Consider the following 57,671-nt stretch of genomic DNA (forward strand, 5'->3'; position numbering starts at 1 on the left):
TGATGGCAACTAACAATAAGGGTTGCGCTCGTTGCGGGACTTAACCCAACATCTCACGACACGAGCTGACGACAACCATGCACCACCTGTCACTTTGCCCCCGAAGGGGAAGCTCTATCTCTAGAGTGGTCAAAGGATGTCAAGACCTGGTAAGGTTCTTCGCGTTGCTTCGAATTAAACCACATGCTCCACCGCTTGTGCGGGCCCCCGTCAATTCCTTTGAGTTTCAACCTTGCGGTCGTACTCCCCAGGCGGAGTGCTTAATGCGTTAGCTGCAGCACTGAAGGGCGGAAACCCTCCAACACTTAGCACTCATCGTTTACGGCGTGGACTACCAGGGTATCTAATCCTGTTTGCTCCCCACGCTTTCGAGCCTCAGCGTCAGTTACAGACCAGAGAGCCGCCTTCGCCACTGGTGTTCCTCCATATATCTACGCATTTCACCGCTACACATGGAATTCCACTCTCCTCTTCTGCACTCAAGTCTCCCAGTTTCCAATGACCCTCCCCGGTTGAGCCGGGGGCTTTCACATCAGACTTAAGAAACCGCCTGCGCTCGCTTTACGCCCAATAAATCCGGACAACGCTTGCCACCTACGTATTACCGCGGCTGCTGGCACGTAGTTAGCCGTGGCTTTCTGGTTAGATACCGTCAAGGGATGAACAGTTACTCTCATCCTTGTTCTTCTCTAACAACAGAGTTTTACGATCCGAAAACCTTCTTCACTCACGCGGCGTTGCTCGGTCAGACTTTCGTCCATTGCCGAAGATTCCCTACTGCTGCCTCCCGTAGGAGTTTGGGCCGTGTCTCAGTCCCAATGTGGCCGATCACCCTCTCAGGTCGGCTATGCATCGTCGCCTTGGTGAGCCGTTACCTCACCAACTAGCTAATGCACCGCGGGTCCATCCATCAGCGACACCCGAAAGCGCCTTTCAAATCAAAACCATGCGGTTTCGATTGTTATACGGTATTAGCACCTGTTTCCAAGTGTTATCCCCTTCTGATGGGCAGGTTACCCACGTGTTACTCACCCGTTCGCCACTCCTCTTTTTCCGGTGGAGCAAGCTCCGGTGGAAAAAGAAGCGTTCGACTTGCATGTATTAGGCACGCCGCCAGCGTTCGTCCTGAGCCAGGATCAAACTCTCATAAAAAGTTCGAACAATCTTGCGATTGTTAAGCTCAATTGTTTGCTAGCATATTGCTTGCTTGTTAAAAATGTTTGTTGTCTTGAATCAATCAAGACGCCCTACACATTTGGTTTGTCTTTACTTTGTTCAGTTTTCAAAGGTCTACTTGATTAAAAGCTAATCAGTTGAGATTGCCGTAGCAACTTTTATATCATATCAGAGCGACGTTTGTTTGTCAACTCTTTTTTAAAAGTTTTTTTCGACTTCGTTTTTCAGAAGTGTTTCAGCAACTCGTTTATCATAACTCATCGCTTGTTATTTGTCAATAACTTTTTTGAAGTTTTTTTTGATAGAATCAAGCTTCGTAAGCTGTCGTTTTTTAACGACTTAGTTATCTTATCATGTGTTTTTAGAAACGTCAAGAACTTTTCTGCTATTTTTTTAGAAAGTTTCATTACGCTGTTTCTTAAATCAACGTTAATAAATTTATCACGTAAACCAAGGTACGTCAACAAGCATTTTCACTTAATTTTTCAAAAAAATATTCAAGCAAAAGATCATCATTCGCTTTTACTTCAAAAGAAGCATAAAAAAGTTTGCATTATCGAATATAATCCATAATAAACTGAACGTTTCATCCTTTAAGGAGGGCCGGTTACCATAAAAAAAGAAACTTGAATTTTTTTTCAAGTTTCTTTTGGTGTCTAATTCTACATTAAAAGAAAGGAACTCCTTCCACTTCGTAAGTGCCAAGGACAGAGCGCATTTGATCTGGGTCTTCCCAAAGATAGCCTTTACCTAAGTCTTCACTTTGACTTTTTTGCTCAGTTTCAAAAACAAACAATGGAACATTTTCGTGATTAATATGTGTATTGGTCAACTCCATCAAATTAATTTTGCTAACATCAATATGAACGATTTCTTTTAAAAAGCTAAGTATGTTTGCTAACCCCGTCTTTTCTTCTGAAAGCTCTGCTAATGCAAACTCCAGCTTGTCATCAATTGAATGGACTAAAAATTTTTTTGATCCATCCTCCAAATGCAACATGATTGTACCAGCTACTTTTTTGCTTGCCAAAATTTCCACCTCGATCAACTTGTTCTGTGGTTTACATAAAAATTCTAGCACATTTTCAGAAAAAATACACTTTTTATTTCTTATTTTCTTTCTGTTCTAGTTCTTTTAGTGCTTCGTCCACCCATTTTGGTAGTTGTTCCGCAATCGTGGCAAACCCGATCTTTTTATTTTTATTCGTAAAGTATCTTTTCCTTCGATAAGGAATAACAGGGCTCTTCTTCTCCAACGTACGTAACGACAAACTAATTTTTTTTGAATATTCATCAATATCAATGATTTGAACAGTTACTGGTTGACCAACTTTTAACAATGTGTGAATACTTTTCGTGTAACCTGATTGTACTTCTGATACGTGAATCAAGCCTTGTGTTTCCTCGTCTAAAGACACAAATGCACCATAAGGCTGTATTCCAGTTATTTTTCCTTTAATTATTTGTCCAATTTTATATGTCATGTACTTCCCTCTCTTTGCATTTATCATTATACTGTAAATGATTTAAAAAAAGAAGTTTTGAAAATACTCAATAGAAAAAGAGGTCCTTTAGATGAGTGAATTTGACAAGAAAGTTTCAAGAAGACATACCGATAGCGTAAAATGGGATTCAATTAAAGAAACCTATCAAAGAGACGACTTATTGCCTTTATGGGTTGCAGACATGGATTTTTTATCACCTGCTGGAGTAAAAAAAGCTTTTGAAAATTATGTTTCTCAAGGTCTTTTTGGTTACTCTACCGTTTCAGAAAAATTATATCACGCAGTCATCAATTGGGAAAAACAACAGCATCAGGTATCTTTAACAAAAGAACACATTGTCTTTACTAGCGGTGTTTTATCTAGTTTAGCTGTTGCAATTCAAACTTTTACTGAACCAGGTGACAGTGTGCTGATCCATGACCCCGTTTACCCACCTTTTTCTGCAATCGTCGAGAGTAATCACCGTCAGCTTATACGGAGTCAATTAATTGAACAAAACAATAAATTCATGATGGACTTTCAAGATATGGAAAAAAAGATCGTTGAACAACAAGTAAAAGTGGTAATCCTTTGTAATCCCCACAATCCAGGGGGGCGTGTTTGGACTAAAGAAGAATTATCACAACTAAGCGAACTATGTTTGAAACACAAAGTGCTGCTTTTTAGTGATGAAATTCATCAAGACTTAGTTTTTTCAACGAACCATTTTAACTCGATGTTAACGATTGATGAAACACTAAGTCAGTCTTTAATCACGTTTACTTCGGCAACCAAGACCTTTAATTTAGCAGCGATTAAAAACTCAATGGTGTTTATAAAAAATCCTAAATTAAAAGAACAATTTGAACAGCGGTTACTAATGAATCAGCAACAAGATATAAATACTTTTGGTCTAATCGGTACACAAGCTGCTTACGAAACGGGTAGAGAATGGCTTAGTCAACTGCTTCCTTATATAGAAAAAAACGCGGCCACTGCCACTTCTTTTTTTGAAAAACATTTACCTCAACTAGGTGTGATGACGATTGAAGGAACGTATTTGATGTGGTTAGATTTTTCTGCTTATGAAGCGAATGACGAGTTGCTAGAACAAACATTGATTACCAAAGGAAAAGTTGTTTTAAATCCTGGCATCTCATTTGGTCCTGCCGGTCATGCTCATATGCGATTGAATTTAGCTTGTCCGGAAGAAACACTACTAGATGGATTGATGCGGATAAAAAAAGCCTTCACATAAAAAACAAAAGCATTTTTGACGTCTTTTAAACGAGGTTCTATTCTAATTAGAAATAAAATAAACCAACTGGGTCAATGATTGAAACCAGTTGGTTTATTTTGTGATTAGTTAATAATTAAAATGTCTTACTATTGCGAGTGATTATTCTGATACTTCAACTTTCTCGATCACTACATCATGTACTGGACGATCTTGTGGACCACGTTGTACGTTAGCAATTTCATCTACGGTAGTCATGCCATCAATCACATGACCAAATACAGTATGACGGAAATCTAGCCAAGGTGTCCCACCACCTTTGTATGCTTCGATGATTTCAGCCGGGAAGCCTGCACCTTCTAATTGATCTAGCATATTCGCTGGTACATTTTCATTATTCACGATAAAGAACTGGCTACCGTTTGTATTTGGTCCAGAGTTAGCCATCGATAACGCCCCACGTAAGTTGAACAACTCACGACTAAATTCATCTTCAAAACTTTCACCATAGATGCTTTCGCCACCCATACCTGTACCAGTTGGATCGCCACCTTGAATCATAAAATCAGGGATGACACGGTGGAAAATTACTCCGTCGTAATATCCTTTTTTAGCAAGTTCAATAAAATTTTTAACTGTTTTAGGCGCTAATTCTGGGAATAATTGGACCGTAATGTCACCACGGTTTGTTTTTATTACTGCCTTTGGTCCTTTTTCATTTTCTAAGCTTAATTGTGGGAATACCATATCTTTTTCCTCCTAAAAATTATTCCTTCATTGGTAATAATAACATATTCTCTCTATTCGCTGTTACATGAAACTTAAGAAAACAAAAAGACTCATCCTTATGTAAAAATGATTATATACTTTTTATCAAATGATAGATACTTTTCTGCGTTTCTCTGACTTAAAAAATAATCCACGAGTATTTTTAAATATGTGAACCAGTAGATTTCACGAGAGATCGTTTTCGCTTCTGCCCCAACCTCCTTAAGAATTAGAAATAAATCATTTGTTTGAGAAGTATTCTCAATTAAATTCTGCTATAGTGTGGGTATGAGGAGGAAGTTTTCTATGGAAATCTATGATATTACAATTATCGGTGCAGGACCAGTAGGGATGTTTGCAGCGTTTTACGCAGGTATGCGTCAAGCAAAAACTAAGATCATTGACAGTTTACCTCAACTAGGTGGGCAATTAGCAACGCTTTACCCAGAAAAATATATTTATGATATTCCCGGCTATCCCGCCGTGAAAGCCAGTGACTTAGTAGCAAATCTGGAAAAACAGTTAACCACATTCAATCACTCTTTTCATTTGAATGAGGAAGTTCTTTCTATTACTAAAGAAGATGAAATAATTGAGATCACAACTACTAAAGGAATCCACTATTCAAAAGCAGTCATTTTGACTTTAGGAAGCGGTTCTTTTCAACCTAGAAAATTAAATGTACCAGAAGCAACAACTTATGAGCATCACGGTCTCGATTATTTTGTGAACGATTTAATGAAATATGCTGGTAAAAAAGTAGCAATTGCAGGTGGTGGTGATTCAGCAATTGATTGGGCGTTGATGCTAGAACCGATTGCGAGTGAAGTTTATCTTATCCATCGCCGGCCAGAATTTAGAGCTCATGAGCATAGTGTAAACTTATTGAAAGCTTCATCAGTCAATCTTTTAACTCCCTATCTCATTGATGAATTATCTGGAGAAAATGGGGAATTGACTGCTGTTCGCTTAAAACGGGTAAAAAGCGAGGAAACAATTGAGTTACTGATTGATTCATTGATTGTTAATTATGGATTCACCTCAAATCTAGAACATCTTTCAACATGGGGACTTGAAAGTACCAGAAATGCAATTTCAGTAAACTCAGATATGTCAACCTCGATACCAGGCGTTTATGCTGCTGGCGATATCTGTTCTTACAAAGGAAAAGTAAAATTGATCGCTACTGGATTTGGCGAAGCACCTACAGCTGTCAATAATGCGTTACACTTTATTAACCCTAAAGAACGCACACAACCTGGACATAGTACCAGTTTATACGATAAAAAAGTTCCTCCGAAATAGGATAGCTTGTATGATTTTTGACCATTTTGTCCAAAGCAGAGGAGACAACATTTGTTTCTTGCTTTTTTATTTGGTAGGCTAACAATATAGTTGATTCACAGAAGCAAAAGGAGGAAGAAAATGGTTATCAAAACTGAAACGCTAGAAGAAAAAGCACGTGAATTGCTCAATGAGCGTGGAGTAACCCTTGAAGACATTGCTGAGCTAGTGATGTTTTTACAAAAAGATTACATTACTGATCTTACTTTAGCAGATTGTATCCAAAGTGTTCACGCTGTCTTAACCAAACGTGAAGTCCATAACGCGATCATAACTGGGGTTCAATTAGATATTTTAGCAGAAGAAAATAAATTGATGTCACCGCTCCAACATATCATTGAAGATGATGAAGGACTGTATGGGATCGATGAAATACTAGCCTTATCAATTGTAAATGTTTATGGGACAATCGGTTTCACTAATTATGGCTATATCGATAAAGTAAAGCCTGGTATTTTACAAAAATTAAATAGCCATGACGGAAAAAATGTGCATACTTTCTTGGATGACATCGTGGGTGCAATCGCTGCCTCTGCTGCCAGTCGTCTTGCTCACCAAGAGCCAGAAAAACGTAGTCGTTTGACTCAATAAGAGGTTGTGAAAGAAGCGATCAGCTCCGAGCGAATAAGAGAGGATTTTTTAAAATAGCTTCTCATATTTTAGAAAATCATCGCTTATTGCTGAGGAGTTGCTTCTTGAACACCGTTTAAAGCAAAAACCCGAGACAATCTCCTTGTCTCGGGCTTTTTTTATTCTGTTGAAACAAAATAGGCATTATGATTTGTTCTATTCTATGTTTGATTTTAACTTCTTTTTAGCTCTCTTTTTCCAATGATCACAAAAAAAGCAAAAAAGAGTTCAATTAAAATAAAAAATAAAATAAAACTATGCATAAAAAATTGTTCTGGTAAGACGTTAATGATTGGATCGGTTGTCGGATCAAACAGCCAATCGTCGTTGTTAAAAAATGTTTCATGGAACAAGATAAAAAAGCGATCAAATCCTACCAACATAAAAAAGCCAAAAACAATGGGTACGAGCATTCCAATCTTAAACGGTTGAACTAAACGCCAAAAACGCTTATGACGTTTCAGATAAAAAAGATAGTAGATACTAGGTATCAACGTCAGCAGCAGCACAAAATAGTTAAGTAAAAAAAGTTTTTTGACTTCATAAAAATGATGTGCCCCACTTGCAGAAATAGGAAAATTTTGCAGGCTTAATTCCTTCTGAAAAGGATTATTTAAATAAGCCATTAATTGATCAAAATTTTTCAATAAAGTTTCCTGATCAAGCGTAGTATGATCCAATATATTCAGATATTTGATGTCTAGTTCATAGAGAAAGCGAAAATTGATTGTTATCGCGATCGCCAGACTGATCAGCATGAAGAATAGACAAACCAAACCCGCATATTCTCCCCACACCCATTTTGTTTTTCTCATTCTAGAAACTCCACTCATCTAACGAACGGAGAACGTGTGTAGCAGGTACCGGTAATAAAGGTACATCCTCAGCTTTCGTAAATCCTGAGAGCACCAACAACGTATCAATCCCATTTCGAATCCCTGCTTGGATGTCTGTTTCATAGTTGTCTCCAACCATGATGACATCTGCTTTCGTTAAACCTAATTTTTCTACCGCCTTATCCATAATGATCGCTTCTGGTTTGCCAATATAAATCGGTGGCGTCTGTGTAGCTGTCTCCACAAACGAAATAACCGATCCTGCACCTGGCAGCAACCCACGCTCAGTTGGAATATTTTTATCTGGATTTGTTCCAATAAATGTTGCCCCTTTTTGGATCGCAAGAGTCGCTTTGACTACTTTTTCATACGTCAGATAATTATCTAGACCGACCACTACATAATCGGGATTTTCTTCATCCCAGACAAATCCTGCTTCTAAAATCAAATCGATCAAACCAGCTTCACCTATGGCATAAAACGTGTTTCCTTTCCCGGCAGCGTGCATAAAATCGATCGTTGCTAAAGAAGCTGTATAAACAGTTTCTGGGCTAACGTGTATATCAAATTCATCTGCCAAGCGATTGGCTACTGCCTGCGGACTTTTTGTGGTGTTATTCGTAACAAACAGAAAAGGCTGTTTTTTTGCCTGAAGAGCCTCCACAAAACGTTTCCCAGCAGGTATAGGTTCAGTCCCCCGATAAATCGTTCCATCTAAATCAATCAAATATCCTTTATAATCCATCTTTACTCTTCCCTTTGTCTTATCGTAAAATTAGTGTTGGCTTTTGGTTTAGTTGATGTTTTTTCAGTCTTTTTTTGTTCTGTTTTTCTTTTTTTGATGACCGGTTTTTTGTGATTTGAAGAAACGGGTCCTTTTTTCTCATCAATGTACGCACGATGTTGGTTTTGATTTTTCTTTTTTCTTCGGCGAGGAGTATTTTTTTCCTTCTTACCTCCGATTTGTTCAATCACAAAATAAGCGCAACCAAAATTACAATACTCATACAAATAATCTTCCAAAGCATCAATTCGTTGGTCGGGATGAGCACGTCTGTTATCTACACGGAAAAATCCTTTTAATCTTAATTGTTCATAGCCCCAATCACCAACGATATAGTCATAACGAGACAAGACTTCACTATATCTTTCGCCAAGTTTTTCTGGATTGAACCCCTCTCGATGATCCTTTACTAGGCGATAGTGCTGTTCGCCAATCAAAAAATTCTTCTCATCGATGAAAGTAATGATTTCTCCTTTTACTTTCTCCGGTTTGGGTTCTTCGATAATTTCTTCTAACACGGCGGTGATTTCTTCTGTCACCGTATGATCCTCGACATTTTTCGCTGTCTGTTTTTCTTTTGTTTTAGCTTCAACGGCGTGTTGCTCTTTTTGTTTTGCCGACATGCTTTCACCACCTATCATTCCTATTATACCTTGTTTTTATTTTATTGGATAGTGAGCATTTAAGTATTCCCCTACTACGCTACGAATAAATTCCGGAAATAAAAATTCATTTTCACCAGCAATCTCAATCGTTGGAAAGAAAGGTACAAACATAAAATGATCCACTGTTGTAAATGTATATCGACGCTCGTTATCTATCGGCTGATTCAGCCAGTGAACTTGATGATTCACTGCATCATAAGAGATTCCACTATAAACCACTTGTCCAAAAATTTTCCCCCGAAATCCCATACCTCTGATTGGATAATTGCGTAAAAAGGCACGATTTTTTTCGATTTCTAATACCAATCGAATCAAATCCCTTCCTTTAAGTGTGACATTCAGTAAATGCATTGGATGAGGTAATGCCGTATGCAGTTGATCCTGATTGATCAGCCCTGCTGGTAATCCAGTTAAAAACAACCCACTATTTAGCATTGCGCCTTGTGTTTGCCCACGATACTTGACTGCTTCTAACGCCTCATAGATAAAAGAATGTTCCGCAAAAATATCTACTGATAAATCATAAGGTAACTTGGCTACTTTTTTTGCCGCTAATAGTTCGTGCCCTTTAGTTAAATAATCTTGGCTTTCCTGCTCATCTTCAATAAACGTCGTCATCGTTTCTGTTGGGATAGCCCGAGCTGATTTTTGGATGATGTTTTTATGCTCATCAACGGTGAGGTGAACCTCTCCAACGTATTGTCCATATTTTCCCGCTGCTGCAAGCTGAACACCATTAACGATTTGACCATCAATCAGCAAATGATGCGTATGTGAGCCTAAAATTACATCGATTGACGGAAGTTCTTGGGCAATCTGACGATCGTCTTGGATACCTAGATGGCTCATCAATACCAAGATGTCTACTTTTGGTCTTAGTTCTTCCACCAATTCAGGTAAAATATCATAAGGGTTTCTGATATCCCAACCATTTGGACTATATGTTAAGGGAAAAGGAGCCGTCAAAGCCAGTAAGCCGATTTTAGTCTGTTGAGGAGTTTCAATGATCTTGTACTTTTTTGCCCATTTCGGCGGTTGCAACAGATGTTTATCAAACAAATTATCCAATAAAATATCAAAGTTTGCCTGATCATAAAGATGATTCAATTGATCCTTGGCATTTCCCACGCCTTCATTATTACCTATCGTCACAGCATCATAGCCTACGTTATTCATTAGTTCAACATTGGCTTGTCCATCGGTTGCTTCTGATAGCGGGTGCCAGCGATCAACAAAGTCACCTAAATCAACAGTGATGGTCGTGGTATTTTCTTTTTTTTCGTTTTCACGCTTTTTTTGCTCAATAAACCTTCTGATTTTAGGCCAGTTTTCTAGATGCGAGTGTAAATCATTCGTATGTAATAGAACTATTTTTTCCATCTTATTCTTTCGCCTCACTTTTCTTTATCATACCATAGGCTTTTTCTTTGTTCACTTTGAAAGATTTTAAAGAAAATCAAATTCCACCGCTGTGAATAGACTCCATTCTAAACGTTAGCCTTGTGGATAATATCGGATCAAAGTAATAATCAGTCTATCTCTAGCTAGCGATTCGGGGTAGAAAAGTGATGAAAAAATACGTTACAGCTAAACATGATCAATAGATATAATTCTATCGGCATTGCCCATTTATTCGTCAACCAACGTTCAATCAAATCACAGAAATAAGCCGTAGAATTTCCAGTATACGCAGGACGAATGTCGGAATTCTTCGGCTTATTTCTTAAAACTAACTCTTCTATCACTACTTCTTCAGTAATAATCAAGTAGCAATCAGTTTCTCATTTTTCACTTCTCAGACAACTAATTAAAGTTTTTTTAATCAAAAAATTGATTAGATGCAGCTATCCCGATTTGTAGACGATCCAATGGTTCGCCAAACATCCCTGCCCAGCCATCATAGCCAGCAATAGAGGTGCCATCATCACAACATACTCCTAGCCAACCAGCTCGGGCGGTCGTTTGGGAACGGTAGTAGGCTTGCGATAATGCCTTACCTGTAGGTGTCGTATAGTAAAGTTGCACACCATCGATGGCTTCACCAGGATTCCCTGCACATCCATTGACCATATCATTTGGATCACCTTTGCTGACCCAATCTAACCAACCACTTTTTACTGTATGGACTCGATAACGAATCGTTCCTGCATCTACTTTGATATAAAGCATGTCATGTTGATTATTTGGCAATCCTGAAAAACCATTGGAATCGACATCATTGAAATTGGTAATTTCTCCTAACCAACTTCCGCCCAACACACGTAACCCATAGTGAACATTGGTAGAAAAACTTCCCCCATTATTTACCCCTGGTGAATAAGTAAATAAAGGATTGGATTTCGCAATCCCGATTTGCAGACGGTCTAGCGGTTCGCCAAACATCCCTGCCCAACCATCGTAACCGACGATCGATGTTCCATCATCGCAACAAGTTTGTAACCAGTCAGCACGAGCGGTCGTTTGTGAACGGTAATATGCTTGTGAATAAGTTTCTCCAGCAGGTGTTGTGTAATAGATTTGTACACCATCAATCGCTTCACCAGGATTCCCTGCACATCCATTGACCATATCATTTGGATCACCTTTACTAACCCAATCTAACCAACCGCTTGTCATCGTGTGTACTCGATAACGTAATGTTCCTTTATCAACCTTGATATATAGCATATCGTGTTGATGATTCGGTAATCCTGAAAAACCATTAGAATCTGAATTGTTAAAGTTAGTGATTTCTCCTAACCAAGCTCCGCCCAACACTCGTAAACTATAATGAACATTTGTCGAAAATGAAGGTGGCGTTGGGTCATTAGTTATTCCTGTTGAACTTGATTGATTAAAACCGCCAGAAAAACGCCAAACTTCATAATAATGAAACCCATTTGCAACGATATAATTTTTATCAAAACGTAATTCTTGAATCGCAGTATTTTTTTCTCCTTGCGTATAGTAACAAGTTGAAGTGATGTTTTTACCACCACCAGTAATCACACCTGTATGTCCAATCGCACCACCTGAATCAGCCATCGAGGACCCACCAGAAAGTAAAACAATATCCTCATCTTTCAGCTGAGAGAGATTGGAAGCGTTTGAATTTCCGACTAAAACTAATACATAACCACATCTTTGGAGATAACCACCAAGGGTAACCGTATTATATAAATAGCTATAAGGAATTCCAGAGCTGTCTTTGACTGCTTGAGTAATACTTCCAGAACAATCTGCCGTTCCATCTGTACCGTTTCTTGAGCCAGTCATGGAATAGGTTATCTGTCCACGATGTTTATTGAACCAATCCACGACTTTTGTTCGGTTTAATTGTTGGTACCAGTATCTAGCTTGTTGCGCTCTTGCTGGTTGGTTTGCATTTGCCGGTCTTTCATAATATTGAATGAAAATATTCGCCAGTTCTTCTGGAGATTTGTTACTTGTCTTAAATTGTTGAAACGTCATAGATATATTATAAAATTGTTGATTGTTTGCTACCTCCCACTCAATACGTTTGCATTGAGAAATGACGTCTTTGTAATTTAATCCATTCGCATTTGCCCAATTGATATATTTAGATGCTGGTGTCCATTGCACTAGTCCGTATCCACCAGACATATTTCCGACAATGTCGCTCTCCCATCGGTCGGCAATAATGCCACTTTCTGATTGCATGTTCCCTAATAATCCAGCAACTGCGGTTTTTGACCAACCTTGACTGACCAAGTAATCCCAAATTGTTTTTGCTGTTTCAAATTGTCCCATAATAGTTGTTCGCTCCTTACTTTCAATCATTTTTTCATATTAGTTGCGCCTTTAAATGTACACAGCTTATTACTTACTGTTATCTTTCATCCTCCTAAAAAATTATTTTGATCATTTGATTCGAATCACATAGATATGTGAGCTATTTTAGTGATTTGTGACAGAAAAAATAAAATCTTTCACTTTTTTCTAAAAAGCTGTGCCTAGGTTGCTTTGTTAGTAAATAAAAAAGTCATTATCACGTAGTATCTCGGTAAATTCACTTTGATCCTTCCTAATCGTTCTCTATTTCGTTATTGTTTTGGTTTCATTTTGTCTTGAATTGATTTTAAAATCCCCTCAAAATAAGTCGTTACTTCTGACTCAGCAATATTGGTCAAAATGCTCCCAATCTCAGTGAAAATCAGGCAAGTCGTAAAAACCTTTACTAACGTAAATTCAAAATGAACGCCGTTTTGGATCAACACAAAATCAACGACTCCCGTCAGGATCAATAACACAAAATGACTGAGTTTTTTCCAAAGTCCTCGCCAACTTAGCGTTGAATACCAAACATGATTGACTTTTGCTTTAAGCCAACCTGTTATGAGATCTAATAGAACCACTAGAAAAAAACTGTGAATTAATGCTTGATCACTAGCAAAGACTTTCGTTAATGCCGTCATACTAACACCTCCTTTTAAACGTAATGACTGCGAAAGAAATGCCCTCCATAACAGACATTAGTTTGCAGTTTTGAGTCCCTTGCTTTTAGCTTTCATCATTTGTTTGATACACTATTCTTCTTTTTACATTGTCAGACCTTCCTTTCACTACTTTGCTAAAGATTTTTGTTTCCATTTAGATATGTTGGAAAATAATAAAATTTGTGACAAAAAAAAGGGACTGGGACAAAAGTTGTCTCAGTCTCTTCTAGTATCTCTAAAAACGAATAAACGGCGTTCAAGAAGCAACTCCTCAACAATAAGCCTGAATTTTTCAAAACATGAGAAGCTGTTTCAAAAAATTCTTTCTTATTGTCATCAGAGCTACCCGATGTTTTCACGACCTCTGATTCACGGTGTTCAAAGAGCTGACCTTCGGCGATAAGTCAAAAAATCTCAAAACATGGGAAGCTGTTTCGAGATTTCCATCCTTAATGCTCCTGCGATTACTCGTCGCAGTTTTTACTTGGTGAGCGCTCAGGTCAAAACACTCTTTTCACGACCTCTTGTTCACGGTGAGACAAAAGTAGCATCTTCGGAAAATTTGCCGAAATTTACCAAGAATTTGAGAATCACCAAGTAGGTAACAATCAACATCAAAAACTAGTTTTTGTGTTTCTTGTCAATTTTCGGAAATTCCTTCTTATTTCTTGATGCTGAACACTTTTGTCTCAACCTCTTTCAACTTTTCACTGTTCTTAAGCCAACTTATTCGTTCACTATTAAATTTAGAGCTGTCATTTTATCAAGTTCTCTGCTTATTCAAAAAAAGAATTTTACAAAATATTCGTTGTGAATATTTGTAAAATCCATATTTTGGACTAAAGTTAAATTTTATTCCAGGCTTTTTTCTTGTCATTTATTTTAATTATTTTTTACTTCTTCTGCTTTCTTTAAAATCGCATGTGTCAATGTTTCAGAAAAATTGATCTTCAATTCTTTGCCTAATTTATCTGCCCACTTAGGAATAGACACATTTTTACGTTCTCTCTTTTCCATGTCCAGATACTCTTTTATATTAACTGAAACAAGCGTGACAAATGAATCCTCTTTATTGTATGTATTCGTCTGCTCAAAAGGGAAATAGTTTTCTACATTAATATTGTTTACACTTGAGCTAGACGGCAATTTATTTTCTTCCTCAATATAATAAGACAATTGTAGCCCAAGATAGTCACTAGCCATCTGCATACCGTCGTTTATATCATTTGCTTGTGTTCCGTTTCCATCAATATCAGGAAAATGTATAAAATAGTATGGTTCTTTATCATCGGTCATTAAATAAAAAACAGCTGGATACGTTAATACCATCAATATGTACCTCTTTCGATTATTTATTTTTAGGTCATTGGTATGAAACTGTATCTTTCTACCAATAACAATTATACTCTCTATAGCTATTTACTTCTCTATAAAATACAAATAAAGTACCTAAAAAACTAAAGAGGCTCTGGTTCATTAGACAAAAAAAACGTAACAAGTAGTAAAGTACTACCTATCACGCTTTTAAGATTCGTTTTAATCAGACACATGGCGGATCCTGCTTAGTGCTGCTTCCTTCCAGATCTGACACGCTTCACAAGCCCGCCATTGTCCTAGCCTTTCGGCAAATAATAGTATACCTGATTTTTTTTTATTTGGCTAGCCTTTTTTTAATTTCTTTTTTCTTAAGCGCAACTCTCTAAAAAAATCCGTTAAAAGTTGGCCACATTCCGTTTCCAAAACGCCTCCTACTACATGGGCTTGGTGGTTAAAGCGTTCATCTGTCAACAAATTCATTAATGTTCCCGCTGTTCCGCCCTTTGGATCATACGCACCGAAGTATACTTCTTTGACTCGAGATAAAATCATCGCACCGCTACACATAGGACAAGGCTCGAGCGTCACATATAATTGGGCTTCTTCTAAACGCCAACTTCCAACATTTTGACAAGCTTCACGGATCGCAATCATTTCCGCATGCGTGGTTGCGTCTTGCGTGGTTTCTCTTAAATTGTAGCCTCTTCCAATGATTTCATCATTTAAAACAACAATAGCCCCAATTGGTACTTCCGCTAATTGTTGGGCTTTCTGAGCTTCTTCAATGGCTAAACGCATCCATTTTTCATGTTTTTCATTATCGATTTCCTTCATTTCCAATCGATCCCCTACTTTTCGTTTTCTTGCTTAACTTTAGCATAAGTCAAAAAGGTTGTAACTAGCTTTTTGTCTTATGGTAAAATAAAACATGAGGTGACTTTGATGGACTTGACAAAACTGATAACACTTTATCCTAATGCACAGAAAAAAAATTCCCCTGCTTCCGATAAAGGAATTCTCTCTTTAGCAATTGATGATTATTTTTTATGGATCGATCAATCGACGATTTCGACACAAGAAACAAATATTTTGAAAGCGTTATTCCCTGTAGCTACTGTCGAAGATAATCATCCATGGTATCATTATCTATTTGAAAATAAACCGCTAGTAGCAGAAGAAAGCTTTCGCATGATTCAATTTCACATTGATCCAAGAGGAGAATTTCTTAAGCGCCAATGGCAAGAAACAATCGGTGAAATGTTTTTCCACTTAGAAGATTTTTTCTTTTATACAGAAACCGATGCTGTACTGATTGAAAAAAAATGTCCTAGTTATTTAGAAATTTCTGAGCTAAGAGGTATTTTTCTTTCATTAGATGCAGACTTTGAAATCACTACCCAAGTATTTATTGGCTCATTTCATTTGCCTTCTCCCAATTTTTCAGAACTGTTTTTTGAGGAGCGGAAAATATTTTTTGAAGAAAAAAAGCACTTTGCTTTACATGGTGGCGCAATCTCATTATCGGAGGTGGCTTTACATCATTATACAAAAGGAACAATGAACAACAATCAGTTAATTGCAAGTTATCAGGAGATGGTCAAACGGACAGAAATGGAAGAGATCATTTCTGTGTTATGGAAAAATTTAGGTAATATTAGTTCGACAGCTAAATCACTCTTTCTTCATCGAAATACATTGAAATACAAAATCGAAAAATTCCAAGAACAAACTGGGTTCAACTTAAAAGAAGCAAATGATTTACTGTTTTGTCATTTGCTCTTACTGCAAGAACAAACACATTGAACACAAAAAGCGAAAGTATTCGTTCATGAGACAAACCAATAATGTTTGTTCCATTTTCTAATACTTTCGCTCTTTTTGTACTTTTAACTTTACTTTTTTTGTTGCATCACATGATTTTATCAACGTAATGGAGTAAACGGTCTTTCACATCTTCCGTTGATCCTTTTAGAGAATCCCCATAGACAGAAATTTTCTTTTTGCCTGACTTGATCTTCGCCAGGATTCCCATCAAAGAATCTAAATCACTATCCGATAAATGTTCAACGATATCTAGTAGTTTTTCGTTTCCATCAAATGTCTCATTAACGAACTTTTTTACTTTTGCCCGGTTCGTCAAATGATGGATTTTTTCAATGACTTTTCCCGAAACAACTACTGCTGTCGCTACGCTTGCTGCTGCTGCGACACCTAATCCAATTGTTACTTTTGTTGATGTTTTCATCATTATCAGCTCCTTTTATCTATATTAATCATAGCATAGATAAAAAGATAAACGAACTATTTACCCTTTTTCACTTTCAAAATCGCCGAAAGATAAAACGCTGCCACCAATTTTTCTGATCATCTATATGAAAGGACACTTCAGCATCGTTTCATCCGTTTACTTAGGGGAATATTCAATATTTGTTAATACTTCAGGCAAGTTCTCTTCCAACTCAGCCAATTTATTCCAAATCAATGTCATTGTTTCAAAAAATTCATGAGAAGAACGATCTGAGTTCAAACTGCCTAATGCATTGAGCCAAAGTAATTCTAATAAGTAAGGCTCTTTGATTCCAGTATGTTCTTTGACATATTCTGAAAACGCACGTTTAAACAAGGAAGCCATATCTAACTCAGACTTAATCACTACTCCACGAATGCTTTCATGGATTGAAAAGAACTCTTTTAGTAGATGGACGATACTGAAGAAATCATCAATGACATATTCTGATAAATAGCGATCAAAACAGATCGTTATTTCTTCAAGTATTTTTTCTTTTAATATACGTATTGATTTAAAGTGGGCATAAATCGGATAAGTGGAACAGCCACAAAAAGAAGCTAAACTCCTAGCTGTTATCTTTGATAAGCCATTTTCTTCAGCATATACCATACTTTTAAAGAGTAAATACTCTTTGCTAAAATTTGTTACTCTACTCATACAATTCTTCCTTTCTCACTTTTGATCATTTTCTTTTAAAAAGACATTATTTTTAGTCATCTCTAAATTAAAGGCATTATTATTTAGAGGACAGTACTAATCCCCTATTAAAAATAACAACATAACATCAAAAAAATATATTTAGGTACAATTTCAACAAGAAGCTTATTTTATTAATAACTTTCTTCAATACTCAAAACCCAACATAACAAAATCAGCTAAATAACAATGTTTTTGTTATATAAATTGATTATTTAATCTGTTATAACTTGACAAAATGAGCGAAAAAACAACAATAGAATAAACGATTGTTATATACCATTTAAATAACAACATGCACATACAACAACTACTACTATGTGAGAATAACATACATTAAAAACTCTTTCCACTCACAGTTTATGTCCTCCCATGGACAAAAAATAAAAGGAAAAGGAGCAACTTATGTTAACGGACGCAAAAAAGAAGGAATTGTTAGTATTCTATACCATTGTTCAAACCAATAAATGTTCCTTACGTGAATTATCTCAGGTTCTATCAATCCCTAAGAGAACGATCAAAGAAATCATCCGCAAATTAAACGGGACTATTTTTCAACAACTAAGTATTCCTAGATTCATTTACTCAACTGCCAAAGGCGAATTGAAATTAGATTCACAACATAAAGATGAAAAGATGGCGATCTTTCATTATATAAAATTGTTTTTCCTACGCGAATCAAATCGTTTTAATTTTTTATTGTTACTTTTTGATTCGCCACACAGTCGTGTTTCAAAAAAAATATTACTGGAAAAGTTGTACATATCTCCTTCTTATTTAGAAAAACTAACTAATCAATTAAACAAATCACTTAAAAAGTTCCATCTGCAAATCATCTCTCGCCAAAATTGTTACATTTTGAAAGGCGATGAATTATCGATTAGAATTTATATGTATTTCTTTTTTTCTGATGCTTTTCAGGGGATTGATTGGCCTTTGACAAATATGAAACTTTCCCAAGTAAAGCATACTCATTTATCCAATGAGCTTTTGATGACCAAGAAAACATCAAAGATACAAGAAAAAGTTTACTTATTAGTGGCAATCTTTTTAATGCGATCTGCTCATCATCAATTACCAGATGCTAGCCTCTTAGAAAGCTATGAAACAATGAAAATTTTAACTTCTACAAAAGATTTTAGCGGCGAATTGAAAAAACAATTGTCCCAATCCTTGCCTGAAAGTCTTGTCCAAAATGAAGTACTATACTTTAATTTTTTACTTTGCTATTTTTTTCCTAACCTCATTCCCGAACAACAAAAAACACTCTTTGGCTATGAGTTTTCTAAAAGTAATCATTCGCTTTGTCGACAAGTTTCTTTTCTGATCAAAAAAATAGCTGAGTCATTCCCTTCGATATCTGCTGGTGAAAAGAAGTATTATTACCATTATTTGATTATGATGCTGACGACGTTTATTTTTTTATTCCAAGAAAAAATCGATTACTTCCATGCACTTTATTATCCTTCTGAAAATATGAAAATCGATGCCTCGGATCAACGATTAAAAAAAATACAAATGATCATCGCTGACACGTTTACTTCTCAACCAAGCCAAAATTTACTGCACGAACATCTTAGTCGCCTGATCTATACACTTTTAAAATCGGAAGAAAATAAAAAATTAGCGATACATCTACAAATAAGCAAGGTCTTTTCGGGAAACTACCACATCGAAAAATTATTAAAAAATATTTTTAATCATCAGTTTTTACAAATCACCGAAAACCCTGAAGAAGCTGATTTAATCGTCACTGATTGGTTCGATACCCAACAACAAACGGCAGATATCTTTTATCTTGACCCTGAACGTGAAGATGAACTTTGGCTCCATTTATTCCATCTGATACAAAGACTCCACCAAAAATAATCCTTTTGTTTCCTTAAGCTGGAAAATAGCTGAAACAAGCCAAAAAAGTATAGGACAACCTGTTGTCCTATACTTAACTATTATCTTGATAGATAAACCTATCTTATTCAACTCATCACGTTTGAACCAGGTCAAAGCGGTTTAACGATAATTACTTACGATTTTTCATTGCTAGTAAGGACCTTAATAATGTCCCATGTACTAGTCTCTACGATTACCACCGAATAATAAGATCAAACGAAGCAATTGTAAGAAAGTGGCAAGTGCTGCAGCTACGTATGTCAATGCTGCGGCAAAGAGTACGTGTCTAGCCATTGGTACTTCTTCTGCTGTCAGAAGACCACCTTCGCTTAGAATTTGAATGGCTCGTCTGGATGCATTAAATTCGACTGGTAATGTAACTAGCTGAAACAAAAGCGCAAGTGAAAAAGCAAAAATACCGATGTTGATCAATGTATCATTCCAGCTCAGTAAAACACCAATCAAAATCAATGGAAATGAAATCATCGAACCAAAATTAGCCACTGGAACCAGTGCGGCACGAATCTTTAGTGGCGCATAACCAACAGCATCTTGTACCGCATGCCCACATTCATGGGCAGCAACACCAATTGCAGCTACCGAAGTAGACTGTGCCGTTGCTTGTGATAAGCTCAACATTTTATTTCCTGAATTATAATTATCGGTCAAATCTCCTGCAATTTGTTGGACACCGACATCATTAATTTGTTGACTTTGTAAAATGTATTGCGCTGCTTGAGTACCCGTCACGTTATTCTTACTTCTGATTTTGTCATATTTACGAAAAGTACTGTTCACATAAGCTGAGGCAATACCGGAAATAACTAATCCGATGATCACTAACAAAAATGTAGGATCAAAAAAGCCATACATGCCATATCCATACATGATAAATCCACTCCTTTTTATTTTAACTTATTTTACCATGAGTGATCTAAAAAGAAGGTGAAAATACCTTGAGTGTATTAGAGTTTTTTAACAAATTCTGATTTTAATTTCATCGGTCCAAATCCATCGACTTTACAATCAATGTTATGGTCGCCTTCCACTAGACGAATATTTTTCACTTTTGTTCCTTGTTTGATGGCACCAGATGCACCTTTCACTTTTAAATCTTTGATCACTGTCACACTATCGCCTTCTGCCAAAGGATTACCATTAGCATCAAGAACGATCAAGCCATCTACTTGGTCCTGTTCTTCATTTGTCCATTCATTTGCACATTCAGGACAAATAAATAATCCTCGATCTTCGTAAGTGTATTCAGAGCCGCATTGTGGGCAGTTTGGTAATGTCATCTTCTTTCTCCTTTAAAAATAGCGTTGAGCATTATTGTAACGGATAACGTGTCTTTTGAAAAGAGAGACTTGTGATTTTTAAAACAAAGTTTAGTAAAAATCATTTTTACAACGAACAACTCTCTCTTCTAAAATAGTTACTATCTTTGATACGCATGACAAATCTCTTTGATTTCGTCATAAATTTCTGCCACTTCCGCTAAATCTTTCGCACTTGCGCCACTTGCGAGCGGGTGGCCACCACCATGATGCTTTTTCGCTAATTCATTAATGATCGGGCCTTTCGAACGTAACCGTACACGGTAATATCCTTCAGGTTGTTGCACAAAGATTCCCCAAGCTAATACCTCATCAATGACACCAGGCAAGGAAACAACAGCTGCTGTTTCAGAATCATCAATTCCGTATTGCGAAAGGAGTTCTTGTGATAAAATCACTTTTCCTGCGCCATTTTCATCAACCTGGATATTTTGGTATAAATAACCTGAAAGTTTAGCAACTTTCATCGGCATTTGTTCAATTTCACGATTCAATGCACTGGCATCAAAAGGATAACGTCTTAAATCTGCTGCAATTTCCAACGTCCTGGCGGTTGTAGCTGGATATAGGAAGCGTCCTGTATCTCCTACAATCCCAGCATAAAGCAAACGCGCTGCACTGGTATTCAACGTTAACTCATTTGGAAACATGAGGGCAAACTCCGTAATCATCTCACTACAACTGCTGGCTTTCGTATCGACCCAGACCAGATCACCATACGGTTCATCATTTGGATGATGATCAATTTTTATTAATTTCTCACCTAACTTAAAACGATCATCACTGATTCTAGGTGCATTTGCTGTATCAGTGACGATGACCAAAGCTCCTTCATACACTTGATCATCAACTATTTGCATTTCTGCTAAAAAGCGCAAGCCCTCCACAGTTTCCCCGACTTGGTAAATTTCTTTTTGAGAAAACGTTGCTCTTAAAATCTCTGCTAAACCTACTTGAGAACCTAAAGCATCTGGGTCAGGACGTTGATGTCGATGGATGATGATTCGATCATATGTTTTTATTTCTGCTAAAATTTCAGATTGGACAGTCATTATTTCCCTGCTTTCTATGAACGTTCCATTACTTGGCAAACAACGATTGCCTTGGAAACGATCGTATTTTCGATATATACTTCAATGTCTAGTTTGGCTGATCTCCGACCAATTTCAAGCACTCTCGGACGAATATCCAATTCGCTTTCAAGTTGGATTAAACGTAGATAATGGAGACTCATCTGTTCGATCATGATATTTCTGCGTTGATTTAATACCATGGTTTTTTGTGCAACATCAGAAAGGATCTCACTTAATACACCAAATGAAATCGTACCGACCCCATTGACCATTTGAGGGGTAACCACAAATTTAAACTTTGGATTTGCCAAAAGATTCCCGTCTCGGTCTCGATCGATCGTTTGGATTCCTCCTGAGATTTGGTCAGAGATCGTATCTGCAATTTGCGGTTGTCGCTGAACTAACTGCATGGCTTTCATCACATCTTGCCGAGTAATCAGCCCTTCAAGTGTCAAATCATCCGAAACGACTGGCATGACTTCTAAACCATCCCAAATCATTTGATGGCTGACAGAAGCAACACTCATGGTTTTTTTCACACTGAGCGGGTCTTTTGTCATGACCCGCTCAATTACTTGTGTATCTGCTTTACCAAGTACATCTTTAGCAGTAATAATTCCCATCAAGCGCATGTGACGGTTCACTACTGGAAATCGTGAATGGTGCGTTTCCTCTGATAGTTTTTGATAATCGGCGATCGTATCTGTTTGTAGCAGGTAGTGTGTCTTTTCTGCTGACATATAGATATCACTGACAAGCATAATGTCTTTTTTAATCAATTGATCACTTAAAGCACGGTTGATCATCGTTGCTACGGTAAAGGTATCATAAGTCGTACGAAGAATCGGCATCGCTAATTCGTCTGCTAAGCGAGCAATCTCGGGGGTAGTGTCAAATCCACCAGTAATCAGCACGGCGGCTCCATCTTCTAAAGCTAATTTTTGAACTTCCGAGCGGTTACCGACGATCATCAGTGATCCTGGTGTGATATAGCGTTCCATCGCATGTTTCGTCATCGCACCGATCACAAATTTATTCAATACTTTGTCTAATCCTGTTGCGCCTCCCAATACATCTCCTTCAATGATCCTGACGACTTCCCCAAACGTCAGTCGTTCAATATGTTTTTTCAATTTCCGCTCAATCCGGATTGTTCCGACACGTTGGATCGTTGAAACTAATCCGATATTTTCAGCATCCTTGATGGCACGATAGGCCGTTCCTTCACTTACGTTTAATTCTTTTGCTATACTTCTGACTGAAATACGATTTCCAACCGGTAAGCTTTCGATATATTCTAAAATCAAGTCATGTTTCGTCGCCATATCTTTAACCTACACTTCCAGCGTTTCAGAAACGCTCATTATTTTTCCTTCGTTCCCTGCCAACTTCTCAATAAATAGTTGAGGATCTTGTTGGATAACAGGAAATGTATTGTAATGGATAGGAACGACTAGCTTAGCGCCAATCCGTTTTGCTGCTCTCGCTGCATCTTCTGGTCCCATTGTAAAATTATCACCAATTGGTAAAAAGGCAACGTCAATGGTAAATTGTTCGGCAAGTAAAGCCAAATCACTAAAATCAGCGGTATCTCCTGCGTGATAGATCGTTTTTCCTTCTGCTTGGATCACAATCCCACTAGGTTCGCCCATATAAAGCGGTGTGCCAGCTACCTCATAACTTGAGCTGTGCTGGGCAGGAACAAATTTTACGATACCGAATGGAAATTCATATTTTCCACCAATATTCATCCCATGTCCTTTGGCACCTAACTGTTCCGCATAATTTGTAATCTCAACAATGCTGATAATCGTTGCATCATTTTGTTTAGCAATCGGCACCATGTCTCCTACATGATCGTTGTGCCCATGAGTAACTAAAACCCAGTCTACTTCTACCTTATCCACTGTTAAATCTGTTAACGGATTGCCTGTAATAAACGGGTCGATAATCAAGCGTTCACCATTTTTCATTTCGATCGACACACATGAATGTCCGTGATAAGTAATTTTCACTTTTCTCACTCCTTTTACTTTCTTTCATACATTAAATAAACCGATTTCATTTAGAGAATAATCCTAAATAATAGTACAGTACATACGTAATCATTGTAACAGATAATACAGTTTGTACCAAGTGGCAAATCAGCTCAAACCACTCTAAGTACGCTACTCCACTAACTCTGCATACGTAAAAGGAACTATTTTTTCGAAGTCTGTTCTAGCGATCTTAATGCTTCTGCCAATTTCGCCACTTGACATGACCAACATTTGCTTTTCTTTGAAAGATGCATCAACTAAAAAAAGATAATCTGGGTGTTTACGATAAATGCCGATCGGTGTATTTGCACCATGTGGATAACCAGTAGATGCCATCACAAAATCCATTCCGGGAAAACCGACTTTGTGATCACCAGAAATTTTCCTGGTTTTTTTGTAATCTAAATGTTCCGACAATGGAACAACGGCAATGATTACACCTGTTTTATCCCCTTTCAAAACTAATGTTTTACAAACACTGTTTTGATCAATCTGTTTTTGCTTGAGTATTTTTTGAAAATCATTCAATTCTGTCTGATTAAATGTCAGAGCTTCGTAAGAAATTCTTTCTTTTTCTAAATATTCTTCTACTTTTGTTTTCATCTACTATCTTCCTTCCATTTCCTTCTCTTTTATTTTACAAAAAAATAGAAAAAAAAGAACGAGCAAGAACTTTGGTTCAACTGATACAAAAAATGGTATGGAAAAGTCACCTCTTTAAAAGATTACGACCTTTTCCACACCATTATTGTTTCAATTATTTTTTGCCTCTACGTTGTGTTGCTTCCATGATCACTGGTAAAATCACTGGACGACGTTTTGTTTGTTCAAATAGGTAGCGTCCTAATTGATCTCGAATGTCTTGTTTTAATTTACTCCACTCAAAGTCGTTACTTTCCAAGTGTTTTTCCACGATTTCTTCGATCATCGTCCCACTTTCTTTCATCAAATCACGACTAGCTTTGACATAAACGAAACCGCGAGATGTGATTTGTGGTTTTGAGACGATTTTCTTTTCACGGCGACTAATAGTAACTACAGCTACAAAGATACCATCTTCTGACAAGATTTTACGGTCACGTAACACAATATTACCAATATCACCAATTCCTAAACCATCGATCATCACATTTTCAGCACTGATCGTTCCAGCGACACTCATTCGTTTATTTTTATATTCCAACACATCACCACGTCCTGTGATGTAAATGTTTTTGTAAGGGATCCCGACGGCATGAGCTAAATCAGCATGAGCAGCTAATTCACGATATTCACCTTGAACAGGAATAAAATAAGTTGGTCTCATCAAATTAAGCATCAACTGAAGATCGTTAGGGTTCGCATGTCCAGACACTCGCATGTTCTCAGAGATCAATTTGACCGTACCACCTGCACGATAAATGATATCTTCTGTTTTAGCTACCATCGTTTCCATCGCAATACTTGGAGTAGTTGTGATATAGACTAAGTCGCCTTCTTCGATTTTGATATTACGGTGGGTTTTATTGGCCATTTTTTGCAATGACTTAATTGGTTCACCCATCCGTCCAGTTTCTAAAATGATGATTTCTTCTGGTTTGTATTTCTTCATGTCCTTCAAGGTCACAAGTAAATCTTCACTCGGAAGTTGTAGTTTTTCCAGACGCATTGCTGTTCGGATGATCCGTTCAAAATCTTGCCCTGTCAATACTACTTTTCTTTGTGCCTTTTCGGCTGCATCCAAGACTTGTTGGACCCGTTGCAGATTACTTGCCACACAAGCAACGATGATTCTACCTTCCCAATACTTGATCGTATCGAAGACTTCATCCGCAATCTGCAGCTCTGATGCTACAGGAACTGAGTTTTCAGCGTTCGCTGATTCACTAAGTAATGCCAATACGCCTTCTTTACCGATTTCTGCCAAACGAGCATAATCAGTTTGATACATTGGAATAGCTGTCTGATCGAATTTAAAATCGCCTGTGTAGACGATACTGCCCTCTTTGGTTTTCAAGTTGATCCCGACTGAGTCTGGAATCGTGTGGGTGGTTCGGAAAAAGCTGACGATCGTCTCGCCAAAATCAATCTCCGTGTGTTCATCGACTACATGGAAATCTTTGAAACCTTTTGCTGCATCATTTCGTCCCACACTCAATTTAGCAAGCTCGATCGTTAACTCGGTTCCAAATACTGGTACAGAGAGCTTAGAAAGTAAATAAGGTAACGCTCCGATCGCATCTGCATGTCCATGTGTCAAAAAGACTCCCGCTACCCGATCAATGTTTTCTTCCAGATACGTAAAGTCAGGAATGACTACATCAATACCTAACAATTCGTTTTCAGGATATTTTAAACCACAGTCTAAAACAAAAATATCTTCTCCCACTTCAGCGATGTACATATTTTTTCCATTTTCACGTACGCCGCCTAAAGGGATAATTTTAATGGTACTCACAAATTTCACCTCTTCTTATGATGCCCAAGTTTAAAGACATCGATTCTCTTCTTTAACTAAATAGATGATTCATCTCAATGAGCAACTCACAAAATTTTAGCTGACTTCTTCTATTGCTTAGCAAGAAAAAGCAGCTGATTGACAGTCCTCTTGTTTATCTTCTGCCATTTTTGAATAAGTTTCATTAAAGCGATGAATCGATTATTTTTAACACAAAAGTCGAAAGCAATGGATTCGACTACTCCCCATCATTATACAACAAATTAGATAAATCGCTAGCATCTGCTATTTTCAAGAAAAAAAGCCTGGTTTTATAAAGCACAACCAATCTTGCCTCAAGTCGTTGATTAAAACAGTCTCAATTTAACAAACTGTCTACTTTTATCCGTTCTTCTGTTACAAACATACTCCATCTATTTTACCATATTTTTAGGAATAACTATAGTAGGATTTTCGATCTCAATAAAAGCTTTCTTACTACAAATCACTTCAAAGCTCTATTAAGTTCATTGACTTATAATTATACTTATCATAATTCGAGAGAGTACATCGATAGATTTGCTGGAACGCATACTAAAAAAAGACGGTAGAATTGGTATCGTGGCGCACCTCAAAAGTTCGTTTACTAACTATAAGAGGTGCAAAACACAATAAACCAAATCTATCGTCTTTTACAATCAATCTTCCTTAAGAACTCGCTTTGGACAAAACCAGAGGATTATTCTCAAAGTTTTAACCAAACTTCTCTTTTGGAGAAACTATTTTTTATCATCTTTTTTGGAGAATTTTTCTTTGACATCTTCAAAGCCTTCTTTGATATCATCACCTAAATTACGAGCTTTTTCTTTGATATCAGCACCAAGTGATTGTGCTTTTCCTTCAGCTTCTTTGCTTTTATCATCTGTTGCTTTACCGTAAGCTTCTTTTCCTTTACCAACTACTTTGTCTTTTGCATCTTCAGAACGTCCTTTTAAATCTGCCATCTTAATTCCTCCCTTAAATTTCTCATTTCTAACTATCTAACTATTATCAGGGTATCATCAACTTGAAAAACAGACAAACAGTATGCTCTTAGATCGTTTTTTCAAAGGTTCCCCACACTTTAACTTCTTTGTTTTCAACCATTACTTGTCCTTTGGCGATCACTGTTTCGATGGCTAAGGTTTCTTTGTCAAGTATACATAGATCAGCATCGTTCCCTACTTTGATTGTCCCTTTTCGCTCCAGCTTTAACACACGAGCGGGATTGACTGTGATTGCTCGCAAGGCTACTTCAAGTGGAATCTCTTCTTTTTCTACCGCTTCTTTGATACCTACCAGTAGTGATTTTGCGCTTCCGACACCCATACCAAGAAAGTGATTTTTTTCATCAAAGTAAGGTAAACTTCCTTGTCCATCAGATGACATTGTAAAATGATCAAGGGAAACGCCAGCTTCGATCAACTGTTTTAAAGCTTTACTAAAGCGGACTTCCCCATCTGTTCGTTCCCAAAAATCAGGATCTTCGCTCGCTGTGAAGTCAATTGTCCCACCTTTTTTCGCAAACTCGATACAAGCTGTTAAAAGTTCTGGCGTGCGGTTGGCATGGGTAGGTAAAAATTGCGTAATCGGAATCTCGGTTTCCTCAACTACCCTTGTTAATAACTCTAGTTTACGTTTTCCTCCACCTAAATGGACATTGACGATACCAGCTTTACCAGACAACATACCTCCTACTCGGGCATCAGCAGTTGCTCGAGAAAATTCTTCAAATGTAGGCTGAGATGATCGATGGTCAGAAACAGCAATTTCGCCAATTCCGATGATTTTATCAATTGTCAAAAAATCTTTGATGATTGAATCCGTAACCGTTTTGAGTGGTAACCGATAAGAACCTTCATAGACGTAAGTTGAGATTCCTTCTGCTTCTAAGCCTTTTGCCTTACTAATAAGCGCAGTCATGTCACGACCTTCACCATCTGTTCCCAAACACCCAACAACTGTTGTTACACCCGCTGTCGTCAATTGACTTAAAGTTACTTCTGGCGTACGATTTTGAAAACCGCCCTCTCCACCTCCACCTAAAAGGTGAAAATGGCAATCAATAAAACCCGGTGTCAACACTTTCCCACTACCGGAAATTTCTTCCACTTCTAACTCAGCATAGCCACCGGTCAACGCTTCTTCAAGCGCAATAATTTTATCCCCGGCAATCAATACATCCATGACCCCTAAATAATCTGGTGCATAGACCTCAATTTGACGAATGATTTTCATTTGACTTCATCCTTTCTGATACCGATATTTTGGTTTTCTTTGTTTCAAAAGTAACTATTTTTATTATAAAAAAGCCGAAGAATAATGAAAATAAGATAAACTATTTTCAGTCTCTTCGGCTTGCTTTCTATAAGTCAACTTTTTGGCTAGTAAGTTTGAAAAAGCATCGAGTTCCTCTGTCATCAGAAAAAACACGATTCGTGGATTCTTCACTAGCCTTAACTTTATTGCTTCGCTATTGTAAGCCGATTGCTATCGCAATCATGATAAAGATAGTACCTAGGACAAAAAAGAATCCTTGCATTTTGATTTGGAATCTTGCCCATTTTGCCCACTCGATACGTGCAACACCTAAGACACCAATCAAACTAGCTGATACAGGGGTAAAGGCATCCATAAATCCAGCGCCTAATTGATAAGCTAATACAGCTACTTGACGAGAGACCCCTACTAAGTCAGCAAGTGGTGCCATGATTGGCATCGTTAACGCCGCTTGACCAGAATTGGATGTCACGACTAAATTAAACAGGCTTTGGAAAATATACATTGCCCACGCTCCGATAGCCGCTGGTACTCCTGCTAAAGCTGTACCGATACCATGTAGAATGGTGTTTAAAGCAGAAGGAACAGAAGCATCTGAGCCACCTAATACTAATAAGATCCCTTTTGCCATCCCTACAACGATTGCTGTTCCAGCTAGATCAGCAGCACCCGATTGGAAAGAAGAGGCAATATCATTGATCCGCATGCCATCCAATTTGAAGATTACTGCAATGATCCCTGCGACTAATCCCATAACAAAAAATTGTGAAGCAATTTCTGGGATATAATACCCTTCTTGCGTAACACCCCAAACGATCCAAACCAATACGATGAGCATTTCAAGTAAAATCAATTTGTGTCCCAACATAAACGCTTTTTTCTCGTCGGTTGTTTTTTTCAAATGACTTCTGAAATAATCATCTGATTTATACGTCAATGAGCTTTCAGGGTTTTTACGGATTTTCTCCCCATAAATCATCAAATAGCCAGCAGATAACGCTGTGATAACGACCCACATGATCAATCGGAACGTCGCACCCGATAACACTGGAATGCCAGCGATCCCTTGAGCAACTGCTACACTAAACGGACTCATCCAGGAAGTCGCATTTCCGACTTGAGAGGCGACATACGTGACTGTTACTGCAACGATCGAGTCATAACCAAGAGCTATCACAAATGGGACCATCACCATAGAAAAAGGAATGACTTCCTCTGCCATGCCGAATGTCGCGCCACCGAATGAAAAAGCAAAAAATAATAGCGGTAAGGCTAAACGCTCCAGTCCCCTTGTCTTACTGATGAAAGCATAGATCCCTGCATCAATTGCCCCGGTGCGCATGATAATTCCAAAAGCACCACCAACAACTAAAATAAGTGCAGCGATTCCGACAGCCGATCCATACTTGTCTCCTGAAACTAACCCTTCAAAGACAAAATTCAAAAATCCGAAACCACCAAAATCATCGGTCCCCCATACTCGAGCCGTTTTATGGAGTTTTTTTGAAGTATCATAAATGCGTTCGCCAAATTGGTCATAAAGTACATCATCTGTTAAAGAGATTTCATCTAACTTTTCTTGCGTTAATTTCTTTTCACCTTCAGAAATCACTTCTTCTAACCCTTTTTCAGGGACTTTTAATTTCTCTCTTTCCGTCGGATCATTTTGTAACTTCTCTAATTGATCAAATACATAGGAGCGATCCAAGGCATAAGCATAACGAAATGAATCTTGGCGTAATACAGTTCGCGTACTTGTTTCTCCATTTGCATCTTGGTATTCGATATCTTGTGTACTAAATTTTCCTGCTGGTACAATAAATGTCAGCAACCAAGCAAGGATGACCACTCCAAAAATGATGACATAAGTATGGGGTGTCGTCATTTTTGTGAGATCCCGTTTGGATTTCCCCGAAGACACTTGCTTCTTCACTATGAAGTCTTCCTTTCTATCTTTAAATTTTTATGAATAAAACAATCAATATCAGATTAGATTATACAGCAAAAAAACACTAAACACATTAATTATCTATTAAAGCAATCTTTTTTATTTTTGTTAAAAGCAACCAAAAAAAGTTAAATAATTCTCTTGTATTTTGTGATGCAAGGATATAATCAATTAGTTTCATATGATATCTTTACTTGTTTTATTATTTATGAAGAAAAACCAATTATATTTTATCATTTTTAAAATATGTATATTTTTTCAACATTCGATATAAATAGAATTTTTTATTCATTATTTATCCGAAAAAAAACGAATAAAAAAACAGATAGTGTATTAGAAAAAATAGCTGCTTCAGACTTTTTTTAATCTATAAACAATCTTCATTGCAATAATCATAACTAATGTACTATAATTGCAATGTAAAGAGTTTTGGGGAAGACTCTTTCATCAACGTGTATTAAGAGACAAAAAAGAATTCAAGTGAATTCTTTTTTGTCTCTTCTTTGTGATATTTTGCTTGTTTTAACTATTGAAAAAAGAGGTTACCTTGCTCTACTTTTTACACTAACACTTAGAAATCGCCGAATGTTCCTAGTTTTATTCAAAAGTGTCCCTTTTTCATCTACTTCAAGGCAATGTTTCCATTCATTCTATTTTTAAGTTCCCTAACGAATCAGCTGGCAGACTGTAAAATATAGGGTTTGCTGCAATAGTAATATGGTAGCGATAGAGGAACTATCACAAAGAGCAAGCTCAACTTCTGACAATGATAAAGCGGTATCATTCATTTGTGCATGGTTATCCAATACTAGGTCAGCAAATTCAAACAGTCGCAACCCATTGCTGTGTTGTGATTTGATACTTCGCGAGAGATCAAATCCAGTAACAATAATCAGTAAATGACCATTTGACTTGATCCATTGAGCTAACTCCACAATACTTGGATCCCTGCCTTCATTGGAAAGAAGTAGAAAAATATCTGCTTGTTTGACAGAGAGCTGATCAATGATCGCTTTTCCTGTTCCTTCCAAAGTTTCATATATCCCATTTGCCGGATTTTCAATTAACTTGCCCGGTATCATTTCAGGTAAATGCTCCCAAAACTCAAATGCTATCCCGCTTAGTGTACGACTAGCAAAGATTTGTAAACGTCCACCTAATGAAACTTGACGAGCAATTAAAGAAGCAGCTTGAACCATCAAGGGTTCTTCGATTCTTAATTTCTTTTCTAGTTGCTGATAATAATCAAAATAGCGTAAACTCATTTATTTCTCCACCTTTAATTTCACAACAAAAACAGCAAGTGCGCTAAAACATAAAAAAAGAAATCAGTTAAGACGTATCAACCTTTTGCTTGAAAATGAAAGATAAAAAAAGGCATTGAGCATACTGCCCAATACCTTGACATAGTAAATAAACGAGCTACCGACCATCGAAAAACCGACACAAGGGTAGAAATCTCCCCAGAAATTAGGTACAATAAATACGGTCGATGCCTTGCATTGACTATGGCAAATGATCGGTCAGGGTGTATACGTGTGACTGGTCATTCCCTGATAGTTAGTTGCCGCTAACTATTAGGGAGCCTTTTTTTATTCTGCTGTTTCTATCTTCAATCATTTTAAGTAATCTATCAGACAAGTGCAAGTCCGAAAAAATAAAAAAACCATGGTCTGTTTTCTTGACATATAAATCAACTTTTTTAACTGAACAAGAATCCTATCACGATAGGATTCTTGTTTTTAGATTTATTTTTTAACAATGATAACAGCCAATATCTACTTAAATAAATAAATTTGCCGTCCACAATTAAACATGTCATGATCATTTTTTTGTTTAGCCTACCAAGATGACTCTCCCCTACTGCTTTTTACTAGCTCTCATTCCTTAAACGGCATACTCAGACCCTAAAGCCAGACAAAAAAGCAACCGCTCATCCAAATAAAATGGATTTAACCAGCGATTGCTTTGTTCTAACGAAAAACTCAAGCGAGCAATTACCGTAGTTGCAAGCTACATGGATCAACTTTCTTAACTCACTGCTTTTAGCGTTTATCTGATCGTTTTGTTCTGCGATGAGAAGCCGTGTGTCTGCCTTTTTTGCCGATATGAACGCCTCTAAAGAAATAAGGGATAAAGATGATGAAATAACCTATGATAAATATCAAAGCAAAAATCATAGCTTCCCACGCACCTAAAGCAAGTTCAAGCATAACACTTAAAATAGAAATTGTTGCTAAATACCAGATAAAAATCAATAATTTCTCTTTTTTTCTAGCCATTTGAATGAAAACATATCCACAAATTAGCACCAATGGAGTCAAAAACAACCAGTTATTTCCTTCCATCAGCCATTTCAATCCATCAAGAAGTGTTTGACCGATTGTAATCAATTTTCCCATACAAAGCTACACACCTTTTCTGTATTTAAAAGTCAATTTTGCCATAACTCTTTTATATTACTACATAATAAGAAAAATGACGTTTATTTTAATAGCTAACAAAAAGTATTTTACTAAAATTTAAGCAACGAACTAGATAAGACCAAGTAAAAGTACCTTAGTTTAGAAATTATAACTCTTTACTAAGTTGTATCAGATACTCTTTAAGGGCAGCGCCGATTTCTGGATGTTGTAACCCATAATCAATATTGGTTCGCATGTAACCATATTTATCACCAACATCATATCGACGCCCTTTAAAATTTCTTGCATAGACTTTTTGATGGCGGTTTAATGTATCAATCGCATCCGTTAATTGGATCTCATTGCCCGCACCTGGTGTTTGCGTTTCGAGTATTGGAAAAATGTCTGGTGTTAATAAATAGCGTCCAATAATGGCAAGGTTACTAGGCGCCTCTTGAGGAGTAGGTTTTTCTACCATTTTTCTTACTCGATATAACCCAGTTTTTTCTTCCTCTCCAGGATCAATGATTCCATATTTCCCTGTATCTTCTGGCAAAACTTCCATCACTGCAATCGTTGATGAATGAGTTTCCTCGAAGTCCATCATTAGCTGTTTTGTCAAAGGGACTTGATCCACCATCAAGTCGTCCCCTAACATGACAACAAATGGTTCATCTCCTACAAATGCTTTGGCCTGAAGAACTGCATGCCCTAATCCTTTAGGGTAAGATTGTCGGATAAAATGAAGATTAACAGCTTCCGTTTCCTTGATGGTACTTAATAAATCGAGTTTTCCCTTCTCACGCAGATTTAATTCCAATTCAAGGTTAGCATCAAAATGATCTTCGATCGGACGTTTTTCTTTCCCAGTAACAATTAAAATATCTTCAATCCCAGATTTTAACGCTTCTTCAACAATGAATTGGATCGTTGGTTTGTCAACAATAGGAAGCATTTCTTTAGCCATTGCTTTTGTCGCAGGTAAAAAACGCGTGCCTAAACCACCTGCAGGTATGATTGCTTTCTTAACTTTCATACACCCCGTCCTTTCATTTCAATATAAGCCCTTAGCTTAATGAAAATTCATTCTCTATTTTACCATCTCGCAACATGATTTCTTTGGCTGCTTGTTTGATGTCTTCTCCATTATATAATACATTGTAGATTGTCTGTGTGATCGGCATCTCTACCCCTAGTTGTTCCGCTAATTCAACCGCAGCTTTAGTGGTAGAGACTCCTTCAACCACCATTCCCATATTCTCAAGTACTTCTTCTAATTTATGTCCTTGACCAAGCAAATTTCCTGCTCGCCAGTTACGAGAATGAACACTTGTACAAGTCACGATCAAGTCACCTACACCACTCAAGCCAATAAATGTCAATGGATTGGCACCCATTGCCACTCCTAGACGGCTAATCTCCGCTAATCCTCGAGTCATGATCGCCGCTTTTGCATCATCACCAAAACCTAATCCATGGATGGCACCAGCACCGATAGCAATGATATTTTTTAAAGCCGCACCCGTTTCAACTCCGATGACATCATTATTCGTATAAATTCTAAAATAATCATTCATGAACAGATCTTGCACATAGATTGCCGCTTGCTGATCAATGCTTGCAGCAGTAATGGTCGTAATATCATGAACAGCAACTTCTTCCGCGTGGCTTGGTCCAGAAAGCACGACGATTGCCTTTCTTTTTTCCTCTGGAATCTCTTCAGCAATAACTTCAGAAATGCGTTTATGTGTTCCTTGCTCTAACCCTTTACTTGCATGAATGATGATTGGTTTAGTATTCATTTTCTCAATCAATTCTTGAGCAACTGAACGAATGGCTTTCGTTGGTACAACGAATAAAACCGCATCGACATCCTTCACTGCTTCTGCTAATTCTTTATAACCGATAATCGTTTCGGAAATTTTTAGGTTAGGTAAAAATTGTTTATTTGTATGATACTGATTAATTTCATCGATTTGTTCAGGAACATTTCCCCAAATACGAACATCATGTCCGTTTTCTGCTAAGGTTTGCGCTAAAGCAGTCCCCCAAGAGCCTGGGCCTAAAACTGCAATTTTTTGTTTCATTGATATTCCTCCAAATAGTTGATAGTAACTATTATAGTATAGATACTCTAAATGTTGAAAACTATTTTTCCCGTTTTAACAGTTTGTTTAACACTTGACATTGTTGTATTAAGATACATTTTAATTTTATGTCATTCAAAGCGTTATAATTATCGTATAAATAATCATTGAATCAACTAGAAAGGGGGGGCTAGAATATGTGGTCTGTTACACCGCCATTTTAATTAATGTTTCAGTTATTTTTATTTCAGCGATATGGGTTGCATCGTTTGTCCCATCACTTTTGTACGATCGTTACTAAATGATAAAAGAAGAAAACACCAGAATTCAGATTGAACTGTGTGTTTTCTTCTTTTGTTTATTCTCTCATCCTGAACAACTGAAAATAACTATTTAGATTAGAGCATGTAAAATGGTTGCGTGGCTTATCTTATATTTTGATTCTGACAATTTTATGTAAAAAAATCAGAGTGCGCCTTATATGTGTATGTCCTCATTACATCCTCATTGTAATAGCCCTGACATACTGCACTCTGACTCTTTTTTTATTTTGTTAACTTTATTAACTGATCTTCAGCCATAATGCTAAAGCCACATCAGGTTCCCAGCCGATTTGTCCCATGTGGATGTTACGACAACGGTAAAGATTTCCTTTATAGGTCACAATATCACCAATATTATATAATTTCCCAATTTTCCATTCTTCTGCTTGATTATCTGCTGTCGTTTTCGCTGTCACTTGTTGACTTTTCTTAGAAATACCAGAAGAATTGACTGCTGCGATTTGATAAGTGTATGTCGTATCAGACATTAATCCCTTGTCTATAAAATCTGGTGTCATCGAGGTTGTTAATAGAACGCCATTTCGATAGATTTCATAGCCGATGACCTCTTCTTTCGGATCATTTGCAGACCAACCGAGTGTCACAGAGTTTTGCGATACACCTTTTACTACTAGACCAGTTGGCATCGAAGGGGCTGGTAATTGTGAACCAGCTTGTGTTCTGATCGTTAATACATCAGACGATGTTGAGCGATTTCCTGATGTATCGACTGCTTCAACCGTAAATGAATAGGTTGTGTCTGGGGATAAATTGCTCACCGTATAATTGGTTGTGTTACTAGTGCCAATGAGTTGTTTGTTTTGATAAACATTATAATGAGAAACACGCACATTATCAGTAGAAGCTGACCAGCTTAATGAAATGCTTGATTGCGTTGCAGTTCCTTTTAAATTTTCTGGTTTAGAAGGTTTCTCAGTATCTGGTACTTGCTCTTTGAACAATCCTTGATAAGCATTCGCAAACGACTGATTATAGGCAATCCCAGCTTTATTTCTGCCCTCGTCCCAGTTGACACTCCATGTCATGATTCCTTTTAATGGCGTTTGATCTTTTGTCATTTGTTCAAACACTTGGTAGACCTTTGAAGGATCTTTAACATAGCCATTCGCTGCGGCATCTTCGTTAGCTGGGATCCCTAATGCTAGTTTACTTGCAGGAATTTGGATAAAGCCACCGCTTCCTTCATTAAATGATTTTGAAATCCCGTACAAAAATTCATACTTTTTATTGTCATTGTTTTGGGCAATCCATTCCGTCCCAACACTGATCCCATCGCCTGCTTGATTATACACTTGATTATACAATTGAGGGGCAATAAAGTCATATTCATTTTGTAAAGCTGTAATGTATGGTACATATGCCCCATTTGTTCTTAAGTATGGAAATTCAGGCGCCATTGAGATAATAAAATGTTTGTTTTCTTTCTTGTAATGCTCACGAACGATTTTTAATGCCGCCGGAATGACTGTTTGATTATCCCCAGCAGCCACCGCAGTTTGTTCCAAATCAATATCTAATCCATCAAAGCCATATACTTCTACTAACCGAATGATTTCATTCGCAAAAGCTTGTTCCTGGCCACGATGTAATTCAATATGTGAATCTGCTCCTCCTAGAGAAATAATGACTGCTCGCCCTTGCGCATTCAATGTTGCTACTTTTTCACGAAAGGCCTGATCCGTCATATTATAAGGTTTAAAAGTAGGAATCCCTTCTCCTTTCATAAACGAAACCGTCACTACATTGTAAAAAGGATTTATTTTGGCCAAATCAATGTCGGCTGGACGACCTCCTTGATAGCCTGCGCCTTGTTCCGCTTGCCAGTTATGATAGTATCCGACTGCAATTTGTTTATTCGCGAGGTCAGGCATCGTGTCTGCTGCATCAGCTGCAAAAACCGTCGTACCTCCACTTACTATTGCACTAAACACGCCTACAGAAAATAATACTAGTTTTTTCTTCATCAAACCGCCTCCATTATTCTTTATTACATAACATATTACACCACCAATTAAAACGATTACAATTATTTGCATAGTATTGCAACACCCAAATAATCGATTACGCACTTTTTCTTTAAAAGCGCGCAAAAATGACGCTTTATTTAAATTTTATTACATTTGTGATATATTTAAAAAAACATCTACAATATATATAAAAAAACACTAGGAGGATAAAGATATGACTAACCATTCGTCTCTGATTCGTAAGTTAAGAAAAGAACGTGGCTTAACACAAGAACAGTTGACACGAGGTATCTCACAACGAGGAACCCTTGCAGCGTTTGAATCAAGAGGAACAAAGATCAGTTTTGAACTATTAGTTAACTACCTTGAACGAATGAACATTACTTTAGAAGAGTATCAATTTCTTCTTAATAGCAATTCACTTACGAATAAACAAAAATTAACCAACTATCTCATCTCATCCAAAAAAATCACTCACGAACAAGAATTAGAACTACTAAACGAATACGAAAAAACAGGCAGCATCTACTATCGTTTGATTTATGCCCAACGAAAATTGATTATGAACTACCTCTACAACCATACTGATACCAATTTGAAAATAGAAGAAGAAATTTTTGTGATCAAAAATTATCTTGAAAAAATTGAAACCTGGGGACATTTTGAACTAACGATTTTTTCAAACTGTTTGTTTATTTTTGATGATCAATACATCATCCATCTCTTTCAAACCAGTGTATCAAAAATGAAAACGTACATAGACGCTACCTACTATTCAGAACTTTTCTCTAATTTTATTCTTAATGGTTTACGCCTCTCATTTAACCGTCATTCTGCGATTCTTAGAAAACTTTTTCTATGCGAACTGAAAAGATTAACGCAAAACCACAAACAGTCAATTGATCTTGCCCAGTATAAATTATTTGCGGCTTTGGATAGATTAGCAGATGGCGATCATTCAGCCATCCCGGAAATCGAAAAGGGTCTTCGTTTTTTTGAGTGGTTAGATTTGACTAATGCTAAAGAATATTTTAGTAATCTCAAAAATTCATTGATTGAAAGCAGTTTACAAAACAAAGCTAATTAACAATAACGAACCGGAAGATGTTATTTTTGTTGTAATGCTAGACAAACAATCTAAGCTTACTATTCTCCTCGTTATACTAAATTCATGAAAAGAAAACCTTTTCATAAAAATCATTTTGGAGGAAAGTTATAATATGAAAAAAAGTTCTTTATTAGGGTTAGGTTTGGTTTTAGCAACGACAGGATTGACAACATTATCTTCCGTCAATGTTTCAGCACATGGTTATGTTATCTCGCCAATTAGCCGTGCCTATCAAGGTCAATTGGATAAAGAAAACATTGGCTATGATTTCGCAGTTCAAAAATATGGTCCGATCATTAATGAACCACAATCACTAGAAGCTCCTCAGGGATTCCCTAAAGGTGGACCAGCAGATGGAAAAATCGCTTCTGCAAATGGTGCAAGAGGATTTGAATTAGATAAGCAAACTTCTAGTCTATGGACGAAACAAAATTTAACAGGGGGAGCGACAAAATTCACTTGGAAGTATACGCAATCACACCCAACTAGTAAATGGCATTACTATATCACTAAACCAGGTTGGAACCAGAATAAACCACTTTCTCGCAATGAACTTCAATTGATTGGCGAAGTCCAAGGAAAAGGTGCGCAAGCTAGCACGAGTCCAACTCACACCATTACGATCCCAAATGACCGGATAGGTTATCATGTGATTTTAGCAGTTTGGGATGTAAGTGATACATCAAATGCCTTCTACAATGTCATTGATGCGAATATCCAACCTCGTAGTATCTTAAATGATTTAAATGAATCCTTAAATGAATCCTTAAATGAATCCATGTGATTCTCTTTAACTGAACAATCAATCATTCTTCATTTTCTTTACTGTTTATTGAAAACATTTGCTCATTCTTTCCCACGATGGGTAGTTCTAGTATCGCTAGGCTCAACATCGTGGGATCTTTTTCGTTTCACTTTTGCCACTCATCAATAATAAGAGCGTATCAGAAAGAAGTTATCTTTTATCGAATGCTTTTTCATGATATCGAACTGAGTGTACTTTTTTAGGAACCATACTTTTTTTGTTGCAATAACAAACAATATTTAACCCTCTTCTCCTATCGTTTTATACTATTTTTGTGAAAACATTTATTTCACATAATAAGCAATTGATGGAGGGAATCAAGATGAAAAAAAGTTTAGTCGTAGGATTAGGTCTCGTTTTAGCAACAACTGGTTTAACTGCCTTATCGACAGTTAATGTGGATGCTCACGGTTATGTGGAGAAACCTATCAGTCGTGCCTATCAAGGAGAATTAGACAGTAAGAAGAATTGGCATGCAGCTCTTGAAAAATACGGTGAAATAATTACTGAGCCACAATCACTAGAAGCACCTAAAGGATTCCCAAATGGTGGACCTGCAGATGGAAAAATTGCTTCCGCAAATGGTGTCAAAGGATTTGAATTAGACAAACAAACTGCTACTATTTGGACAAAACAAAACCTTTCAACTGGTCCAACGAAATTCACTTGGTCTTATACTGCCGCGCATAAAACAGCTAAATGGCATTACTATATCACGAAAAATAATTGGAATCCAAACAAACCATTATCCCGCGATGAATTTCAATTTATAGGTGAGGTAGACGGTCACGGGAAAGATGCCGACACAAATCTAACACACACGATCACTATTCCAGGTGATCATCTCGGTTATCATGTCATCTTAGCCGTTTGGGATGTGAATGATACTTCAAATGCCTTTTACAATGTGATTGATGCGAATATCCAACCTCGTAATCTCTTAACTGACTTATCAAACAATTCATAAAAATTCTGCTATCAACATATCAACACACGGATCAAATCGCTCACTTGATCCATGTCATAACCAAAAAACATACCAGCATGAACCGTTTATTTCACTGACAGACGATTCATATTGGTATGTTTTATTTTATTATTTTACGAAATCGTTCCTCTTAGAACTGATTGTGTCGCTTAATACTCAAATTGACGGTAATATCTTCTGATTTCTAAGGGGTGACAATTTAATTGCTCGATATGCGCATCGATTCGTTGCGTCACCGCATGCATCAGCAAATAAGAAAGGACACGCCCACGATAACTTTCGTCAATTCCTTCAATTGGATAGTCTTTTGTATCAATCAATGTATAATTTGCACAGATTTTTGGTAATAGGTTTGCGACTCTTTCTGCAAGTACACGTTGTTCATCTTCTCCTAAGAACAACGTCACTGGTGTCGTTTCTTCAATCACTTCTAGCGTACCATGTAAAAATTCAGCAGCGTGGATCGATTTAGAAGGCAACCAACTTTGCTCTTCCCAATAACACATCGCATAAGAATAGACAGCGCCCCATTGGTTCCCAGCACCGATAAAATAGTGCATCGAATCGTGACGATGTTTTTCAGCAAACGCTAATCCAAAAGCATCTGCTTGTTTTTCGGCTTCGACTAAGCCAACTGCTAAGTGCTCTTCTAATTGTTGATAATAGGTTTCGTAGTCTTCAAATTCGCCATGATTATACATCAAACGATCTGCGACCATAAAGAATTTGATTTGTTCGGTTCCAGGTGCAGGATAAGTGATCGTATGGTCACAAAGTTCAGCGAGAATACTCTCTTTTGTATCAATAAACCCGATCAGTGTCGCACCCACTGTTTTGATTTCTTTGACCGCTTGCACGACTTCTTGCGTGGTACCAGTAACTGAAGACAAGACAACAATTGATTTTTCTGTTAGGCGTTTGTTGCCAGTTGTGTAATATTCTGCTGCATGTTGGACATAAACAGGCAGGTTACTTTTACCGTTCATATAAGTCACAGCTTGCATCGCTGACGCGTAGGTTCCGCCGATTCCTAAATAATAAATTGCATCGAATCCCTCTCCCAATCCGTCAATGATTTGTTCCACTTGCGGACGTAAAGCTAGCGCCCCATTGATATCCTCGATTTGTTTTTGTTCATTGAATTTTAACATAGTCTCCACCTCTTAAATTTTACTTTTTAATACTTCATCAAAATCATCAAAAATTCTTTGACCTAAATCGATCCCTTTGGCAGTCGCAATTTTATAAGCCAAAACTTGGATCGGTACAACTAAAGCTAAAACAGAAAGATCTTCTTCGCTAGTGATTCCCAGACTAAGCTGATTCTCAGTCGTTTCTCCTTCAGTCGTTACAACAATGACCTGTCCAACATATTGTTTCATGTATTGTGCTAATCGCTGGGAACGTTGCTGACTATCACTGTTGGTTTCCAAGAAGAATAGGATATGACCAGGATTGGCTTCTAAATACGGACCGTGCATGTATGCCTCTAATTCAAAGCCTTGGGAAGGTTCCCGAACAGTTTCCGTAAACTTGGTTTCAAACTCTTTCGCTGTTCCCCAATTCGGTCCATACCCGATCGCAATAAATCGTTTTGCTACACGAAAGAGTGCTTCATTTTTTTCAAAAAATTGTTCTGTTTGCGCAATGATCTGAGGAATTTTCATCACGATTTCTCTTAGTTGAACTAGTTTTTCTTCTTTTTGCGCTGCTGTTATTCGATCTTTACTGGTTCCAATCGCTAGACCTAAGAGAATCAACTGAAGAACGGTTGCTGAATAGCCCTTGGTAACAAACCCCACTTTTTCCACGCCCATATTCAAGTCAATCACTTGATCCACTTCTTTGGTGATCGGACTTTGATCATCTCCAGTTAAAGCGATCGTCCGTCGTTTTGATGATCGGATCTTTCGAATGGCATCGACTGTCGAAGCACTTTTCCCACTTTGAGAAACAGCGATGACTGTATCAACTTCTTCTGACAATTTCCCATAATGATTAAAATGATAAGGTTCTTGGATATCCACAGTGATATCTCCATAGCTTTCTAGTGCCGGCTTTGCAGCAAGACAAGCATTATACGAAGAACCTGTCGCCAGAATCAGAACGTGTTGCATGTTTTGATAAGACACATGAAGTGACGAATCATTCTTTTCAAGAATCGCTGATAAAACTGTTTTTTCTTCATGAATATAATCAAGCATTGTGACCATCTTGTTCTCTCCTTTTCTAAAAGATACCGATCCATGAACCAGCAATCCCAAAAATAGCTAATCCAATCAAAATCATCAATGGTTTGACTTCTTTTTTCAATAAATAAAAGACTGCTCCAAAGGCACCTAAACTTAAAATATGAGGAACGATATCATCAAAAATACTTTGAACCGTGACAGCATTTTCACCTGTTCCGATTTTCAAAGGAATATTGATATCGATCATCGTCGCAGTCATCCCGCCAACTACCATCAATCCAATGATTGAAGCACCTAACGTCAAACTTTCCATCATTCCGTTTGCTTGGATTTTCTTTAAAAATCCAGTACCTAATCGATAGCCCCAACTTGTTGCCAAGTAACGAAACAAAACATGAGGGATATTGAAAATCAAAAGGAATAAAATTGGTCCTAAAATATTTCCTTGTAGTGCTAGCGAAGTCCCAACACCCGTCGCGATCAAACGCAACGTTCCCCAAAAGAATGAATCGCCTAACCCTGCTAAAGGCCCCATCAGTGAGGTTTTGATACTATCAATAGCTGTTACATCAAACTCTGGGTCATTTTTATTTTCTTCTTCCATTGCTGCATTGATCCCTAAGATCAGGGTCACGATATGTGGTGTCGTGTTAAAAAATTCCAAGTGTCGTTTAAGCGCTGCTGACATTTCTTCTTTAGTATGATAGAGCTTTTTCAAGATGGGAATGATGGCAAAGACATAGGCCATATTCATCTGCCTTTCATAGTTCCATGAAAATTCCATTTGAAATGAGCGCCAAAAGACCTGATTCAGTTCTTTTTTGGTCACTTTGTGTTCTTCTTGATTAGAAGTCTTCATCCTCTTCTACCTCCCCTGCTGAAGTTTGAACGGATACTTGACGTACGTTCATGATATTGACGACAATGACGGCTAAGATCGCCCCAAAGATGGCAATACCTGTTACTGGAATCTCTAAGTAAGCTGCTACAGCAAAGCCTAAAAAGAAATAAGGTGCTACTTTTTTATTGATCAATAAACGTGCCAGCATGGCAAATCCAAGTGCTGGAATCAACCCAGTTGCAACGGTCAAGCCGTTTTGCACAAAATCTGGTATTTTCGCTAAGAGATTCCCGATCGTTTGACTTCCGACTAAATAAGAAATCATGACTACCAGACCAAGCATCAATGACAAGCCGAAACCAGCTAATAAGTGCATGTGTTCGACCCCTTTATAATTCCCATCCTCCGCATAACGATCTGCTCTGTGGTTCATGATCGGAATCAATAGTCCTAAATAAACATTTTTTAAAATAAGGGTAAGTGTCGCAATTGGTAAACCTAATAGTAATGCTGTTTCTGTTCCTGCTCCTGCAGTAATGGCAAATGCAGTTCCTAAGATTCCACCGGTCACAACGTCTGGTGGAATCGATGCTCCAACTGAAAATGAACCAATAAAAGCTAATTCCAAAGTTGCTCCCATAATAATACCTGTTTTTACATCTCCCAAAACAATCCCTGTAAATAATCCCGTTACGATCGGACGAGAAAGCAGGGAAGTTCCTAACGCATACTCTGATTGCGCAATAAAGGCAACCAGACCTAAAAGAATTGCTTGTAGGATCATCTTTTATTCTTCCTTTCTCATAAGACTTCCTTTGCTGCTATTTTTTTATCTGCTGGTACTTGACGAATTTCTACTTCTATCCCATCAGCGATCATTTGTTCCAACAATTTTTCTTCTTCAGGTAATACGTTGACCGCTTTACCTAGACTCCGCGTTCCTTCCTTTGCTTTAATCCCACCTAAATTGATTTGCTTGATCTGTGGACAAGCTTTTGCTAATTGATACGCATCTTTCACAGACTCTACTACGATAAATAGTTTATATTTATCCGTTACGCCACTTTGTAATGCAGCGATCGAATCTTCAATCGATTTGATCACTAGTTTCACTCCTTGTGGCTTTGCCAGCTTAATGGTTGTTTTGCGTATTTCATTGTTTGGCACATCATCATTTGCGATCAAAATACAATCTGCCCCAATTGATTGTGTCCAAGAAAAAGCGACTTGACCATGCAATAAACGATGATCGACTCTTGTTAAAATAATCATTTCCAATCCCTCCTAAAATTCTTCTTCTTCCATTTTTTTTTCGATACTTTCATTACAAAATTGGATCATTTCTTTTGAATCATTCAATACCTGATGGATCAATTCAACGATTGAATCAGCTGTCTCAATTTTTGTGGCAATCTCGATCAACAATGGCAGATTCAAACCAGCAATCAAGTAGATATTCGGTCGGTTAATGTACTGCAAAAATTCATTGTTTACACTGCCACCAAATAAGTCAGTGATGATGATCAACTCCTGCCCTTGATGATCGTTGATCAATTGCTGCACTGATTTTGCTAAATCAAACGTTTCAGTTCCATAGCAATCTAACGCTAGGATCGAATGCGTTTTACCAAAAATAAGTTCCAAAGAATCTAAAATCCCTGAAGCAAAACGTCCATGGGAGGCTAGAATAATTGTTCTTTCCATGTTTCCACCTCTTTCTTACTCTCACTACAAATAAAGCAAGATACGTGCCAACATAGTGGCGGTATCTTGCTTACGATTAAAATTCTTCTTCTGAGCCTATTTTATCCTCTACATTTTCGAGAATATCATAAATATAAGCGACTTCTGATGGTGGGATCGTGACACTATAATGTTCTTCGATGACACTAAATGCTTCTTTGATTCGATCCAAGGTTTCTTTTTGACACTGTAACAACTGTTCTTGACCATGGTAACTTTCAATCGGGATCTGCCTGATCAATCGTTCAATCAAACAACTGACATGGACAAAAAGGGCGATCTTTTGTGGCGTCGTGATGTTCTTATCAAAACGCATCTCCAATTCGCGCATAAACAGCTCGATTTCTGTCATCACTTTTTCTGTATCAAGGATCGTCACCGACTCCAGTACTTTTTCTAATGAAAAATTTCGGACAAATTGCTGATCAAAGTTAGCTTGTTCTTTCAATGAAAAAATAGGAGCCAGCCATTGAACAAGTTCATCCATCTTCTCTCCTGAAATCAATGACTCTAACGAAAGATATGGCATCGTGTCGATTTGAGGATTCGTTGTCCCAATGATGCCAATCACATCGTACATCGAAAAAACCGATTCCGTTAATTTTCTTTGTGTTAATACTTGGTATTCATAAGGGATGATTTTAAGTGCGCTGTTTGCTGGTAAACTTTTTTCAAGTAGTTCACTCATATGGACAGCCGTTCCGATCCCCGTCATGCAAGTGATCAGTAATGCTTTTTGTTTATTTTTTTGAGGGTAAATGATCGTCCACTCTGCTTCCAAGGAGGCCACCGCTTCCTTGACGATTTCTTCCAGATCAGTCATTTTTTGCATTTTTTCTCCAATACTGATAACTAATGGTGTTGTCACATTATTCAAAATAACGATTGGGGCAAAGACCTGATCTTTGAATAGTTGATGGATTTCTTTTAGCGAGCCCATATCAACTAAAATGATCAGTCCATTAGAGATATCATGACGATTACTGTAATCAATCATTTCATCCGCAATTTGTTGGGGAGTCACATCTAAGGGCATATCAAAGGATTCAAACAGATCATTTCCCAACAATCGATTAGCGACGTTTGCCATACTACTAGCGGTGGCATAACCATGAGCAGCAATGATTGCTTTAGGCACACTTTGTTCTTTTGTCCATTTCGTCCGTCTCAAATAGATCGTTAATAAAATATGATCTAATAAAGTAACTTCTAAATCTAACTTGGCTTGTGTCAATTCCAAGATCCGATGGGCGTAGTGATAGTTTGCTGGATACATTAGTTCTAACTGGCGGTCTAGTTCCTTGATCAATTGTTCGATTTCTCCATCTTCTGGTAACCACTTTACTGTGCTTCTTTGATAGAGATAATAACTTAGCGCATAGACGCTGTTACCATCAAACTTGATCTGATAGGCACTTTCCATTTGTTTTAGCGTTTCTCGAATGGAGTGCAACCAGTAGACTAGTAGTTCATGTTTTTCTTGGCGACTCGTTTCAAAGAGTAAAAAATCAAATAAATAAACGACTTCTTCTTTTAATTTTTCCTCACAGTTACTTACTGTTGCGCCATTTTTCTTAAAGGTCAATAATAGTTGTTCAAAGCAGCGGATCATTCGCTCCTGTTCTGGTTGTCTTTTTTCAACCAAATGAGCTAATTCTTTTTTCTCAGTGATCCACACAGCTGATTGGGCTGGGCTGTCTTGATGGGGAACCTTCAAAAGATATCTTTGTAAATGTTGGAGTTTGATCGATAGGCTCTCTTCCTCTTTTTGTTCAGCGAATGCTTTGGCTACAGCTACTTTTACGCTATTTTTCAATTCGCCGATGTTTCCCGAAAAACTTTGGTTCGTCAATAATGACAGCACTTGCCCACTCACTTTCATTGGTCGCTCGATTTTTCTTTGTTCATTTAAGAAAAAAGAATAAATCAGCTCCAATCGTTCTTCTTTTCCACGAGCACGTAAAGAAGGCAGATCAATCTTAAAAGGAATCCGACGCATAAAAGTGGGCAGAAAATGTTTGGTGACTTCTTCAGTCGTTGCAAAGAAGAGCCGAACATCGACTTTTTTCCCCTGATTCGTTTCTCCCATTCGATAAATAATCCCTTGATCCAGATACGTAAACAATTTTTCTTGTCCTTCAGGGCTAAGTCGATGAACTTCATCTAAAAATAATAATCCCCCATCGGCTGCCTCAAAAGCGCCAACCTTATCTTGTGTCGCACCGGTGTATGCTCCACTGACATGTCCAAATAAATTACTCGTCAACAATTCTGGATTATCGGCATATTGGGCACAATTCAACGTCACGAAAGGCGCATTTTCTGGTAAGAGATCATGTTCTAAACAGTATTGATAAACGATATTGACTAAGAAGCTTTTCCCTGTACCACTTTCTCCAGTTAATAACACAGGTAGCCCACCATCTGGATAAAAAAGAGCTGTTTTGATTTGTTCAATGCTTTCTTTCAGGCTTGCTTCGTGACCGATCACTAAAGAAAAAAGATCTTTACTTCTTGAAAAAATAGGCTGTTCAGCCCTAATTTCTTCAGTTGAGGCATAATACGTTTTACTTAAAGCAAAAAATTGCTGTTCAAAAGCCATTTTATGAAAGTAATAGACCGGACGAGAATTGATCTTAACCAAAATGCCAGCTTCATTTAATTGATTAAGATAATGACTGACCGTATTACGTTTCACTTTAAAGTATGCTGCTAAATATTTCGCTGTAAAAACATCACTTAATTGTGCTAAATCGATAAATGCCGTTTGATTTTCTAAATAATCTTGGATTTCTTCTTTTAACATTCTCTCACCTCTTCTCCATCATAGGAAACGCATTCATTTTGTCAATAGCTATTTTTATCTAAAAAGAAGGAGAAACAAACGAGATTCGTCAATGACTTTTTTTGCTAATTCACTTCAAAGTTTCATTTATGAAAAGGCTTATTCACTTTTCATTCTAAATTTCATAAGATACAATGTGAGAGTACCTACTTATACATAGGAAAGTACTCGTTTAAGACAAAGGGTCATCAATGTAAAATAGACAGAAATTTCTTGCAACTGACTCCCCTTTCTCTTAAATCCGTGCCTACCGTTTAAGTAGCTAAGAAAGAAATTCGAGAAAATTTATTTGGCTTTTTCTTAAAAATTCTCTTAGCTAATGGTAAATATATTTTAGGAGGAATCATATGATTCAGTTATTGCGTTATGCAAAAGATTACCGTAAACAAATCATTCTGGGTCCCGTTTTTAAATTCTTAGAAGCTGTCTTTGAATTGATTTTGCCATTATTGATGGCCTCATTGATTGATAACGGTCTAAAGATGAATGATCGTGGTGTGATCATCCAAATGGGGATCTGGATGGTCGTGATGTCAGTTGTTGGATTGATTTGTGCGATCATTTGTCAATATTATGCTTCAATAGCTTCACAAGGATTTGGTACTGAGCTTAGAAATCAACTAATCAAGAAAATCAATTCCTTTTCACATAGTGAATTAAATCATTTTGGTACAGATACATTGATCACTCGAATGACGAACGACATCAACCAACTCCAATTAGCATTAGCCATGGTAATCCGTTTATTGATCCGTGCGCCATTTCTAAGTATCGGTTCAGTCGTCATGGCCTTTGTGATTGACTGGGAAATCGGCTTGTTTTTCTTAGCTATTCTACCGATTTTTTCAATCATTTTATACTTTATCATCAAAAGAACAATTCCACTGTACCAAAAAGTCCAAGAAAAACTGGATCGTTTAAATGAAACGGTTAGTCAAAATCTAAGCGGTGTTCGTGTAATTCGAGCATTCTCCCGCACAAAAACAGAAATTGATACTTTTGATGAGGACACCGATGAATTAGCTAAAAACTACTTACGTGTTTCAAATATCTCAGCTCTCTTATCACCGGCTACCACATTGATCATGAATATCGGTATTATTTGTTTGTTGACTGTTGGTGGGATCAAAGTCAATATCGGACATTTGCAACAAGGTCAAGTCCTTGCGTTGATCAATTACATGAATCAAATGTTACTGGCATTGATCGTCGTTTCTAACCTGGTCGTTATCTTTACCCGGGCCGAAGCTTCAGGTAATCGGGTCAAAGAAGTCCTAGAAACTGACACCACACTGACAGATGCAGAAGATGCCTTGACACCGAATTTCCAATCCGAAAACATCGTTCAATTTGAACATGTCGACTTTCGTTATACTGAAAAGTCAGGATTATCTTTACAAGACATTACTTTTGCTTTGAAACGAAACACGGTTTTGGGGATCATTGGACCAACCGGTAGCGGAAAAACAACCTTAACTCAATTGATTCCACGTTTCTATGACGTCAGCGCAGGTTCCGTCGCTTTTGATGACGTGGATGTTCGCTCATGGAAACTTGATCCTTTAAGAAGCCAAATCTCACAAGTTCCTCAAACCGCTGTTCTATTCACTGGAACCATCCGTGAAAACCTTCAATGGGGAAAAGAAGATGCCACAGATGAAGAATGTTGGGAAGCTCTTAGAATTGCTCAAGCAGAAGAGTTTGTTCGACAACTTCCTAAAGGATTAGAAACAAAGGTAATGGAAAACGGAAAAAACTTTTCTGGCGGTCAAAAACAACGGCTAACGATTGCACGTGCGTTAATTGCCAAACCTGAATTATTGATTTTAGATGATTCTTTAAGCGCGTTAGATTATCAAACCGATCTTAACTTAAGAAAAGCATTACAAACCTCACTAGATACGACAGTCATTATTATTTCTCAACGAATCCGCTCGATTCAAGAAGCACATAAGATCCTCGTGATGGATCAAGGAAAGATCGTTGCGCAAGGGAAACATGAAGATTTATTGAAGGATTCCGTTGAGTATCGCGAAATCGTCGCATCACAGGAGGAAGAATAAGATGAAAACAAAAAAATTATCCTGGAAAACCCTCAAACGATTCGTTCCTTACCTTACAGCCTATTCAAAAGATATCTGGTTTGCGATCCTTTTAGGGATCATCAACGGGATCGCTACTGTGGTAATGACTTTACAGATTGGTCAAAGTATTGACCAAATGATCGGCGCAGGTCAAGTTCGATTTGCTCAATTGTTCCACCTCTTATTATTATTTGGCGGGATCGTATTGATCAACGTGATCAGTCAATGGCTGATCCAAGTCTTAAGTAATCGCTTGGCTTATCTTTCCGTAGCAAAATTAAGAAAAGATGCCTTTGCACGTTTGAATAAATTACCGCTTCGTTACTACGATCAAAATTCACACGGGAATATCGTTAGTCGTTTTACCAACGATATGGATAATATTTCCATTGCGATCTCTGCGGCTTTTAACCAAATGTTTGCCGGCGTGGCTATCATCGTCTTGTCTTTTATATTTATGTTACGCCTTAGCCCGTTATTGACACTCGTCGTGATTTGCTCCACACCAATCATTTTTCTTGTCAGTTGGATCGTTGCCCGTGCATCACAAAACGACTTTGACAATCAACAAAAGATTATCGGGAATATCTCTGGCTTTGTTACCGAACGGATCGGGAATCAGAAAATCGTCAAAGCCTTTCAACAAGAAGAAATGAATCAGCGACAATTCCAAGCATTGAACACTGATCTTTATCAAAAAGGACAACGTGCCCAATTTTCTTCTTCTTTGACGAATCCGTCTTCTCGTTTTGTGGATCACTTGGCTTATCTTTCGATTGGATTAGTTGGTGGTTTACTAGCATTAAGAAGTGGCTCAGCCATTACAGTCGGTGTGATCTCTAGTTTCACGATCTATTCTAGTCAGTTTTCTAAACCGTTTATTGAACTTTCTGGAATCACGACACAGATCCAAACCGCTTTTTCTGGATTAGAACGTGCCTTTGACCTCATCGATCAACCCGAAGAAACGCCAGATGAACCTAATGCTTATGCGTTGAATCCAGCAACAATCAAAGGTGAAGTAGCGTTCAATCATGTATCCTTTTCTTATGAACCAAGTCAACGATTGATCGAAAATTTCAGTTTTGTTGCTAAACCAGGGCAAACGATTGCGATTGTAGGTAAGACTGGTGCTGGTAAATCCACGTTAGTTAACCTATTGATGCGTTTTTATGATGCGACAGGTGGAACCATTACGATCGACGGGTATGATATTCGAGATATCCAAAGAGATAGCTTGCGAAAAAGCTTTGGAATGGTTTTACAAGATACTTGGCTCTTTGACAGTACGTTAAAAGAAAATCTACAGTATGGCAATCCAGATGCTAGTGATGAAGAAATCAATCAAGCACTCAAAGCTTCGTATATGTATGAATTTGTGGAACGCTTGCCTGAAAAGTTAGCAACAAAAATCGGCGGACAAGGACTGAAAATCTCTGACGGACAAAGACAATTGTTAACGATCGCCCGTACAATGATCAGCAATCCTCCTATGTTGATCCTAGATGAAGCAACTAGTTCAGTCGATACTTTGACGGAAAAGAAAATTCAAGATGCCTTTTTAACAATGATGGAAGGCAAAACGAGCTTTGTGATTGCCCACCGTTTATCGACAATCAAAAATGCCGATCAAATCTTAGTCATGGAGCAAGGCGCCATCGTTGAGATGGGTACCCACGATGAATTACTACAAAAAGACGGGTACTACCATCAACTATATCAAGCGCAGTTTACTAAAAATAGTTAACTCAATCAAAAAGTAGTTGTAATAAATCAGTGTAACTGTCCCTCAAGAGCTAGTTTTTCACTAACTTTTGTGGGACAGTTATTATTTTATTAGAGAAAAGCATTAAAAGAACCTATTCATTCACTCCTAAAACATGAACAACGTCTTTGCGACATGACTCACTTTATATGTAAATGGTTATCAAAACTATACTTCTTCATAAAAAAACAAAAGCAAAACATTTCATCCCTAGCTCATCTTTAAATAGCTTAGCTGCCCAAAACTTCCTTACTACCAACGGTTTTTATTCTATAATTGAAGGTAAAAGAGAAAGACCATAAAGTCTCTCATATTTTTTTAAAGCTAAAAGAAACTCCTCTTCAAGTTGAGTTGCACCAATTAACCTAATCCCCATAAAAAAATCTGTTAATTGCTTAGAATTAGCTGTACGCTCGACCAAGCTATTCAGTAGCAAATCGTCAAACCTTTCGTGTACCTCTGTTTTTTGTGGTGTCACTAGTCTACCTCGAACCATCTTTAATTTTTCTAGATATTCTTTTGAATAGCCGCTTTCTTTTCTTTCTAGCATTAAAAGAAAGAGAACATGATACAACGTGCAAAGTGAAGAGAGAAAATTTTCGTTATCACCCATTCTTTCTACTTTCGAAGCTTGCATTTGAATAAATTCTGTTGTAAAAAGAAAAGCCAGTGAAGTAAATGTGACTATTTCAAAACGACCATATTCTGCTACTTTTTCTAGATGGTTCATGATCGCTTTGATATAAACCTTATCATGTAGAGTAAACTTTCTTTCATCATTCGGTAGTAAATGCCATTGATAGCCTTTAGCTATTAGATAATTCCGCTTATCAACAATGCTTTTTGTTTTTTTGATATCTAATTCTAAATTTCTTAATCGGTCGTCAATTGGTAACTTGACATCTTCCAATTGACTAAGTAGCTGATTTAACTTTTGTCTTGGATGATTTCCGTTTATTTTATTTAAATAAAATAAACATTCGTCTAGCTCAATGTTCATCTTTTTTAAAAAAGCTAATAAAGGAATCAATGGAATCTGATTTTTACCACTTTCGTATTTTACTAAAGATTCTCTAGAAGTTATTTTATGTGCTAACTCTTTTTGAGATAACCCCCTTTCCTTTCGAAATTTACGTAGTAATTCATGAATTTCCATTCGTCGTTCACTTCCTTTTTTAAATTCAATGTGACTATTGATACCATATAAAATAATTTACTCGTTTTCATTCTATACTATAGATACAAGTAATAAAAGCGCTTTAAATAATAGTAAAGGAGAAAATATCAGGAGATTTGTGAAAATTGTTATAAAGTGCTTATTTTTACTGCAAAGTACAAAAAAGAAATGTTATGTAAGAATTCACACGACTAAGAGTAACTATTTTTTACTTAAACTGGATCACCGAAAGGAATTAAAAAAAATATGTTAAAAAACAAATTCATTATAAGTCTTATTGCTGTTATAACTCTAGCTTCCTTTATCATTCCTAACTTTTCTATGATTGTCAATGCAGAGATGATTCAAGAGACTGACTATGTGCCAGTGACACAAACGATTAGTACCTATTTTGAAAGTAATCCAGTGACGGTTCCTGGTATAAATTCGAAAGAAGCTACATCAATCGTTAAAAATATGGTCATTTTGTCTGAAACAGCAAAAGAAATTAGCTCGAAAGAAAAAAACAAACTAATGGACGTATTTTCATCTAATCTTGACTCTACTATTCAATTACATGTTTCAGAAAAATATTTAACATTGGACAATGCTACAGCGTTACAAATTATAAGTGAAAATGGAGAAAATAAAGATTATTATTCATTGACTGTACCAATCACAAATGAACACTATAATCTATTCAGCAGTGTTACGGTAATCTTTGATATGATGTACAACATTAAGGGAGTCCAAGAATCTTTGATCACTCAATCAGAAAAAGATACTTTCGAGATTAGAACATTTTCCAATGGCGAAGAAATGACTCACCAAATTCTTGAAGATAAATTTATACCAAATAATGAATTGAAAAAACAGTTACAAGAAGTTCAAAGTGAGTTTCTTCATTTGAAGCAAACCCGTGGAATGGCTGAAAAAGCAGCCTGTCTAGCAATTGTTTTAGGAATAAGCCGTGCAGTTGCTAACATCATTGCCCCTACATGTGCTGCTGCTTGTCTTGCAGTTCCATTAGTATGTGCTGCTTGTATAACAGGTTTTGTCGCTCTTGCTGGTGGTGCCATCGGTGGAGTAGTCGCATGTTTTAAATTATAAACTGATTGTGTTTATGATAAATATTAATCCAAAAAAATTGATGTGTTTCATTTTAATTATTTTTAGTTTACCTACTATTTTATATGTCTATACTCAAATGGCAACATCTAAAGAAGGTTTATATGAAGTGGATAGTATTTCTTTAGAAAAAATAATGAATGGAAAGGATACTTTATTTGTTTATGTAGGGAGACCTACATGCCCCCAATGTAAAGAATTTGAGCCTATTTTGCGAAAAGTACTAAACAACCAGCACCAATCTATGGGATATTATAATACAGATAACGCTCGTAAAGAGAATGAGGATAAGTTGGAAATAATGGCTGACAGCTTAGGAATTAATTCTATCCCGGCCATAATAAAAATTGTGGATGGGAAAGTTATTGATCGAATAATTGGCCTAAAAAATGAAAAAGCAATCGAGGAGTTTATCCTAAATGGCTAAAAAGAATTGGTACAAAGAATTGTTAAAGATATCACTGTGTATAAATATTATTATGACACTTTTCCCTAATTTTAGATCTGGAAGTGCTATTTTCTACTTCAATCTTCAAATTGGGCTTGCCTATTACTATCTTTCATTAACAAAGCCCTCTAAAAGTGTCACAATCCTTTTGACCATCATCAGTAGTATTCTAGGTGGTATGGCCATATATCATCTCTTTCAATCGTTGTTCACTATTTTATAGAAATAAACGTCTCCTTTCTTACAATAAATAAGCAAAAGAAGCAACCTTCTGGGATGGGAAGGTTGCTTCTTTTGTTTCTGAGTTGACTATTTTGCGTGAAGAGTCATACTTCTTAAAATCTTTTTGTATGGAATACTACGTCCGACGTAATACATCGCAATGGTTTGAATAGGAATCCAAACGACTGTTTTTAATAACCTTGGTGCCCAGACGATCCAACTAAATAATGGAACATGATACATCATCGCTAGCCACAAAGGAGTCAATAGCAAATTAATGATCAGCGTGACCGAAAGTGTAGCTAATAGCGAATTTTTCCAAGTAATCTCTTTTCGATAAAAAAAGAAACCATAAATTGCTCCTTCAATAAAGGCATTCAAAGTAAAACCAATGAAGAAAGCTGTTTTTGAAAATAACGCCATTCCTACTAAGTCAGCTAATACACCCCCAATTCCAGACCAAAACGGGCCAAATAAAATCCCCATGATCATTTGTGGAATAAATGTGACACTGATCTTCACAAAAGGGGTTTCGATCGATACCAAACGGGATAAAGTGACCATCAAAGCAATCAACAATCCCATGATAGCGATCATGCGTGCGTCTAACCGATTTTTCTTCATTTCTTAGCATCTCCTTTAAGAGCTGCTACATCCTACATGCAGCGAATGCGAAAATAAAACCGCGAACAACTTGTCCTTCGTCAAAGAGGCAACATCCCATCCTCTCAGCACTTAACGCTTTATTTTCTACTCTGTTTATTTTTGGGAAGTCATTCCCAGCAAAACTATAGCATAGATCACACACGACTGTAAATAAAAAAACATACATTCCCGAATAAAAAGTAATTCATGTTCGTGAAAAATCACACATTCAACGAACATAAATGGACGATCAATAGCAAATAACGAATTTTATTCCAGAGACAACGGTCGATTTTCTAACTCATGAACTACAGTACGGAAATCCAGAAAGCCAGCTTCTAGTCCTCGCAACAGTACTTCTGCTGTTCCAATATTAGTTGCTAAAGGAATTTCGTAAACATCCGATAAGCGGATCAGTGCAGTCACATCCGGTTCATGAGGCTGTGCAGCCAACGGATCTCGCAGAAAAATCACGAGGTCTAATTGATCTTCTGAGATCATTGCACCAATTTGTTGGTCACCACCTAAAGGACCGGATTTAAAGCGATGGACTTTTAAGCCAGTTGCTTCGGTGATTTTACCACCTGTTGTCCCAGTTGCGAATAATTCATGTTTTTCCAAGATTGCCTTATAGGCGGTTGTCAACTTGATCATCAAGGGCTTTTTGCGGTCATGAGCAATTAAAGCAATTTTCATATTGATCATCCTTTCCTCTCTCAACATCTTGTTCCTACTCTATTTTACCTCAAGGTGTAGCATATTGCCCAAAAAGACAATCAATTCTTGTTCAAGTTGCCATTGAGCATAGATAACGCTTTCATTTATACTTAATTCAACATTAAAACTAAACAGAAAGCGTGGAATGAATCATGGTAGAAATGGCACTGAAACATGTATACAAACAATATGACAACGCAGAAAATTATTCCGTAACGGATTTTAACTTAGCAATCGATGATCGTGAATTTATTGTCTTTGTTGGACCTTCTGGTTGTGGAAAATCAACTACATTAAGAATGATTGCTGGGCTAGAAGATATCTCGGAAGGAGAATTAAGCATCGGCGGTAAAGTAATGAACGATGTAGCACCAAAAGATCGTGATATCGCTATGGTATTCCAGAACTATGCGTTATATCCACACATGACTGTATTTGACAATATGGCTTTTGGGTTGAAGTTGAGAAAGTATGACAAAGCAGATATCAAAAAACGGGTAGAAAATGCTGCTGAGATTTTAGGGCTTACTGAATATTTGAAACGTAAACCTGCTGCTCTCTCAGGTGGCCAACGTCAACGGGTTGCTTTAGGACGTGCCATCGTTCGTGATGCAAAAGTTTTCTTGATGGATGAACCATTATCAAACTTAGATGCAAAATTACGGGTAGCGATGCGTGCTGAGATCGCCAAACTCCATCAACGTTTAGAAACAACAACCATCTATGTAACCCACGACCAAACAGAAGCAATGACGATGGCAGATCGTATCGTTATCATGAAAGATGGCTTTATCCAACAGATCGGTACGCCAAAAGAAGTGTATGACACACCAGTCAATATGTTCGTCGCAGGCTTTATCGGTTCACCCGCAATGAACTTCTTCAACGTTACTTTAAACAATGGAGTAATCAGTGACGGTCATGGCTTAAAATTAAAAATCCCTGAAGGAAAAAACAAAGTCTTAGTTGAAAAAGGCTATGAAGGGAAAGAAGTTGTTTTTGGTATTCGCCCTGAAGATATCCACAGTGAACAAGTGGTGTTAGAAGCACAACCCGAAGCAGTTGTTCATTCAGAAGTTGTTGTATCAGAATTGTTAGGTGCAGAAACCATGCTTTATACCCGAACAGGTACAACTGAATTTATTTCAAAAGTCGATGCACGTGACTTCCATAAACCAGGGGAAATGGTCGACTTAGCATTCAATATCAGCAAAGGACATTTCTTTGACAAATCAACTGAAGAAGTGATCGGATTGCCATAAAAATTAAAAAATCAGCTTTTGATGTAAATTTTGGCAGAAACTATGCCAAAAGCTAGAACTATAACAAATAAGCCGAAAGTGCTGTGTTCATACACAGCACTTTCGGCTTATTCATTTTAAAGGAGTTATCTCTAGTTAAAGAGGAAAAACTGATTGATAATGGTACTTTTTTCAAGCCATTTTCTTGATTGATTTCGTTGAAGGTGTCTTCTGACTTACTTGCTTAGCTTTAGT

General features: G+C 37.2%; 51 protein-coding genes, 1 rRNA gene, 1 other RNA gene, 2 pseudogenes and 1 riboswitch (2 of these 56 cut by a window edge). Of the genes and pseudogenes, 13 read left to right on the forward strand and 42 right to left on the reverse strand.

All coding sequences use genetic code 11. From position 1 onward, the window contains the following. The 3 genes from IGJ11_RS10540 to IGJ11_RS10550 all read right to left on the reverse strand — a co-directional run. A 16S ribosomal RNA gene (locus IGJ11_RS10540) occupies positions 1–1,152 on the reverse strand (it extends 408 nt beyond the left edge of the window). A gap of 691 nt (positions 1,153–1,843) precedes the next feature. Further along, positions 1,844–2,206 carry a hypothetical protein gene (locus tag IGJ11_RS10545; RefSeq protein WP_010720718.1) on the reverse strand — a complete coding sequence of 121 codons (363 nt, stop codon included), beginning with the start codon at positions 2,204–2,206 and terminating at the stop codon, positions 1,844–1,846. A 73-nt stretch (positions 2,207–2,279) separates the two neighbouring features. Further along, complete coding sequence (locus tag IGJ11_RS10550) at positions 2,280–2,660, reverse strand: CvfD/Ygs/GSP13 family RNA-binding post-transcriptional regulator (RefSeq protein ID WP_207433585.1); 381 nt, start codon at positions 2,658–2,660, stop codon at positions 2,280–2,282. Positions 2,661–2,751: 91 nt separating this feature from the next. Between IGJ11_RS10550 and IGJ11_RS10555 the strand changes: the two genes are divergently transcribed. Next, entirely contained in the window at positions 2,752–3,918 is a 1,167-nt protein-coding gene (locus tag IGJ11_RS10555) for a MalY/PatB family protein (protein ID WP_034700567.1), read from the forward strand. Positions 3,919–4,059: 141 nt separating this feature from the next. Here the strand turns inward: IGJ11_RS10555 and IGJ11_RS10560 are convergent, their stop codons facing one another. After that, a complete protein-coding gene (locus IGJ11_RS10560; RefSeq protein WP_010720721.1) occupies positions 4,060–4,644 on the reverse strand; it encodes a peptidylprolyl isomerase in 585 nt (194 codons plus the stop codon). 327 nt (positions 4,645–4,971) lie between these two features. Here IGJ11_RS10560 and IGJ11_RS10565 point away from each other — a divergent pair, with 327 nt between their 5' ends. Next, positions 4,972–5,970, forward strand: coding sequence for an NAD(P)/FAD-dependent oxidoreductase (locus IGJ11_RS10565; protein ID WP_034700569.1), 999 nt, complete (start codon positions 4,972–4,974; stop codon positions 5,968–5,970). A gap of 120 nt (positions 5,971–6,090) precedes the next feature. Then, positions 6,091–6,600, forward strand: coding sequence for a phosphatidylglycerophosphatase A family protein (locus IGJ11_RS10570; RefSeq protein WP_010720723.1), 510 nt, complete (start codon positions 6,091–6,093; stop codon positions 6,598–6,600). 212 nt (positions 6,601–6,812) lie between these two features. On the opposite strand, the gene IGJ11_RS10575 is transcribed toward IGJ11_RS10570, so the two are convergent. From IGJ11_RS10575 to tadA, 10 genes and pseudogenes are all read right to left on the reverse strand, one after another. After that, positions 6,813–7,454 carry a TIGR01906 family membrane protein gene (locus IGJ11_RS10575; RefSeq protein WP_034700571.1) on the reverse strand — a complete coding sequence of 214 codons (642 nt, stop codon included), beginning with the start codon at positions 7,452–7,454 and terminating at the stop codon, positions 6,813–6,815. 1 nt (position 7,455) lies between these two features. Continuing rightward, entirely contained in the window at positions 7,456–8,220 is a 765-nt protein-coding gene (locus IGJ11_RS10580; protein ID WP_010720725.1) for a TIGR01457 family HAD-type hydrolase, read from the reverse strand. 2 nt (positions 8,221–8,222) lie between these two features. After that, positions 8,223–8,882 carry a YutD family protein gene (locus IGJ11_RS10585; RefSeq protein ID WP_010720726.1) on the reverse strand — a complete coding sequence of 220 codons (660 nt, stop codon included), beginning with the start codon at positions 8,880–8,882 and terminating at the stop codon, positions 8,223–8,225. 36 nt (positions 8,883–8,918) lie between these two features. Continuing rightward, a complete protein-coding gene (locus tag IGJ11_RS10590; RefSeq protein WP_207433581.1) occupies positions 8,919–10,304 on the reverse strand; it encodes a bifunctional metallophosphatase/5'-nucleotidase in 1,386 nt (461 codons plus the stop codon). 948 nt (positions 10,305–11,252) lie between these two features. After that, positions 11,253–12,221 (reverse strand): annotated as a pseudogene (locus tag IGJ11_RS10595) (peptidoglycan amidohydrolase family protein); the annotation flags it as partial. A gap of 75 nt (positions 12,222–12,296) precedes the next feature. Next, positions 12,297–12,704: pseudogene (locus IGJ11_RS10600) on the reverse strand (phage tail tip lysozyme); the annotation flags it as partial. A gap of 263 nt (positions 12,705–12,967) precedes the next feature. Next, positions 12,968–13,339 (reverse strand): phage holin family protein, encoded by a 372-nt coding sequence (locus IGJ11_RS10605; protein ID WP_053766345.1) that lies wholly within the window; start codon positions 13,337–13,339, stop codon positions 12,968–12,970. Between the two features lie 903 nt (positions 13,340–14,242). After that, a complete protein-coding gene (locus IGJ11_RS10610) occupies positions 14,243–14,689 on the reverse strand; it encodes a type II toxin-antitoxin system HicB family antitoxin (protein ID WP_010720730.1) in 447 nt (148 codons plus the stop codon). A 205-nt stretch (positions 14,690–14,894) separates the two neighbouring features. After that, positions 14,895–14,979, reverse strand: an RNA gene (ffs, locus tag IGJ11_RS10615) — signal recognition particle sRNA small type. Positions 14,980–15,019: 40 nt separating this feature from the next. Continuing rightward, positions 15,020–15,511, reverse strand: coding sequence for a tRNA adenosine(34) deaminase TadA (gene tadA / locus IGJ11_RS10620; RefSeq protein WP_010720731.1), 492 nt, complete (start codon positions 15,509–15,511; stop codon positions 15,020–15,022). Positions 15,512–15,619: 108 nt separating this feature from the next. Here tadA and IGJ11_RS10625 point away from each other — a divergent pair, with 108 nt between their 5' ends. Then, positions 15,620–16,480 carry a helix-turn-helix domain-containing protein gene (locus IGJ11_RS10625; RefSeq protein ID WP_010720732.1) on the forward strand — a complete coding sequence of 287 codons (861 nt, stop codon included), beginning with the start codon at positions 15,620–15,622 and terminating at the stop codon, positions 16,478–16,480. A 106-nt stretch (positions 16,481–16,586) separates the two neighbouring features. Here IGJ11_RS10625 and IGJ11_RS10630 read toward each other — a convergent pair whose 3' ends face one another. Continuing rightward, positions 16,587–16,922, reverse strand: coding sequence for a hypothetical protein (locus IGJ11_RS10630; RefSeq protein ID WP_010737193.1), 336 nt, complete (start codon positions 16,920–16,922; stop codon positions 16,587–16,589). 159 nt (positions 16,923–17,081) lie between these two features. Beyond that, positions 17,082–17,624: a hypothetical protein gene (locus IGJ11_RS10635; RefSeq protein ID WP_010720734.1), complete on the reverse strand. Its 543-nt coding sequence runs from the start codon at positions 17,622–17,624 to the stop codon at positions 17,082–17,084. A 444-nt stretch (positions 17,625–18,068) separates the two neighbouring features. On the opposite strand from IGJ11_RS10635, the gene IGJ11_RS10640 reads away from it, so the two are divergent. Continuing rightward, entirely contained in the window at positions 18,069–19,532 is a 1,464-nt protein-coding gene (locus tag IGJ11_RS10640) for a helix-turn-helix domain-containing protein (RefSeq protein ID WP_010737192.1), read from the forward strand. A 201-nt stretch (positions 19,533–19,733) separates the two neighbouring features. Here the strand turns inward: IGJ11_RS10640 and IGJ11_RS10645 are convergent, their stop codons facing one another. The 15 genes from IGJ11_RS10645 to IGJ11_RS10715 form a co-directional block, all read right to left on the reverse strand. Further along, positions 19,734–20,441 (reverse strand): zinc metallopeptidase, encoded by a 708-nt coding sequence (locus tag IGJ11_RS10645; protein ID WP_010720736.1) that lies wholly within the window; start codon positions 20,439–20,441, stop codon positions 19,734–19,736. A 77-nt stretch (positions 20,442–20,518) separates the two neighbouring features. Beyond that, positions 20,519–20,851 (reverse strand): zinc ribbon domain-containing protein YjdM, encoded by a 333-nt coding sequence (locus IGJ11_RS10650; protein WP_010720737.1) that lies wholly within the window; start codon positions 20,849–20,851, stop codon positions 20,519–20,521. Between the two features lie 140 nt (positions 20,852–20,991). After that, positions 20,992–21,942, reverse strand: a complete 951-nt coding sequence (locus tag IGJ11_RS10655; RefSeq protein WP_207431629.1) for a DHH family phosphoesterase — start codon at positions 21,940–21,942, stop codon at positions 20,992–20,994. Positions 21,943–21,956: 14 nt separating this feature from the next. Next, the gene (locus tag IGJ11_RS10660; RefSeq protein WP_207431627.1) at positions 21,957–23,288 is read right to left on the reverse strand and encodes a DRTGG domain-containing protein; all 1,332 of its coding nucleotides are present in this window, start codon (positions 23,286–23,288) and stop codon (positions 21,957–21,959) included. Positions 23,289–23,297: 9 nt separating this feature from the next. Then, positions 23,298–23,978: a metal-dependent hydrolase gene (locus IGJ11_RS10665; RefSeq protein WP_010720740.1), complete on the reverse strand. Its 681-nt coding sequence runs from the start codon at positions 23,976–23,978 to the stop codon at positions 23,298–23,300. Between the two features lie 153 nt (positions 23,979–24,131). After that, on the reverse strand, positions 24,132–24,605 hold the full coding sequence (locus IGJ11_RS10670) for a YbaK/EbsC family protein (RefSeq protein ID WP_010720741.1): 474 nt from the start codon (positions 24,603–24,605) through the stop codon (positions 24,132–24,134). A gap of 154 nt (positions 24,606–24,759) precedes the next feature. Beyond that, a complete protein-coding gene (locus IGJ11_RS10675) occupies positions 24,760–26,439 on the reverse strand; it encodes a ribonuclease J (RefSeq protein WP_010720742.1) in 1,680 nt (559 codons plus the stop codon). Positions 26,440–27,197: 758 nt separating this feature from the next. After that, entirely contained in the window at positions 27,198–27,422 is a 225-nt protein-coding gene (locus tag IGJ11_RS10680; protein ID WP_010720743.1) for a CsbD family protein, read from the reverse strand. A gap of 88 nt (positions 27,423–27,510) precedes the next feature. After that, positions 27,511–28,695, reverse strand: coding sequence for a beta-aspartyl-peptidase (iadA, locus tag IGJ11_RS10685; RefSeq protein ID WP_034700585.1), 1,185 nt, complete (start codon positions 28,693–28,695; stop codon positions 27,511–27,513). A 235-nt stretch (positions 28,696–28,930) separates the two neighbouring features. Next, positions 28,931–30,670, reverse strand: a complete 1,740-nt coding sequence (gene yfcC, locus IGJ11_RS10690; RefSeq protein ID WP_010720745.1) for a putative basic amino acid antiporter YfcC — start codon at positions 30,668–30,670, stop codon at positions 28,931–28,933. Positions 30,671–31,350: 680 nt separating this feature from the next. After that, complete coding sequence (locus IGJ11_RS10695) at positions 31,351–31,950, reverse strand: SIS domain-containing protein (protein ID WP_010737187.1); 600 nt, start codon at positions 31,948–31,950, stop codon at positions 31,351–31,353. Positions 31,951–32,730: 780 nt separating this feature from the next. Beyond that, positions 32,731–33,087: a hypothetical protein gene (locus tag IGJ11_RS10700; protein ID WP_010720747.1), complete on the reverse strand. Its 357-nt coding sequence runs from the start codon at positions 33,085–33,087 to the stop codon at positions 32,731–32,733. Positions 33,088–33,256: 169 nt separating this feature from the next. Continuing rightward, complete coding sequence (galU, locus tag IGJ11_RS10705; RefSeq protein ID WP_034700586.1) at positions 33,257–34,126, reverse strand: UTP--glucose-1-phosphate uridylyltransferase GalU; 870 nt, start codon at positions 34,124–34,126, stop codon at positions 33,257–33,259. 31 nt (positions 34,127–34,157) lie between these two features. Then, the gene (locus tag IGJ11_RS10710) at positions 34,158–35,177 is read right to left on the reverse strand and encodes an NAD(P)H-dependent glycerol-3-phosphate dehydrogenase (protein ID WP_094940103.1); all 1,020 of its coding nucleotides are present in this window, start codon (positions 35,175–35,177) and stop codon (positions 34,158–34,160) included. A 562-nt stretch (positions 35,178–35,739) separates the two neighbouring features. Further along, on the reverse strand, positions 35,740–37,485 hold the full coding sequence (locus IGJ11_RS10715; protein ID WP_438772546.1) for a fibronectin type III domain-containing protein: 1,746 nt from the start codon (positions 37,483–37,485) through the stop codon (positions 35,740–35,742). A 217-nt stretch (positions 37,486–37,702) separates the two neighbouring features. Between IGJ11_RS10715 and IGJ11_RS10720 the strand changes: the two genes are divergently transcribed. The 3 genes from IGJ11_RS10720 to IGJ11_RS10730 all read left to right on the forward strand — a co-directional run bounded on the left by IGJ11_RS10720 (position 37,703) and on the right by IGJ11_RS10730 (position 40,368). Continuing rightward, positions 37,703–38,575, forward strand: coding sequence for a helix-turn-helix domain-containing protein (locus tag IGJ11_RS10720; protein WP_178285705.1), 873 nt, complete (start codon positions 37,703–37,705; stop codon positions 38,573–38,575). A gap of 133 nt (positions 38,576–38,708) precedes the next feature. After that, positions 38,709–39,380, forward strand: coding sequence for a lytic polysaccharide monooxygenase auxiliary activity family 9 protein (locus IGJ11_RS10725; RefSeq protein WP_251849713.1), 672 nt, complete (start codon positions 38,709–38,711; stop codon positions 39,378–39,380). Between the two features lie 343 nt (positions 39,381–39,723). Beyond that, positions 39,724–40,368: a lytic polysaccharide monooxygenase gene (locus IGJ11_RS10730; RefSeq protein ID WP_010720753.1), complete on the forward strand. Its 645-nt coding sequence runs from the start codon at positions 39,724–39,726 to the stop codon at positions 40,366–40,368. Positions 40,369–40,538: 170 nt separating this feature from the next. On the opposite strand, the gene IGJ11_RS10735 is transcribed toward IGJ11_RS10730, so the two are convergent. The 7 genes from IGJ11_RS10735 to IGJ11_RS10765 form a co-directional block, all read right to left on the reverse strand. Next, positions 40,539–41,540 (reverse strand): SIS domain-containing protein, encoded by a 1,002-nt coding sequence (locus IGJ11_RS10735; protein WP_010737180.1) that lies wholly within the window; start codon positions 41,538–41,540, stop codon positions 40,539–40,541. A gap of 12 nt (positions 41,541–41,552) precedes the next feature. Beyond that, positions 41,553–42,602 (reverse strand): SIS domain-containing protein, encoded by a 1,050-nt coding sequence (locus IGJ11_RS10740; protein ID WP_207431622.1) that lies wholly within the window; start codon positions 42,600–42,602, stop codon positions 41,553–41,555. Between the two features lie 16 nt (positions 42,603–42,618). Continuing rightward, positions 42,619–43,440 carry a PTS system mannose/fructose/sorbose family transporter subunit IID gene (locus IGJ11_RS10745; protein ID WP_010737178.1) on the reverse strand — a complete coding sequence of 274 codons (822 nt, stop codon included), beginning with the start codon at positions 43,438–43,440 and terminating at the stop codon, positions 42,619–42,621. After that, the gene (locus tag IGJ11_RS10750; protein ID WP_010720757.1) at positions 43,427–44,206 is read right to left on the reverse strand and encodes a PTS mannose/fructose/sorbose/N-acetylgalactosamine transporter subunit IIC; all 780 of its coding nucleotides are present in this window, start codon (positions 44,204–44,206) and stop codon (positions 43,427–43,429) included. Before IGJ11_RS10750 ends, IGJ11_RS10745 begins: the two co-directional genes overlap by 14 nt. A gap of 17 nt (positions 44,207–44,223) precedes the next feature. Continuing rightward, entirely contained in the window at positions 44,224–44,694 is a 471-nt protein-coding gene (locus IGJ11_RS10755) for a PTS sugar transporter subunit IIB (RefSeq protein WP_010720758.1), read from the reverse strand. A gap of 12 nt (positions 44,695–44,706) precedes the next feature. Beyond that, positions 44,707–45,126 (reverse strand): PTS sugar transporter subunit IIA, encoded by a 420-nt coding sequence (locus IGJ11_RS10760; RefSeq protein WP_010720759.1) that lies wholly within the window; start codon positions 45,124–45,126, stop codon positions 44,707–44,709. A 76-nt stretch (positions 45,127–45,202) separates the two neighbouring features. Then, entirely contained in the window at positions 45,203–47,971 is a 2,769-nt protein-coding gene (locus IGJ11_RS10765) for a sigma 54-interacting transcriptional regulator (RefSeq protein ID WP_088745473.1), read from the reverse strand. 386 nt (positions 47,972–48,357) lie between these two features. Between IGJ11_RS10765 and IGJ11_RS10770 the strand changes: the two genes are divergently transcribed. Both IGJ11_RS10770 and IGJ11_RS10775 read left to right on the forward strand, forming a co-directional pair. Next, complete coding sequence (locus IGJ11_RS10770) at positions 48,358–50,073, forward strand: ABC transporter ATP-binding protein (protein WP_207431621.1); 1,716 nt, start codon at positions 48,358–48,360, stop codon at positions 50,071–50,073. 1 nt (position 50,074) lies between these two features. Continuing rightward, positions 50,075–51,841 (forward strand): ABC transporter ATP-binding protein, encoded by a 1,767-nt coding sequence (locus tag IGJ11_RS10775; RefSeq protein WP_207431620.1) that lies wholly within the window; start codon positions 50,075–50,077, stop codon positions 51,839–51,841. 283 nt (positions 51,842–52,124) lie between these two features. Here IGJ11_RS10775 and IGJ11_RS10780 read toward each other — a convergent pair whose 3' ends face one another. Continuing rightward, positions 52,125–53,015: a helix-turn-helix domain-containing protein gene (locus IGJ11_RS10780; RefSeq protein WP_207431619.1), complete on the reverse strand. Its 891-nt coding sequence runs from the start codon at positions 53,013–53,015 to the stop codon at positions 52,125–52,127. A 342-nt stretch (positions 53,016–53,357) separates the two neighbouring features. On the opposite strand from IGJ11_RS10780, the gene IGJ11_RS10785 reads away from it, so the two are divergent. Both IGJ11_RS10785 and IGJ11_RS10790 read left to right on the forward strand, forming a co-directional pair. Beyond that, a complete protein-coding gene (locus IGJ11_RS10785) occupies positions 53,358–54,125 on the forward strand; it encodes a hypothetical protein (protein ID WP_438772548.1) in 768 nt (255 codons plus the stop codon). A gap of 13 nt (positions 54,126–54,138) precedes the next feature. Continuing rightward, the gene (locus IGJ11_RS10790; RefSeq protein ID WP_094940096.1) at positions 54,139–54,570 is read left to right on the forward strand and encodes a thioredoxin family protein; all 432 of its coding nucleotides are present in this window, start codon (positions 54,139–54,141) and stop codon (positions 54,568–54,570) included. A 330-nt stretch (positions 54,571–54,900) separates the two neighbouring features. Here IGJ11_RS10790 and IGJ11_RS10795 read toward each other — a convergent pair whose 3' ends face one another. Both IGJ11_RS10795 and mgsA read right to left on the reverse strand, forming a co-directional pair. Next, on the reverse strand, positions 54,901–55,437 hold the full coding sequence (locus IGJ11_RS10795) for a folate family ECF transporter S component (RefSeq protein WP_010720763.1): 537 nt from the start codon (positions 55,435–55,437) through the stop codon (positions 54,901–54,903). Between the two features lie 37 nt (positions 55,438–55,474). Then, a riboswitch (THF riboswitch) is annotated at positions 55,475–55,573 on the reverse strand. Positions 55,574–55,728: 155 nt separating this feature from the next. Further along, positions 55,729–56,154 carry a methylglyoxal synthase gene (gene mgsA / locus IGJ11_RS10800; protein ID WP_014834468.1) on the reverse strand — a complete coding sequence of 142 codons (426 nt, stop codon included), beginning with the start codon at positions 56,152–56,154 and terminating at the stop codon, positions 55,729–55,731. A gap of 173 nt (positions 56,155–56,327) precedes the next feature. Between mgsA and IGJ11_RS10805 the strand changes: the two genes are divergently transcribed. Next, positions 56,328–57,437, forward strand: coding sequence for an ABC transporter ATP-binding protein (locus IGJ11_RS10805; protein ID WP_010720765.1), 1,110 nt, complete (start codon positions 56,328–56,330; stop codon positions 57,435–57,437). 171 nt (positions 57,438–57,608) lie between these two features. On the opposite strand, the gene IGJ11_RS10810 is transcribed toward IGJ11_RS10805, so the two are convergent. Beyond that, positions 57,609–57,671 carry the 3' end of a hypothetical protein gene (locus IGJ11_RS10810; RefSeq protein ID WP_010720766.1) on the reverse strand. 564 nt of this gene lie beyond the right edge of the window, so 63 of the gene's 627 nt are visible here — the last part of the coding sequence; its start codon lies beyond the right edge, outside the window — the gene reads right to left on this strand; its stop codon occupies positions 57,609–57,611.

Origin of the sequence: Enterococcus sp. DIV0691 (genome assembly GCF_051711145.1) — a bacterium.
Lineage (GTDB): Bacteria > Bacillota > Bacilli > Lactobacillales > Enterococcaceae > Enterococcus_B > Enterococcus_B hirae.

Coding starts and splice junctions, on each gene's coding strand:
- IGJ11_RS10740 (WP_207431622.1), bottom strand. CDS start 42,602: ATGGTCACAATGCTTGATTATATTCATGAAGAAAAAACAGTTTTATCA.
- IGJ11_RS10585 (WP_010720726.1), bottom strand. CDS start 8,882: ATGTCGGCAAAACAAAAAGAGCAACACGCCGTTGAAGCTAAAACAAAA.
- IGJ11_RS10565 (WP_034700569.1), top strand. CDS start 4,972: ATGGAAATCTATGATATTACAATTATCGGTGCAGGACCAGTAGGGATG.
- IGJ11_RS10680 (WP_010720743.1), bottom strand. CDS start 27,422: ATGGCAGATTTAAAAGGACGTTCTGAAGATGCAAAAGACAAAGTAGTT.
- IGJ11_RS10660 (WP_207431627.1), bottom strand. CDS start 23,288: ATGGCGACGAAACATGACTTGATTTTAGAATATATCGAAAGCTTACCG.
- tadA (WP_010720731.1), bottom strand. CDS start 15,511: ATGAAGGAAATCGATAATGAAAAACATGAAAAATGGATGCGTTTAGCC.
- IGJ11_RS10780 (WP_207431619.1), bottom strand. CDS start 53,015: ATGGAAATTCATGAATTACTACGTAAATTTCGAAAGGAAAGGGGGTTA.
- galU (WP_034700586.1), bottom strand. CDS start 34,126: ATGAAAGTTAAGAAAGCAATCATACCTGCAGGTGGTTTAGGCACGCGT.
- IGJ11_RS10580 (WP_010720725.1), bottom strand. CDS start 8,220: ATGGATTATAAAGGATATTTGATTGATTTAGATGGAACGATTTATCGG.
- IGJ11_RS10560 (WP_010720721.1), bottom strand. CDS start 4,644: ATGGTATTCCCACAATTAAGCTTAGAAAATGAAAAAGGACCAAAGGCA.
- IGJ11_RS10640 (WP_010737192.1), top strand. CDS start 18,069: ATGTTAACGGACGCAAAAAAGAAGGAATTGTTAGTATTCTATACCATT.
- IGJ11_RS10570 (WP_010720723.1), top strand. CDS start 6,091: ATGGTTATCAAAACTGAAACGCTAGAAGAAAAAGCACGTGAATTGCTC.
- IGJ11_RS10605 (WP_053766345.1), bottom strand. CDS start 13,339: ATGACGGCATTAACGAAAGTCTTTGCTAGTGATCAAGCATTAATTCAC.
- IGJ11_RS10760 (WP_010720759.1), bottom strand. CDS start 45,126: ATGGAAAGAACAATTATTCTAGCCTCCCATGGACGTTTTGCTTCAGGG.
- IGJ11_RS10725 (WP_251849713.1), top strand. CDS start 38,709: ATGAAAAAAAGTTCTTTATTAGGGTTAGGTTTGGTTTTAGCAACGACA.
- mgsA (WP_014834468.1), bottom strand. CDS start 56,154: ATGAAAATTGCTTTAATTGCTCATGACCGCAAAAAGCCCTTGATGATC.
- IGJ11_RS10630 (WP_010737193.1), bottom strand. CDS start 16,922: ATGAAAACATCAACAAAAGTAACAATTGGATTAGGTGTCGCAGCAGCA.
- IGJ11_RS10720 (WP_178285705.1), top strand. CDS start 37,703: ATGACTAACCATTCGTCTCTGATTCGTAAGTTAAGAAAAGAACGTGGC.
- IGJ11_RS10555 (WP_034700567.1), top strand. CDS start 2,752: ATGAGTGAATTTGACAAGAAAGTTTCAAGAAGACATACCGATAGCGTA.
- IGJ11_RS10750 (WP_010720757.1), bottom strand. CDS start 44,206: ATGATCCTACAAGCAATTCTTTTAGGTCTGGTTGCCTTTATTGCGCAA.
- IGJ11_RS10635 (WP_010720734.1), bottom strand. CDS start 17,624: ATGAGTAGAGTAACAAATTTTAGCAAAGAGTATTTACTCTTTAAAAGT.
- IGJ11_RS10590 (WP_207433581.1), bottom strand. CDS start 10,304: ATGGAAAAAATAGTTCTATTACATACGAATGATTTACACTCGCATCTA.
- IGJ11_RS10700 (WP_010720747.1), bottom strand. CDS start 33,087: ATGGGAAAATTGATTACAATCGGTCAAACACTTCTTGATGGATTGAAA.
- IGJ11_RS10770 (WP_207431621.1), top strand. CDS start 48,358: ATGATTCAGTTATTGCGTTATGCAAAAGATTACCGTAAACAAATCATT.
- IGJ11_RS10790 (WP_094940096.1), top strand. CDS start 54,139: ATGATAAATATTAATCCAAAAAAATTGATGTGTTTCATTTTAATTATT.
- IGJ11_RS10610 (WP_010720730.1), bottom strand. CDS start 14,689: ATGGTATTAACGTATCCAGCTGTTTTTTATTTAATGACCGATGATAAA.
- IGJ11_RS10710 (WP_094940103.1), bottom strand. CDS start 35,177: ATGAAACAAAAAATTGCAGTTTTAGGCCCAGGCTCTTGGGGGACTGCT.
- IGJ11_RS10625 (WP_010720732.1), top strand. CDS start 15,620: ATGGACTTGACAAAACTGATAACACTTTATCCTAATGCACAGAAAAAA.
- IGJ11_RS10795 (WP_010720763.1), bottom strand. CDS start 55,437: ATGAAGAAAAATCGGTTAGACGCACGCATGATCGCTATCATGGGATTG.
- IGJ11_RS10775 (WP_207431620.1), top strand. CDS start 50,075: ATGAAAACAAAAAAATTATCCTGGAAAACCCTCAAACGATTCGTTCCT.
- IGJ11_RS10650 (WP_010720737.1), bottom strand. CDS start 20,851: ATGACATTACCAAACTGCCCACAATGCGGCTCTGAATACACTTACGAA.
- IGJ11_RS10765 (WP_088745473.1), bottom strand. CDS start 47,971: ATGTTAAAAGAAGAAATCCAAGATTATTTAGAAAATCAAACGGCATTT.
- IGJ11_RS10695 (WP_010737187.1), bottom strand. CDS start 31,950: ATGAGTTTACGCTATTTTGATTATTATCAGCAACTAGAAAAGAAATTA.
- IGJ11_RS10745 (WP_010737178.1), bottom strand. CDS start 43,440: ATGAAGACTTCTAATCAAGAAGAACACAAAGTGACCAAAAAAGAACTG.
- iadA (WP_034700585.1), bottom strand. CDS start 28,695: ATGAAAATCATTCGTCAAATTGAGGTCTATGCACCAGATTATTTAGGG.
- IGJ11_RS10730 (WP_010720753.1), top strand. CDS start 39,724: ATGAAAAAAAGTTTAGTCGTAGGATTAGGTCTCGTTTTAGCAACAACT.
- IGJ11_RS10755 (WP_010720758.1), bottom strand. CDS start 44,694: ATGATTATTTTAACAAGAGTCGATCATCGTTTATTGCATGGTCAAGTC.
- IGJ11_RS10670 (WP_010720741.1), bottom strand. CDS start 24,605: ATGAAAACAAAAGTAGAAGAATATTTAGAAAAAGAAAGAATTTCTTAC.
- IGJ11_RS10735 (WP_010737180.1), bottom strand. CDS start 41,540: ATGTTAAAATTCAATGAACAAAAACAAATCGAGGATATCAATGGGGCG.
- IGJ11_RS10715 (WP_438772546.1), bottom strand. CDS start 37,485: ATGAAGAAAAAACTAGTATTATTTTCTGTAGGCGTGTTTAGTGCAATA.
- IGJ11_RS10645 (WP_010720736.1), bottom strand. CDS start 20,441: ATGTATGGATATGGCATGTATGGCTTTTTTGATCCTACATTTTTGTTA.
- IGJ11_RS10785 (WP_438772548.1), top strand. CDS start 53,358: ATGATTGTCAATGCAGAGATGATTCAAGAGACTGACTATGTGCCAGTG.
- IGJ11_RS10805 (WP_010720765.1), top strand. CDS start 56,328: ATGGTAGAAATGGCACTGAAACATGTATACAAACAATATGACAACGCA.
- IGJ11_RS10575 (WP_034700571.1), bottom strand. CDS start 7,454: ATGAGAAAAACAAAATGGGTGTGGGGAGAATATGCGGGTTTGGTTTGT.
- IGJ11_RS10655 (WP_207431629.1), bottom strand. CDS start 21,942: ATGACTGTCCAATCTGAAATTTTAGCAGAAATAAAAACATATGATCGA.
- IGJ11_RS10550 (WP_207433585.1), bottom strand. CDS start 2,660: ATGACATATAAAATTGGACAAATAATTAAAGGAAAAATAACTGGAATA.